This is a genomic window from Acinetobacter uliginosus (assembly GCF_044130295.1).
In the GTDB taxonomy this organism is placed as follows: domain Bacteria; phylum Pseudomonadota; class Gammaproteobacteria; order Pseudomonadales; family Moraxellaceae; genus Acinetobacter.
On record NZ_JBIQOC010000023.1, the window covers coordinates 1 to 50,348 of the forward strand.

Consider the following 50,348-nt stretch of genomic DNA (forward strand, 5'->3'; position numbering starts at 1 on the left):
GAAACACCTAATGTTTTAGCTGCAACGCTAATGCTTACATATTTACTCATGTTGTATATAATAGTATAGAAATAAGTAGATTTCAATTAGTAGTTACAAACCCTGAGTTTTTATCTGGCTATGGCAGGATTATACAAATATTTTAAAGGCGCAATATCTCGGGTGGTGATAACTGCAAGCTCCCACTCAGATGGGTCGTTTGGCTTATTCAGTACACTGGTACCCTTCAGCCAGCTTCAGAATATTCAGTGGATGAGTTAGAGAAAATAGCAACATATTTTAAGGATCGAGAAAGATGCGTAGATAGCTGCGCCTTGAGGTTAAGCAGAATGTCAATTTCTAATTTATTTACTGTAATCTGTTTACATACCAAAAGTAGCGAAATGATGAGCTAACTATCGCTATATGTCTGATCAAATTGTAGAAATTCTTCCATTTTTTAGTTTTTACATTATTTTTTAACTGCACGTTTAAAAGCTTTCAATACTTGCTCTCTGGTACTCGCCACCCATTAAACCAGGTCATGGTTGAGGCTAGCTCCTTCCCCATCTATCTAAGCCACCTGATTTTAGTTTCCACGTTTTTTAACCAGGGGCTAAACACACCAGATGATGGCCTGCACAACGTCCCCGCTTCTAAAGCCTTTGTCCTATGTAAAAGGTGGCATTATGCGTAATTTAAACATCAGTTTCTTTCAGCTTAGGCTATTTCCAGCAGTCCATTGAATGAAAACAATAATTTTGGCACCTATTTTGCTTAATCAGTATTACGTTTTATAAAAATTGTAATATTGAGGGGCAACACTATGGGTTACGTTGCACGTGAACTCAGTCAAAGAAAAAAACTGCTGTTTGGCTTGGGGTCTTTTTTAATACCGGTCTTGATTTGGTGTGCAGTCAGCTATTTACCCTTTATCTGGCATCCACAAGTCCAGATTGCCGATTCAGGCAGCGTGAACTATTTACAGGTCGGTAGTCGCATTGATAAAGACGTCTTTTTCTCTGCCGCCCAGTCTGCGCTAGATCAAGGTCTGGCTCCACCGCAAGGGATTCTGGTGAATCCGATCTATCTGCCCGCCCCACATGAAGTGGCGATTGCCCTGGTCACGGCATTCACCACTGAACCTGCACAGGCCAATACACCCTGGTTCCATGAAAGCCTGTGGCACAGTATCAAACTGGTCTTTAGTGCTTTCTTTATTTCTTCGCTGATCGGGATTCCACTCGGTATTTTATGTGGTTTCTCTCACAAAATTTCCCAGCTGACCGAGCCTTTTGTTGAATTTTTCCGCTACCTGCCTGCCCCGGCCTTTGGTGCACTTGCGGTTGCTATTTTAGGGATCAATGATGCACCGAAAATTGCCATCATTGTCATTGGCACCCTGTTCCAGCAAATCCTGATTATTGCCAATACCACACGTCTGGTGGACCGTAGCCTGATTGAAGCCGGTTTTACCTTAGGCACCAATAAAATGAAAAGCTTGTTTTATGTGGTCATTCCAGCGGCCCTTCCTGAAATTTACCGCAATCTGCGTGTCCTGCTCGGCTGGGCATGGACCTATCTGATCGTGGCTGAACTGATCGGCAGTACCTCGGGGATTACCTGGTTTATTACCCAGCAAGCCCGTTACCAGAATTTTGACAATGTCTTTGCCGCGATCCTGATCATTGGGGTGATTGGTCTGCTTTGCGATGTGATGTTAATGAAACTGGGACAACGCCTATTTAAATGGAAACCGGGAGCAAATTAATGCAAAACCCTGAATTTAATACCCGCGAATACTTTAACAAGATTTATAGCCGTCCGGTGATTCTGGAAGCGAAACAGCTGACGCAAAAATTCAGTCATGGCAAAACTGAACGTACGGTTTTAAATGCCCTGGATCTCAAAATTCATAAGCGTGAGTTTATCTGTGTGATTGGTCCTTCTGGTTGTGGAAAGTCTACGTTTAGCCGTGTAGTAGCAGGACTAGACCCGTATAGCAGTGGTGAGATTCTGGTCGATGGCCAGCCGATTACCGGTCCGAGTCCGGAACGTGGCATGGTGTTTCAGGGCTATACCCTGTTCCCATGGAAAACCGTCAAAGAAAATGTCATGTTTGGCCCAAAAATGAAAGGCCAAAGTAATGCCTCAGCCGAAGCGCAGGCACGTGAATGGATCAATATCATTGGTCTGGAAAAATATCAGGACCAGTATCCGCATCAGCTGTCTGGCGGGATGAAACAGCGTGTCGCGATTGCCCGTGCGCTGGTCAATGAACCCAAAGTCTTGCTGATGGATGAACCTTTTGGTGCGCTGGATCCGCATACGCGCCAGAAAATGCAGCGTCACCTGCTGGACCTGTGGCAGAACATCGATATCACCATTATTTTCGTGACCCACGATATGGATGAAGCGATTTTGCTGGCCGACCGCATTGTGGCCTTGAAAGCCAATCCGGGTGAAATTAAAGAAATTATTGAAGTGAATCTGCCACGTCCACGTCATCCCGATCTGATGCTGACGCCGGAATTTAAACAGCTGCGTGAGCATGTCGATCACATGGTGCATGCCCAGGAAGATGAACTAGATCCAGCACTGGCGGATCTGCCGGAGATTCCGCGTCTGACCAAAGTGAGCACCAGCAAATAATCAGGTTAAAAGCACCTTTGGGACGACCCAAAGGTTTTAATCGCTGTGTTGGACGACCAACAATTAAGGTGATTGCCATGCAAGACCCATATGTACTTCCGCTTATTGATATCTCCAAACTGCAAAGTCCACATCTGGCCGACCGTCTTGAAGTCGCTCATGCTCTGGATCAGGCCTGCAAAGAGGTTGGCTTTCTCTATCTGCAAGGTCGCCAATTTAATTTTGACTATGCCAAAGCCTTGATTGAAATTGCCCAATCCTATTTTTCACAGGATCTGGACAGCAAGATGCAGCACTATATTGGTCAATCCAGTAACCATAGTGGTTATGTGCCGATTGGCGAAGAACAGTTTGCTGGACATAGCTATGATCTAAAAGAAGCCTATGATGTCAATTATGACTATCAGGGACCTGAAACAGGCTGCCCATTGCTCGGCCCAACCTTATGGCCGGAAGACCCCAATTTCAGGGCAGTGGTCAGTCAGTATTACAGCCATCTGCGTGAGATCAGCCAGCAGATTTTTGCTGCTTTTGCCCTGGCACTGGGCATCGAAGAAGACTTTTTTGCGCGTAAAATTACCGATGCCCCAAGCCAGTTACGCCTAATTCATTATCCCTATAATCCCGAAGTCACAGATGCTGAAGGGATTGGTGCACACACCGACTATGAATGCTTTACCTTGCTGCTACCCACTGCACCCGGTTTGCAGGTACTGAATAAAGCCGGTGAGTGGATCGATATTCCATTGATTGAAAATACCCTGGTGATGAATATCGGTGACATGATGGAAATTCTGTCCAATGGTCAATACCTGGCGACCAAACATCGGGTGAAAAAGGTTTCGGAAGAACGTTACTCCTTCCCGCTGTTTTGTGCCTGCAATTATGACACCGTGATTGAACCGGTCATTCAAACTGAAGATTGCAAATATGCTGCACTGATTGGTGGCGAACATCTGTTTAACCAGACTGCACAAACGTTTCATTATTTAAAACAACGTATCGCTTCCGGCGAACTGGTACTGAAAAATGCGGTCCCGCTGTCCTCCTTTGGCCTTGAAGAACAGCCGGAGGCAACATCATGAACTTACTTGAAGCACTGACAACTTTAACACCGACAACCCGTCAGCCTGAAGTTATTCCGAACTTTTTATATGGTGCTTTCCGGCGCAAAAGTATCAGCTTCTTTAATGGCCTGACCGATGAAAATACCATTGTGTACTGGTTTCAGTCGCGCAGCTTTACCATTGATCTGCGCCTGAAAAGTCAGAATGGCACACCCATCGCAGACCGTCAGGGCTGGATTGGCAATACCTTATGGGATGAATCCAAGCAGCTGTTGTCCTGGGAGGTCGCTGACTACGCCAATTACCAGAACCATGTGCAATGGCCTGAGCCGGCAAAGCTGCATGCGATTGGCAACTGCATTCTGGAATTCTCTCCCAGCAACGTTTATGTCGAAGACTGGCGCCAGCAGGTACAATGCGGTGTGTTTTTAGGCCTGCGACTTCAATCAGCACTTGATGTCCAGTTAGGACAAAAGCTGGAAATGGATGGCGGCCTGATTATCTGTGGCAATCATATGGCCTATGCCCTGACCCGTTTGCCAGATGTACAAAGCACAGTTGCTCAAATGGATTTAAAAGCGGTTGATCCAACTGTTTTTGCTTTAATTGAAAGTTTTGAAGTCTCGATCGGCACGGATGGTCAAACTAAAACGTACAGCACCTGCGCCAGTGAAGCCGGTAACGCTTTTAATCTCGACAACTTTGAGATTCTTGATAAAACCCGTCTGGTTCAGCATGTAATTTTGGATGGTCATGAAATCGACCTGATTTTTGCGGTAGATATGTATATGCCTGACTACGAGTTTCAGCACAGCACTGCGACAACTGCAGAAGCGGAACACTGGCTGAAGTCAGAACAGGATCACCTGATGCATCATGCAGCACGCGTGCTCTAGGGAGGAATATGGCTTTTTTATATCTGTCGATTGCCATCATTGCAGAAGTGATTGCGACTTCTGCCCTGAAAGCCTCCAATGGCTTTAGTGTGCTCTGGCCATCTCTGGCCACCATTCTTGGATATGCCGTTGCGCTATTCTTTCTGTCACTGACCATGAAAACCATTCCGATGGGCATTGCCTATGCGATCTGGTCCGGTGCCGGCATTATCCTGATTTCAACGGTTGGCCTACTGGTGTTTAAACAGCACCTAGATCTTCCGGCGCTGATCGGACTGGCATTGATGATCATGGGTATTATTTTTATCAATGTGTTTTCTAAAAGCACTGAACTTTAATTTTTTTGATGTTTATCTGACCATAAAAAAATCCCCAGTCTGATCAGACTGGGGATTTTTTTATGCACTAGATCTGGCTTTATTTCAGCTCTTGTACCAATGTCGGCACAATGACAGCATCGACATTCATTTCAGTGCTGTAGATGCCATTGGTCACATTGAATTTATTGACATGGTAGCTGGAACCATAGATCGAATCGAAGCCATTGCCTTTGGTAAAGACTTTCTTGTTCGCCTCTAAGTCCAATAGATGCGTCCCCTCGATAAACTGCATATAGGCTTTGGCATCGACCCCGACCCGTTTGGCCATAATCCGGGCCGCATCTTCACGAGTCGCCGGATCATTAATATATTTTACCGTTTTATCCCAAACCTGGATCAGCTTTTTCCATTGTTCCTGGTTGGCTTGCAGATGTGCTGGATTCACCGTCAGGGTATCGTAGATCAGGCCGGCTTTATCTTTAGAGCTAAAAATAATCTTTGAACCGGCAACGGCAGATAAAGCCTGATTGGCGACCGGCTGCCATACGGCAATCGCATCAATATCTGGAGTATTAAAGACCTGAGGCAGTTCATTGGTCATGGTATTGACCAGCTTGACCTCGTTCAGCTTGATTTTGGCATCATCCAGTGCAGTCGACAGCAGCAGGTGATCGACCAGACCTTTTTCAGTCGCCACTGTTTTGCCTTTCAGTTCCTGAATCGTATTAATCCCCGGTTTAGCGATAATGACGTCATTTCCCGCCGAATAGTCGGTTGCCATGATCATTACGCCTTTGGTACCACCGGAACCGGTCACCAGATTATCTCCGTTGGTGACCATCACCGCATCCAGCTGGTTTGCAGCAAAAGCAGACAATGAAGCCGAATAGTCAAACCATTTAAAATCGGCATTTACGCCAGCTTCTTTTAACCAGCCTTTTTCAATGGCCACTTGCCATGCCACAAAGCCCGGCCAGTCACTATAACCAATACGGATCGGCTGGGTTTGGGCACTAGCGCCTGCCTTGGCATCTGATTCTGGCACTTTAGCCGTATTGTCACAGCCACTCAATAAAATGGCGCCACAGATTGATGCGGCTAAACTTAGTTTTTTCATCATGGTGCGATTTCCCCTATGCAATTACATTTAAAACGCGTGTTTGAAGGTTGTTTTGATTGAATAAAGTCACGCCAGCCACCGAAATGGCTGATGTCAGTGGCATCTTCCAGCGCATAGCCTTCACAGATAAAGCCTTTGACCCAACGACCATCTGCCAGCTGAACATTGCCAATACCGAGCGGTGCCGGCACTTCTGCAACAATCTGACCAAAGTTGGCAAATGGAATATCCCAGACTTCGACTGCAATCTTCTGACCTGTACTGCTGTACTGCAGGCCCGGTTTAGGCGGTGTGGTATTTTTCAAGGCATACAATTTATAGCTTGCTGCGGTCTGGGTGGTTTGCAGCAAGGTTCCGCCACGTGTGGTCAGCTGGAAGTTCAACGGCATACCCGTCAGGTGTGCACCTACGACTGCGAGTTTGACCGAATGCTGAGATTGAATCTGGGTGCTTGGTATATAAGTTTTCTGCGAAGTCCCCAGCATTAAAGCTGTCGCTTGCTGCCAGCGTTGAGCAAAGTTGGCCAAGGCCTGATCCATCCAGGCAGGAGCAATAAAGGTCACACCGCTTGGCAGGCCATCAACACGAATGCTATTTGGCAGTGCCAAGGCTGACAGATCAGCAAAATTGACGAAATTGGTATAGGCACCCATGTGGCTATTTTTAACCAGTGGATCTGCTTCCACATCGGCAATCTTGTAAATGGTCGGTGCGGTAGGCACCATCAAGGCATCAAAGTCCGCCAATGCCAGATTGATTTGGCGCGCCAGCTGGGCACGTTCATATTCCGCCTGCATCATATCGACAGCGTTGAAGTTGTCCGCCTGACTGATGATCTGGTGAATCACCGGATGGGGCACCTCACGCGAGACTATTTTCTCTACGGCGCTGCAACGCTCTGCGACCCAAGCTTTGTTATATAAAGCTGAAGCTAGCTGATTGAAGATGCTGAAATCAATCGCTTCGACCGCATAGCCCAGCTGTTTGGCACGAGCGATCGCCAGTTTAAAGGCTTTTTCCGATTCCGCATCGCCATAGAATTCTAGTTGTGCCGGAATGGCAATTTTGCCTTTAGAAAACTGGGTGGGTACATTGGCTGGATGCTGGCGTGAATATTCATCAGATGTATCATAACCTTGCATGATCTGGGCTACTTGCCAGGCATCATCCACCGTCAAGGCAAAAATTGAAATCACATCAATGGTACGGCAAGCCGGAATCAGCCCCGAAGTTGAGAACCAGCCCTTGGTCGGTTTAAGCCCTACAATATTGTTATGTCCGGCTGGCACACGGCCCGAACCTGCGGTATCTGTGCCTAAACTGAAAGGCACCTGACCATTGGCAACCGCCACAGATGAACCCGAACTTGAACCGCCACTGATATAGTCTGGATGAAAGCTATTTTTCACTGCACCGTATGGAGAACGTACACCGACCAGACCCGTCGCGAACTGGTCCAGATTGGTTTTACCCACCACAATCGCACCAGCCGCTTTCAACTTGGCAACCACTGTTGCATCCTGGCTGGCTAGATAAGCAGCTTCTTTACAGGCCGCCGTGGTATAAAAACCGGCAACATCAATATTATCTTTCACCGCAAATGGAATACCGTACAGTGGCAGGTCTGCTGTGGATTTACCCTTTAAAGTATCAATTTGGGCTTGTAGTTGTTCACTTAAGGCAATGGAAATCCAGGCATGATCGTCGTTGTTAAACGATGCAACATAGGAGATCAGGTCCTGTAACTGGATCTGCTGCTGTTGGTAAGCATTCTGCCAGTCCTGAATGGTCCATAAAGTGTTCATGACAATACTCCTTTATTGGTATTTTGAGGAATGGGAGGCATCACGGCATCCATCAGTTCCAGATGCCCTTTGAGCACCCCTTTCAATGCAATAAATTGTTCACCAATTTCTTTCAGGTCACTGCTCACGCCCTGCATCAGCATCACTTGCAGGACTTTTTCATCATCCAGCTGGATATGTAGCGAGCTGATCACCTGTTCCAGATATTGCTGTTGCAGGTCCACCAGCTGGGAACGTAGCGGCTTGAGGCTGACGTCATAGACCAAAGTCAATGTGCCGACCATCACTTCATCGTGTGCCACCAGATCATCAATCAAATACCGGTTAATCATGTCGAGAATAGCCTGAGAACGGCTTTCATAATGTTGCTCGACAATCTTTTGATCGAGTGCCTGAAGCGTGCTTTCTGGCAGGGTGATACTAATCCGTGCCAATTTTTGTTTAGCCACGGCGGTATTCCTTGTGCTGTGCGGATTGCTGTAAATGCAGTCCGGCACGTACGCTTAAAAGCTCAACTAAAAGTTTCAGCCATGGATGCAGCTTTTTATTCGAGTCTGGATGATTCATGTGCATCTCCTACAGGTATTACAAAACTGGAATTTCGTATTACTTGCTAAAATGCAGAAAGCGTGCCAATTGTAGCGACGGGATAAAATAAAAACGGCTAAAAAAAAGCCCCAGTACGCTGAGCTGGGGCCTGTTTTAAATCAGGGGGGTTATTGATAATTTCACCGGTTCGATTGCTTTTATTATTCATGTACAGTTATTTTTTTTATACATGATGGGTTGACCGATGAGTATGGTTGAGTGATCAAGTGAATAGCTCTCCTCTGTTTATCTGTCATATAAATAAAAGCAGAAAGCATGCCAGCTTAGTTCTTATAAATAAAATTATGTAAAAACAGTTATTTATTAAAATAAAAAGTGCTTAAAAATATTGATAAAATGTTTATGCGCCAAGATTGATCAGATTTGCACCAAAATGATATCGATTGAAGGTTGCGGTACATATTTAGAAAGTTGAATCTTCACATGTTGGTCAACGCTGGTATTGAAAGTAGCCATTTAAGGGCTAAAGGTTTTGAGGATGCTCTATCTATTACAGCTAATGCAAATAAAGATAGTAAAGCGAAGAATCGTCGGGTTGAGTTGGTTAAATTGTAAGAATAATAAAGATAAACTTTCATCATAAGCCGTTGAAAGGCAGTTTTTCTTTAACAATAAATGATTTTTCATATTCTAAATAAAATTATTTTTCTATAAAATCATAAGCATAATTATAGATCGCTTAGAAGAATTTCATGACTGAAAAATTATACTATTGGGCAGAAGATATTGATGATTATAATTCCGATAACTTAATTGAAGATAATCAGATTATTGAGATAAAAAGACTTAATTTTTTTATTGGGAAAAATAATGCAGGGAAAAGTAGGCTTTTAAGATCACTTTTTATAACACCACTAAAATTCGATGAGGTTAATTTCGTTTTCCCTACAGCCTTTCTAGAAAAATTAAAAATTGCAGTACAAAATGTGCATCCTAATAATGTCGCATTTGGAAATAGCTACGGGGGTGATTTAAATAAAAAATTTTTAAGTTTAATAGATGATTTGCTTAATTCACAAGAAAACTCCTCAATAATTATTTATAAGAAAAACTTAGATAAAAAATTTGTAGAAATTAGAAATTTTCATGTAGTTAATACTGAAAATACATTTTTGCCTATTTTTAATGATTACGATTCAAAATTAGAAAAATTTTATAAAAAGTATTTTTTTCATAATAAATTTTATATACCAATTTTACGTGGTATGCGTCCTGTTAGCTTGGAACAAAACAAACAAGCTTATTATGAACGTACTCATAAAGATTACTTTATGAGCATCGAAACTAATGGACAATATTTAGATAATAGAAAATTTAATTTATCAAATATTATTACAGGAGAATCCTTATACCATGAACTTAAAACTCATCTCTTAGGTGAACCTGAAGACCGCGCTTTAATTAAAATTTATGAAGAAAAATTAAGTCAGTACTTTTTTGATAATGAATCTATCTCACTTATTCCTAAGCATGATCAAGATGTTGTAAATATCAAAATAGGAAATGATAAACAATTCCCTATTTCGCAATTAGGTGATGGTTTACAGCAAGCTATTATTTTGACTTATGAAGCATATATCAAAAGTAAAGATAAAGATGGAAATTCAGAAATCCATGCATTCTTTATAGAAGAACCAGAACTTCACATGCATGCAGGTATGGTACGTCAACTGATGAATTTTTATTTAAATGAAACTAACCACTATTACTTCTTTACTACCCATTCAAATCACTTATTAGATATGGCGGATGAATCTGATCAAGTCATGATTCAGAAGTTTGTGAAGCAAGCGAAATCTGATAATCCCAAAGAATTTGAGTTTAAAATTTATCGTTGTGACCGAGACCGTGATTTACTTGCTTCATTAGGTGTACGCCCATCTTCTGTTTATTTAGCTAACTGTACGATTTGGGTCGAAGGCATTACAGATAGGCTATATATCACTAAATATATGGAAAAATATTTAGCTGAATTAGAAAATTCTAATGAGAAGCTTTATAAACAGTACCGTAGGTTTATGCCGAATTATCACTACACGTTTGTAGAGTATGCAGGAAGTAATTTAGTACATTGGTGCTTTAGTGATAATTATGCTGATCAATTGGAAGATAAAGGCTTAAGCGCTAAAGCTGTCGCAAGTGAAATGTTGCTAATAGCTGATGGCGATATTCAAGGTAAAGCTGATCGTGTTCAGATTTTAAGAAAAGAGTTAAAGACAGATAATTATCTGATTTTAGAGTGTAAGGAAACAGAAAACACCCTACCCAAAGATTCTATTGTTAGAGTAGCTAAAAAGAAATTTATCAATATGAAAAGTAAAACTACTCAAGGATTTAGCATAGAAAAACTAGATGAAATAAGCACATTTGATTATTTTGATCATAAAGATTATGGAATAGGTAAACTATTAGATGATCAAATTCGAAACTCTAGAATCTCAACTGATAAAACTGCATTTGCTGATGGTACAGGCGTTGGTACGATTAAATACAAATTAGATTTTTGCCGTGAAATTATCAAAGATTTCGATGAAAATCCTGATTGGGAACTTACACTGAAAGCTAAACAATTATGTGAGCGGATTTATAAACATATTGAAAAATGTAATACATGATCAAGAATACTTAGGCAAACGCCCCAAATTGGGAGCTGATTACACCAACGATAATCATTTGTAGATTCTCAAACATGCTTGCCTGTTTGAACGTGTTGTTGCGATTTAGATTGATAGCTTCCTTCATAGATACCTCCAGTGACTGTGTTGATTGATTTAACAAGTTAAACTTTTTGTCGCCTAATTCATTACTGAGCATAATGCCCAACCATACAAACAGTGTGATCAGCCCTATTAACGGAACGTCACCCAAGCTCAACGCTTGCCTAAATATTCTTTGATAAATATATATCAAAATTATGTTTTAAATTCAATTAAAAAACCGCCCTTACGGACGGTCTTTTTATTTCTCTCTCATCAAGCCACAGGTGCCAAGGTAAACAATACCTGCCCCGTTTTCACGGTTTGCCCTTTTTCAATGGTAATGGCATCGACACGCATACGCTCAGGGGCAAGAATTGGAATCTCGATCTTCATCGCTTCAATGACGGCTAAGGTTGCACCTTCTTCCACAATATCCCCCGACTGACATTCAATTTTCCAGATTGAACCCGGCATATGCGACTCTACGGCGCAGCCACCATCAGGAATTTCAACGCCTTCACCATCATCAACAGCGTCCAGGCTTTCAGACACATATTCTGCAAGACCTGCTGCATGCCAGCGACGACGTTCTGCATCAAAGTTCGCTTGTTGCACTTCTTTAAATGCTGAAATCGATTCCTGATGTTCCGTTAAGAAGTCGTTGTATTCTTTTAAGTTCAATACCCCTTCTTCAATACGCAGTTTTAAACGACCCGCTTTAAAGTCTTCACGCATTTGCATGAGTTCCGCTTCAGACACTTCATAGAATTTAATTTGGTCAAAGAAACGTAGTAACCACGGTTTACCTTGTTCAAAGTCGGCATTTTTACGGTAGCGTGACCACATTTGCGTAGTACGACCAACAAACTGATATCCCCCCGGACCTTCCATACCGTACACGCACATATAGGCACCGCCAATCCCGACGGCATTTTCAGGTGTCCAGGTACGTGCCGGGTTATATTTGGTGGTGACCAGACGCTGACGCGGATCAAGCGGTGTTGCTACAGGCGCACCGAGGTAAACATCGCCCAGACCCATCACCAAGTAACTTGCGTTATAGACCACATCTTTGACTGCCTGTTTGTCTTTTAAACCATTGATGCGGCGAATGAATTCGATATTGTCCGGACACCACGGCGCATCTGGACGCACGGTTTGCATATAACGTTCAGTTGCCAGTTGGGTTTGTGAATCTTCCCAGGCCAGTGGCAGATACACGGTACGCGATGGTACTTGCATTGCTGTCACATCCGGCAGTTCAGCTTCAGCCACTTGCAGTAAACGCAGTAAATCTGTTTGATCCAGTTTGATTGAATCAAAATGGATTTGCAGCGAACGAATGCCCGGTGTCAGGTCAATAATGCCAGCAATATTCTGTTTCTGTACCCATTGCATCAAGGCATGGATACGGAAACGCAGGTTCAGGTCCAGCACCAGCTCGCCATATTCCACCAGCATATAGTTATTGCCGGCAGGACGATACACCACATCCGGCAATCCATTCTGACCTTTTAAAGTATCCAGCACGGCATTTTTCAGCGTACTAATTTCAGGGTAGAACGATTCATCAAATGCCATAGCTTGGGTATCAGAAGCTTCTAATTGTGCATGATATTTTTCATTTAAAAGTTTTGCTTGGTGGTAGCTGACAGGGACAAACTTGACTTTATCGCCGGCTTTCAGCTGACCGAGTTTCCACAGTTCTGAATTAATCACTACGGCTGGACAGACAAAGCCCCCCAGGCTTGGTCCATCTGGACCCAAAATAATCGGCATATCCCCGGTGAAGTCAATCGCGCCAACGGCATAGGCATTGTCATGAATATTAGAAGGATGCAGACCGGCTTCACCACCGTCCTCACGTGCCCATTCCGGTTTGGGACCAATCAGACGAATCCCGGTACGGCTGGAGTTAAAGTGAATTTCAAAGCTGTTGGCAAAGAAGGTATCAATGTCATTTTTGGTAAAGAAATCCGGCGCCCCATGTGGGCCGTACATCACCGCAATTTCCCATTCCTGACTAAAAGTCGGAACTTGTTCAGGTGCAAGAGCTTTTACTTCATTAGATGTAAATGCCGTGATTGGCAGCATATCGCCAATTAACAGGTTACGCCCGGCATGACCACCAAACTGGCCCAAGGTAAAGGTCGCTTGTGAACCCAGATATTTCGGGACATTCAGACCGCCCTTGATGCCGATATAGGTACGGCAACCTGTAGCGATTTTGCCACATTTTAAAATCTGGCCTTTACCTACATTCACCGTTTGCCACATCGGTACCTCTACACCATCAAGCGTAGAGGGCATATTACCCCCGGCCAGTACGATCTGGCTATCACAGTGGAATTTCAGTGTCGGGCCTTGCAGGGTACATTCCAGCCCTGCGGTATTAGCTGCATTACCGAGTAACTGGTTGGCGACATTGAGTGACAATGGATCAATCGCACCGGATGGCGGTACACCGACATCCCAGTAACCGAGACGACCAGTGACATCCTGCACAGCAGTCTGAATACCGGCTTGCAGCACTTCAATTTTTTGGGTTTTCCATACAAAGGTATTTAAAAAACGTGTAGTTTGGGTACCGGCTTTAAACACCTCACAGTCGATGATGTTTTGCAGATATTCCAGATTGGTTTCAATCCCCGCAACCTGCGTTTTTGCCAGCGTTTTGGTCATCGCCTGAATCGCAGATTCACGGTCGTCTGCGGTGACAATGATTTTGGCAATCATTGGGTCATAGAATGAGGATACGGTTGAACCGGTTTCTACCCATGTTTCATTGCGGACATGAGCATCAAACTCAACATGGGTCAATAAACCTGCACTGGGCTGGAAGTTCTTGATCGGGTCTTCGGCATACAGACGCACCTGAATAGAATGACCTTTGGCTTCAAGTTTTTCACTTGGTGCTGTCCAGTCGCCGCTGGCCAGAGTTACCATCCATTCCACCAGATCTACGCCAAAGACCTGCTCGGTCACGCCGTGCTCGACTTGCAGACGGGTATTCACTTCCAGAAAGTAAAATTCCTGCGTATCGGTATCCATCACGAATTCAACCGTACCGGCCGAACGGTAATTCACTGATTGCATCAGCTGGATCGCAACATTCTGGATATAAGCACGTTGCTCATCATTGATATGCGGTGCCGGGGTTTCTTCAATCACCTTCTGGTTACGACGCTGTACTGAACAATCACGCTCCCCCAGTGCAAGGACCTGTCCGTTGCCATCACCAAAAATCTGCACTTCGATATGACGGGCGTTTTGTACAAATTTCTCTAGGTATAAACCTGCATCTTTAAAATTGGCTTGAGCTAAGTAAGACACCGTTGCATAAGCATCTTTCAGTTCAGTCTCATTCCAGACCAGACGCATGCCGATGCCGCCACCACCTGCGGTACTTTTTAGCATCACCGGATAGCCAATACGTGCAGCCTCAGTCAGCGCTTCAGCTTCATCTGCCAATAACTGACTGCCCGGCAGTAATGGCACCTTGGCCTGAATCGCCAGTTCACGTGCGGTGTGTTTCAGGCCAAATTTACGCATTTGTGTGGAGTTTGGACCGATAAAGGCAATGCCTTGTGATTCACACAAGTCGCAGAAGTCTGCATTTTCAGACAGGAAACCGTAACCCGGGTGAATGGCCTGCGCACCGGTCTGTTTGGCAACTTCTAGAATTTTCTCAACATTTAAATAGCTTTGACTGGCCGCTGCTTCACCGATATACACCGCTTCATCGGCCAGTGTGACATGCAATGAATCACGGTCGGCTTCTGAATACACCGCAACCGACTGGATACCCAATTTCTTTAAAGTACGGATCACGCGGCAGGCAATCGCGCCACGGTTAGCAATGAGGACTTTATTGAACATGGCTTACTCCTCACCTTCACGGATGATCAGTTGAATTCTGGTTGGGTTATAGGCATTGCAGGGATTATTCAGTTGCGGGCAATTTGAGATCAGTACGATCAAATCCATTTCTGCTTGAATCTCGACAAATTTACCGGGTGCTGAAATGCCATCATCAAATTTCAAATGACCATCTGCTGTCACCGGCACATTCATAAAGAAATTAATGTTTGGACCAATATGACGCACATTCAGGCCATGCTTTTTGGCAATCGGATGCTGAGACAACGCCATCATGAAATTGTTACGGCAGCTGTGCATTGGAAATTTGTCATGCGCATAACGCACGCTGTTACTTTCACATGAACATGCACCGCCTAAAGTATCGTGGCGGCCGCAGTTATCATCCTGAATTTTCGCAATCGCATGGCCAAAGTTGGTATAAAGCGTGGTGCCTTTTTCTAGATAAATCTGTTTATTGATCGCAAGCGTATCGGTTGCGCTGTAACGCTCTTCAGGATTTTTTGCTGAAATAAATAAGGTATCCACCGCCTGATTGCCCTCCAGGTCAACAATACGGAAATACTGTCCTTTCTTGACTTCACCCATCCACGCTTCACCGGCAGGACAGACTTCACTTAATACTGATTTTTCTAAACCATTTCCTAAATTAGCTAATGCAGTCATGATGATTCCCCCAATTAAATGCTGAGTGCGTAGTAACGATTATTGTTTTGGAAAGCACGCTGATTTTGCGGGCATGAATCACGGCAAATATCGGTCTCGGCTAAAGTATTGGCTTTGAACAGTGACAATTGAATATCGGCAGGTTGATACTCAGCACTGTTATCTAAGGCATGGGGTGCTGCAGACAGGAACAGCAGACAGTCCATTTCAAAACGCAGTTCAATGAGCTGATTGGTATGGTCCGATGCCACATAAGACAGCTCACCAGCATCATTTGGCACAACTTTAGAAAACAGATTGACCGTAGCGCTTAAATCTTGAGTCGATAAGCCAAATTTGGTCATCTCTAACAGCAAGCTGTCACGACCATTGCGGTACATGTCATTGCGTGCATCTTGAAAGGTTTTGTTTCCAAACTGTTTTTCAATTTGTACTTTGGTGCTTGGAGCACATAAAACATCATTCCAGCCATGCTCATCTTTGACAATCGATGCCATGACCCGGCCGAGATCTGAATACAGCACATGGCCGGTGCTTAAAAATGCGGTATGCTGCCCTTTTAGACTGTCGGGCATGTTGTAGCGTTCCAGCTTATCTTCAGCATTAACACAGAACAGGGAAACGTTGGCATTGGCACCAAGTGCCTTGAATTGTAGAATTGCGCCTTTTTGAATGCGGCCCGACCAGTGATGCCCGCCTGGCAGGATTTCAGTCCATAAAGTCTGATTGTTATGATAGTCGCCCATTTGCTTGACCTCTCTAAGGTTTTTGTTCCAACCTCCCGGGCTTTTATCCCTCCGTGTAGCTCTGTTTTTATCAAAACTAAGCCGTGAACTCTCGGTCTCAGACACAGTATTTTTGCAAATAACTGCCCAAATAACTGCCGGAACCCTAGATCACTTTATGATGGATAGATAAATGCAAATGACGTGCCAGTTTAGTATTACGATTTTTTGTATTTGTAATACTGACATCAGTCTTTATATTCTAGAATTGTTGTTGACATAGAACTTGGCAATAAAAGCTGTTGTTCTATTAATGAGATAAAATTTGCATAACCTTAGCAAAGTTAAACATATTCAAGGTCCAAAAACGATGACGATGACTCGGGATTGCTGTCTTGACTTCGAGCAGATGATAAATAGATGCTCTACGATGAAGCATAGGTTAAATCATTTATTTCGAGATTCTCTATTAGATCTATTGAAAAAATCTCTTTTAATCATTTCCGTGCTGTAAATTGCAGCAATCAAATTCAGACCTAAACCCATACATTTACATCGATTACGGTAAAGTGTAGCAAAAATTCTGAAAATGTTTAATTTAGCATTTACATACTCAAGTCGAATGCGATATTCGCCCATTTCTCAATTAATCTGCTTATGCAAGAAGGTTAATGGATTGTTTTACTGGCTTTGAATGGGCTTAGGCATCTTATCCCTAATTGGCCGAAAGCCTGCTCTACCCTTTATCAACAAGCATAAAGGCTTGATCTCTTTGCTTCCAGCGCTGTTATTTAAACCATTGAAAATTATGTGTTTCTTGTACGAGACTGATGGAAATCATCCGTATCGTTATTCTTTCAGTCTTGGAAAAATTATTTCCAAAACCGAAAGAAATATCCATTTCATTGCTACATTATTGAATAACTTCAATTTGATTCATATTAAAGGCTGGATAAATCGGTTTCTGTTGCATTTTTTACCATCACTTTGGAGTGGGGAATACTGAACTTGTCACGCTTCATAAAACATGTACAGAAAATCGCAAATATAGCCATGCCTATAATATAGCTAATAATCAAATGAGGACTCCCCCCACCCACACTTAAAAGCTTAGTTGCAATTAAGGGAGCTAAACCTCCGCCAATGACTCCGGCAAACTGCACAGAAATTGAAATACCACTATATCTAATTTCGGTCGGGAATTGTCGAGCAAACAACTGGGACTGTGGTGCATACATGAGCGGGAAAACCACACCAATGGCCAATACGATTGCAGTCCAGACCAAGAGTGGGTCTTTTGTATCCAACATACTAAAAAATGGATAACAATAAAGTGTAAGGACCACCAGACCAAACATAAACATATTTCTTTGACCCACCTTATCTGAGAGATGTCCAAATAAAGGCGTCATAATCATAATCAAGCCACCTCCACAAATCGTGGCAAATAGAATGTCTTGACGGGGAATTCCCAGTTTTGTGGTGGTATAGGCGAGGGCAAAGGTGGAAGCAATATAGAACCATGCATTCTCAGCGGCACGAGCAAAAATAATGGTTAAAAGCTCTCTAGGATGATTTTTAAACACTTGCAAAGCCGGTACTTTAATCTCTTGCACCTGGTCTTTAACTTTTTCAAAATCGGGGGATTCTGGCACTTTGACCCGTATATACCAGCCAACGCCCAGTAGGACAATACTGGCAAGGAATGGAATTCGCCACCCCCAACTGAATAGACTGGCTTCTGGCAACATAGACACCAACCCTAGAGCAATGGATGCGAGCATCAGTCCACCACCCGCACTGGCCTGAGGTAAGCTGCCCCAAAATCCCTTGCCTCCTTCAGGTGCATGTTCAACTGCCATTAAAACAGCACCGCCCCATTCTCCTCCCATGGCCATACCCTGAATAAAGCGCAGGATAACCAGACACACGGTCGCCCAATAACCAATACTTTCATAGGTCGGCAATAAACCGATGAGAACGGTGGGAATACCCATCATAATCAGCGTAGTCAATAACATGGCTTTACGGCCAATTTTGTCTCCAAAATGACCAAACACAATGCCTCCCAGAGGCCGACCAATAAAGCCAACGGCGTAAGTCGCAAATGCAGCCATGACCCCCATCAATGGATCTAGATTAGGAAAGAAGAGTTTATTAAAAATTAATGCGGCCGCAGCACCGTAAATAAAAAAATCGTACCATTCAATGGTGGTGCCCACCATACTCGATATACCCGCCAAACGGTGTGAAGGCTTTTTAGCTTGAGCATGTAATTCTTGTCCGGGTTTCATATCTATCCCTCTTATATTTTTAAGCTGTGTCATCCGTGACCCACTTTGTTATTTAAAATAAACTCCGATTATTTATAACAAAGCGAATCTATATGCTGCTTGGTCCAGACTGGCCAGCATTTTTCGAGCGTTTTTTCAAATTCTGCATTGTCTGTTTGCCACTGCGGATTTTTGTCTTTATCAATGATTAGTGCCCTTACACCCTCGATAAAATCGCCCTGCTCTAACCAGATATCCTGCAAATCCCGTTCTAACTGCATACATTTTTCCAGCGACAGGTTCTGACCGGTCTGCTGTAATTTCAGACTGACTTGTTTTGCCATCAGCGGACGTTGCTGCAAGAGGGCCAGCATTTTATCCGCCCACTCCTGCTCTGTGGCATCGCTTGCATGGGCCAGACTGTGTTCAATCTCATCCAGGTTCTGATAGGCAAAATGCTTGTGAATAGACGCTATCCGTTTTTGTAATTCGCTTTCTTGCGGATGGGTGATAAATGTACTGATGATTTTGGGGATTTCCACCGGGTTTAAAATAGGCGCAGCGCTCAATGCCGCTTCTAACTCAGCAAAATGCTCACTCGGGACATGATAATCAACCAGATCCAGATACAGCGCATCACTGCTGCTGATCTGTTCACCAGTCAATGCCATATAGACACCGACTTCATCCAGTCGGGACAGAAAATGGGTGGCACCGACATCCGGGAAAAAGCCAATCGCAGTTTCTGGCATGGCAAAACGTGATTTTTCACTAGTGACCTTAATATGACACGCCTGCGCCAGTCCAAAGCCACCACCCAAGACATAGCCATCCATCATCGCGATCACAGGTTTGGGGAAATGACGCAGCGTGCTCAGCATGGCATATTCAGTAGCGAAAAAATCCTGATATCGGGTATTTCCAGCCTGATAGCTGTCATACAGATAGCGGATATCGCCTCCGGCACAGAAAGCTTTCGGACTGTTGGAATTGATCAGCACGGCTTGTACCTGCGGGTCATGGCGCCACTGATCTAGTTGTGCCTGAATACCCTGAATCATCGGCAGGGTCAAGGCATTTAAATGGCTACTACGGTCCAGGCTAATGATGCCCAGACCTCCTGCGACCCGAATGTCTAAGTTGTTATCATCACTCATTATTTTTGTTCCTATTATGATTTTTATTGATGGGTAAATTGGGCTGGGCGTTTTTCTACAAAGGCCTGCATGCCTTCTTTTTGGTCAGCACCGGCAAAAATGGAATGGAAAACCCGGCGTTCAAAACGCAGACCTTCGGCCAGACTGACTTCAAAGGCCCGGTTAATCGACTCTTTAATCATCATCACTGCCGGCAAGGATTTCTCGGCAATTTTTTCCGCCGCTTGCAGGGTTTGTTGCAGCAGTTCTTCCTTGGCAAATACCCGTGCCACCAGACCACTTTGCTCGGCTTCCTGCGCTCCCATTTGCCGTGCAGTCAGGCACATTTCCATGGCTTTGGCCTTGCCAATAGCCAGTGTTAAACGCTGGGTCCCGCCAATGCCGGGCAACACGCCTAAGGTGACTTCAGGCAGACCAAATTTTGCATTATCAGCACAATAAATAAAGTCACACATTAAAGCTAATTCACACCCGCCACCCAAGGCATAGCCACTTACAGCTGCGATCAATGGCTTACGACGCTGCGCAATCCGGTCGGCCAGACTGAAAAAATCGTCCAGATAAATTTGCGGAAAAGTTAAATCGGCCATTTCCTTAATATCGGCACCGGCAGCAAAGGCTTTTTCCGAACCGGTAATCACGATACAGCCGATGGCCGGGTCTTTTTCCAGCTGATCCAAGGCCTGATTGACTTCAACAATCAGCTGGTTATTCAGTGCATTTAAAGCTTGCGGGCGGTTTAAGGTAATCAGTCCGACGCCGTTACGTTGTTCGAGTAAAATCGTTTGCCATTGCATGATAAAAATCCTTTTTAATTCCTTATAAACCGCGTGCAATCACCAGACGCTGAATATCGCTGGTGCCTTCATAGATCTGACAAATCCGCGCATCACGATAGATGCGTTCGATTGGAAAATCTTTCAGATAACCATAACCACCAAAAATTTGTAGCGCCTTGGAGCAGACACGTTCTGCCATTTCCGAAGCAAATAACTTGGCCATGGAGGCTTCAGTTAAACAACTTTCGCCGGCTTCCTTTTTACGTGCAGCAAAATGAACCAGTTGCCGTGCCGCTTCAATTTCGGTGGCCATGCTGGCCAGCCTGAATGCAATCGCCTGCTGCTCAAAAATCGGTTTGCCAAAGGCCACGCGGTCATGCGCATATTTGCTGGCTTCTTCTAAAGCAGCACGCGCCAGTCCGACGGCTTGTGCGGCAATGCCAATCCGTCCACCTTCCAAATTGGCGAGGGCGATTTTCAGGCCTTCACCTTCTGCACCGAGTCTTAAACTTTCATGAATGCGCACATCGGTTAAGGCAATCTGACAGGTATCCGAAGCGTGCAGGCCCAGTTTCTCTTCCACCCGGATCACTTCATAGCCTGGGGTATCGCGTGGCACTAAAAAGGCACTCATGCCTTTTTTTCCCGCAGATGGATCGGTCACGGCAAAGACAATAATCATCCCGGCGTTGTTCCCGGAGGTAATAAACTGTTTGGCGCCATTGATGATGTAGTGCTCGCCGTCTTTGGCCGCACGGGTTTTAATGGCAGCAGCATCCGAACCGGTATGTGGTTCGGTCAGGGCAAAGGCACCAATCATTTCGCCTTGGGCCAAAGGTTTTAAAAATTGCTGCTTTTGCTGCTCTGTCCCGAACTTGAGAATCGGTACACAACCGACCGAGTTGTGCACGCTCATAATCGCAGAGGTGGCACCATCAGCTGCGGCAATTTCTTCCAACGCCAACACATAAGCCAGTGTGCCTGTGCCGGAACCGCCCCATTCCTCGGGAATCAGCATGCCGAGGAAACCCAATTCGCCCATTTGAGCCAATGCATCTTTGGGAAAGATGCCTTTTTGATCCCACTCGCCGGCATGTGGTTTAATCTGTTCCTGGGCAAAGCTCTTGGCCATGTCCTGAATCAGTTGTTGTTCTTCCGTAAATTGCATTGATTCTTCCTTCAATCTCTTTAATTCGATCTTTTATTCAATCTGCTGAATTTGGCTGGTTTATGCAGTCTTCGCTTGTTGCTTGTTAATTTCCTGATTACGTAATAAGAAACGTTGAATCTTGCCACTCGGGGTTTTCGGCAGTTCAGTGACAAACTCGATCAGGCGCGGATAGGCATGGGCAGATAAACGCTTTTTCACAAACTGACCCAGTTCCTGTTGCAGCTCGGCAGTTGCAGGAGAATGGCTGGCCAGAATCACGAAGGCTTTAATGATTTCGGTCCGCTCTGGGTCAGGTACACCAATCACCGCCGCTTCGATCACCGCGTCATGCTCCAGCAAGGCACTCTCGACATCAAACGGACCGACGCGATAGCCTGAGGTGGTAATGACATCATCACTGCGCCCGACAAAACTCATACTGCCATCGGCATGAATTTCCGCAGTATCACCAGTTAAGTAGTAATCACCGACAAAAGGCGATTTACGGCTTTCTTCATAGCCCGAGAACCACATCATTGGGGACTGGCTGATATCCACCGCCAGAATACCCGGAACGTCAGCTGCCAATTCATGGCCCTGTTCATCCACGACGGCAATCCGGTAACCCGGGCTGGCAAAGCCTGCCGAACCTGAACGCACCGGATGTTCCAGCGCATGATGGTTACACACCACCATCCCGACTTCAGTCTGGCCATAATGATCATAAATCGGCACATCCAGCACTTCTTTAAACCAGCGGATCACTTCCGGATTTAACGGTTCCCCGGCACTACTCACGACGCGCAACTTGCCGCGCAGCTGGGCCATCTGGGCAGGGTCCGCTGCCATCATCATGCGGTAAGCGGTCGGTGCACCAGCCAGATTGGTGATGCCATATTCCTTGACAATATCGCAGACACTTTCAGCATTAAAACCGCCTTCATAAAACAGGGTCGAGTGTCCGAGCAGTAAAGGCCCGGTAATCGCATAGTACAAACCATAGGCCCAGCCCGGATCGGCAATATTCCAGAAGGTGTCATCCTTGGTGAGACCGATGGCATTGTGCATATAGCCGGCAAAAGCAATCAGCGCTTTTAGCGGAACCTTTAACGGTTTGGCTGGTCCAGTCGTGCCCGAGGTAAACATCAGTAAAAATGGCTCATCGATACCAAGCATTTCCAGTTCACAGTTTTCCGCTTGCCGGTTCAGCACCCTCCAGAAGCTGAGATCCTGCGGATAGGCTTCTGCCTGCAGTTCAGCCTGTACCGTCACAATCGGGGGGCAGTGGCTAATCTCGGATAATTTCTCCCGATTGGCCAGGTCTGTGACTACCAGCTTGCTTTGTGCCAGCTGAATACGATGCTCAATGGCTTTAGGGCCAAAGGCAGTAAATAAAGGCTGATAGACTGCGCCAATGCGCCAGGTCGCCAAAATGGTAATGATCAGCTCCGGGGTGCGCGGCAACAAGCCGGAAACGCGGTCACCTTTGCCAATCCCCTGTGACTTTAAGAAGTTGGCAAACTGGCTGGAATATTTCTTCAGTTCACGAAAGCTGTATTTTTCTTTGCGGCCATCTTTGCCATACCAGTACAAGGCAATCGCATCGGAATCGGCATGCCGGTCACAACATTCATAACAGGCGTTTACCGCCTGCATCGAACCGGACAAATACTGCTTTGCCACCGCATCTAAATCAAAATTTTCAACCGTTTTTTGATAATCTAACATGTTCAACCTCAGCCTGAATTTATCGTTATTACTGACAAGGTATTGTTGATGAAGCGAATCCTTGCTCCATTGAATCATTAAGTTTTTAAGCAGGTGTTGTAGTGTATTGATGCATGATGCTGGAAAAATCCAGATGGGCATGACCGTCCTGACACAGCTGTTGATAGAGTTTTTGTACCATGCTGCCCAGAACCACCGGCTGCTCGGCCTGTTGTGCCGCATCGACCGCCAGACCCAGATCTTTCAGCATCAGTTGTGCGGCAAAACCGTCGGTATAACCCCGTGATGATGGTGCATTGGCACAGATATCCGGCCAGGGATTATAGATTTCAGAACTCCAGCAACGTCCGGTGGAACTGTTGATTACCCCAGCCAGCGCCTGCGGATCAATGCCTAATTTGGCCCCAAGCGCCATTCCTTCTGCAACCGCAGTCATGGAAATGCCCAGAATCAGGTTATTACAGATTTTCGCCACCTGTCCTGTACCCACAGCACCACAATGCACCAGATTTTTGCCCATACAGCTGAGGACTGGTTTGGCGGCTTCAAAGGTGGCAGCATCTGCACCGACCATAAAGGTCAATGTACCGTCTTTGGCGCCCAAAGTCCCCCCGGATACCGGTGCATCACAGACGCGAACCTGTTTGGCCTGCGCTACTGCGGCAATCTCCTGAATGGTTTGCGGGTCAATGGTGCTGCTATCGATACACAGGCTGCCCGCCTGAAGCACCTCCAGAATACCGTGTTCGCCTAAATAAACTTCACGGACATGCTTGGCGGCGGGCAACATGCTGACCACGACCTCTGCCTGCTTGGCAGCAGCTTGCGGGCTGTCACAGATGATGCCACCGGCTTGCGCGAAATGCTGTAGTGCTGTTTCGCTTAAGTCATAACCAAAAACCTGATGTCCCGACTTGAGCAGGTTCTGTGCCATCGAGCCGCCCATATTGCCTAAACCGATAAATGCAATCTTCATGCTGATGCTCCTTAACGCAGACTGATGGTGGTATTCACACCAGTGGTTTCCTGGTTGTCTTCAAACCAGCGGCTGGTAATTGTTTTGGTCTGGGTATAAAACTGCACTGCCTGTTTGCCATAAGGACCTAAATCGCCAAGCTTGGAACCGCGTGATCCGGTAAAGCTGAAGAACGGCACAGGCACCGGAATTGGAATATTGATACCGACCTGACCGATATCAGTCTGGTTCTGGAAGGTGCGTGCCGTATTGCCATTTTGGGTAAAGAGTCCCACGCCATTACCAAACGGATTGGCATTAATCAGTGCAATCGCCTGTTCCAAAGTATCGACATGCATGATCGCCAGTACCGGACCAAATACTTCTTCCTTATAAATGCGCATCTCGGTCGTGACCTGGTTAAAAATCGTGGGACCGACAAAATTACCCTGTTCATAGCCAGGAACCTGCACATCACGACCATCCAGCAGCAGTTCGGCGCCCTGTTCAACCCCACTGTTAATTAAATCTATGACACGCGCTTTGGCACGGGTTGAAATCACTGGCCCAACATCGGTATTCGGTTCATGTCCGGCATTGACCTTTAAGGTTTTGGTTTTATTGACCAGTTCATCGACCCACTGCTTGGTCTCACCGACCATCACCGCTACCGAAAGTGCCATACAACGCTGTCCCGCTGCACCAAAAGCTGCACCGACCAAGGCATTTAATGTCTGTTCCTTGTTAGCATCCGGCATCACCACCACATGGTTTTTGGCACCCATCATTGATTGCACACGTTTACCGTGCTGGCCTGCCAGATTATAGACATGCGTACCGACTGCGGTTGAACCGACAAAAGAGATGGCTTTGATATCACGATGGGTACACAGCAGATCGACCACCTCTTTACCACCATGCACCACATTCAGCACACCAGCAGGGATACCGGCCTGAATCGCCAGCTCAACCAGCATCATGGTCGACAGGGGATCCTGTTCCGAAGGCTTTAATACAAAGGTATTACCGCAAACAATGGCCATCGGAAACATCCAAAGTGGGATCATTGCCGGGAAGTTAAACGGGGTAATGCCGGCACAGACACCCAGCGGCTGCTGCAAGGTATAGGTATCGACCCCACGTGCCACGCCTTCCACATACTCCCCCATTTGCAGAGTACCGATAGAACAGGCATGCTCCACTACTTCCAGGCCACGCTGGATATCCCCCTCGGCATCGGCCAGGGTTTTGCCCTGTTCAGCAGTCAAGACCTGGGCAATGCTTTTCAAGTTACTGCGGATCAGGTCCTGCAGTTTCAGCATGATGCGCATACGGGCCTGAATTGGGGTTTGGCGCCAGCTGGCCAAGGCATTTTGCGCCGCCGCAATCGCAGCATTGACTTCTTTAGGGGTTGAGAATGGTACCTGACCCAAGACTTCCTGAGTCGCAGGATTGACAATATCTTGCCAATGAGTACTTTTTGAATCGACAAATTCACCATTAATCAATAATTTGGCCGTGGTGAATCCGGTACTTTGCTGTGGATGATGAATAGCGTTCATGGTCGCTCCGTGCTGGTTTGTTATTGTCGTTGTCTTTGCCTTTACTGGCTTTTTTAACGTATTTTTTTACGCTGTTTCAGCAGACTAACAAAGAACACTTTGACCACCAATAGAAATTGATGCACGATGGTTGTGCAAATATGCACAGCAATTTAACAGGATGTTAAATAGAAGATGAAAGTAGATTGGGATCATTTACGCTTTTTTTTAGTTTTGGCACGTGCTAAAACGCTCACCAATGCAGCCTGCCTGATTGGGGTCGAACACAGTACTGTGGCACGCCGGATTCAGGCACTGGAAAGTACCCTCGGTACGCAACTGTTTAAACGCGAAGCCAGCGGTTATGAGCTGACCTCGGAAGGTCTGGCGCTGGTCCCGCGTGTGGAACAGATGGAACAGTCCTTCATCCAGATTGACACGCGGCATGACCCCTTGCAAGGTCGGGTGCGTATCGGTGCACCGGAAGGATTCGGCACGGCATTTCTGGCCGGTCTGTTGGCGGAGTTTTCCCAGCATTATCCGTTGCTGACCATTGACCTGATTCCGGTGCCGAAAACCATCAAGCTCTCGCATCGGGAAGCAGATATCGTCATTTCCATCGACCGGCCCAAATCTGGGCCCTATATCATTACCCGACTTTCCAATTACTGTCTAAAGCTGTATGGCAGTAAACATTATTTACAACACAATCCGCCCATTCAAAAACTGGAGGATCTGAAACAGCACCGCTTTGTCGATTATATTGATGATCTGGTCTATAGCGCTGCACTGTATTCGCTGGAACGTTTACCTTTGCAGGTCAGTGCCTGTTTTCGCAGTAACAGCATTCTGGCACAAGAGATTGCAGTCCGGGCAGGTGCCGGACTGGCCATTTTGCCGAGATTTCTGGTGCATGATAAAAGCGAACTGGAAGAAGTTTTGGGTGATCAGCTGAGTTTTACCCATACTTTCTGGATGCTGACCCTGGTCGATTTGCAACATGAGCCCAGAATTAAGTTAGTGTGGGATTTTTTGCGTAAACAGGCCGATGTTCAGCAAGGACTGCTAATGGGCAGATAAATCACAGCTTGAATCTATTGCAATAACAACATCTTGATACAGCAAATGAACGGATCACAACAATCTACATGCCAGCGAATTGTTAAATTAACTTGCGATGATGCATATAAACGTTAAAGAAAGACAGGAAAATAATATGAACATTCTGTTGACATACTCCCACCACTTTCGTTTTACCTCAAGTGGGGGGATTCTAAAACCAAAAGCTCTTAGGTGACTTCCTCACGGATTTCACTTGCTTTCTGCTTCACAGGGCGACCTTTACCGCATCCACCCTCCACAGACAAAACGGTATGTCCTACCGCCAAAATGTTACGAGAAGCATTAATATCCGCATTCTCGCTAAAGCCACACTCGACACAATTAAAGTTTGCCTGAGTGAGCCTGTTTTCTTTTGCAACGTGACCACATGAGCTACAAGTCTGACTTGTATATCTAGGATCAACTTTAACGAGTAAACCACCTCGCCATTGTTGCTTGTAATCCAACATATCGACAAGCATTGACCAACCTTGATCCAGGATTGACTTGTTCAAGCCTGACTTGGCTTTTACATTCTTTCCTTTGTTCTTGATTGTACCTTTTGCTGACTTCGACATATTGGCTACTTTTAAGTCCTCAACGACAATCATTGCGTGGTTTTTGCTGAGCGTTGTCGTGACTTTATGCAAGTAGTCATGTCGAATATTGGCAATATGATGGTGTAATTTATTGATCTTTAGATTAAGTTTTTTCCAATTTTGACTAAATTTGGTTTTCTTTCTCAACTTGCGTTGAAGTCTAGCCAACTTGACTTGATTGGCTTTAAAACTATTGATTGGTTTAAATACATCACCATTGGATGTTGTAAGTAACTTTTTAACGCCTAAATCAATGCCAATCGCTGATTTTGATGGATGGATTGGTACTTCTACTGTGCTTTCAACACCAAAAGATATGTACCACTTACCAACATGCTTTGAGATTGTGACATTTTTGATTGTGCCAAGAATATCTTGTGATTTTCTGAATTTCACAACACCAATATCATTGGGTAACTTAACTTGATTACCTTTGACCCAACAATATCTATCAAATTGAACAATACGAATTGAATCATAACCATCAGATTTCTTTTTGAATCGCGGCATAAGCGGTCTAAGTTGAAGCTCAGTATCATCGGTCAACTTAAAGAATCTTGGTTTTTTGGCTTTAAATGGTTTTTGCTTTAATTTGGCTTGTTCTTTTGGGTTGAAAAACCTAGCCCAAGCATCACCAAGATCACGAACTTTTTGTTGAAGTGAAACGCCATTTGAGCTGTGTTCTAAAAAAGCACATTCAGGTTTTTTTCTGAGATCGGGTATTTTCTTAACCAGGTTATCCTTGGTGATGCGTTCATTCTTGGCAAGCATTTCAAATGAAATGGCTAAAACCTGATTCCAAACAAAACGTGCAGAGCCAAGCAACTTGTTTAAAACAAGCTCCTGTTCCGCATTAGGCTCAAGCCTAAATTTGTACGCTTTGTTGATCTTCATTTCGCCTTAAATCTATTTAGATACAGAAACTTAATGATAAAATATTCTATCATATTGCACTGAAAAAACACCAAAAAAAGTCGTGAAATTCACCTCCACCCTAATGTTGGGTGGAGTCCTCTTTCACACTAAAGATATAAAATTGGTACGGTTCATATATCCACAGAGATTTATAACTAACCAGCACAGACCGACCATACCTTGTTTGAAAATAAAAAAGTGCCTGATGAAATAAGTATTCACCTATTTCAAGACTAAACCTCTGTGATGTACTTGTACAGAGCATGGAAAAACGCTTTGGTGCGGTCAGTTATTTGCCTCAGCCCGTTGAATGACCGACAGATAATGGCAGTTGTTATATTGCAAAATCGACATGGCAATTTGCGCATGCACTTGGCTTTCTTTTCTGATGTTGTTATTGCTATTTTTGGCGACTTGAGCATATTTCTGATTGAGTAAGAAAAATTATGCTTAACTTAAAAGGTTGTTTTTTGTACAGCACTTATAACCACTTAATTTTTTTTTGTAACTATCTTATCAAAACATTTGTAATAGACCTTGTATCTTGGTTTAATTTTTTATTTCTAACAATTTAACTTAAATTTAAATTATTAAAACAAAAAAGTATATACTTATTACATCGTTATCTATCTAAATAAAAGTTTACCCAATATAATAATTATAATTTATTAAAATCTATTTCAACCCTATAATAACTTATATATTTAATTATATATATTTTTTAATATTATATAAATAAATAACAATATATTAGTTTTCTCAAGTGGATATATGATCTATTTATTTTTATACTTCTAATTAATATATTTTTATCATTTTATAAAAACAATAATATAAGATAACAATATCAAACCACCCCTAATTTATAATGTATACAAGATCACTCTATACCCCTCTATGGTCTTGTCCGTACTTTTGATCATTTTATATACTTGGATTATGTTACTACATCAAAATTTTACTGTTACCACATCAAAACCTGTATTTTTTAATTTCTGTTACCACATCAAAACCTGTATTTTTTAATTTCTGTTACCACATCAAAACCTGTATTTTTGAAGTCTGTTACCACATCAAAACCTGTATTTTTGAAGTCTGTTACCACATCAAAACCTGTTTTTTTGAAAAATTGATCATTTTATAATCTGTATATAAATTACGGAATTATAATAGATTTATGAAAAACATATAATAAATTCATATATTCCAGATAATGAATAAAAATTTCAAAATTATTCTTAGACACAATATTCTTTATTTTTATATTTTAACTAATTTAAGTTTTTAATATCCGATGCAAAACTATATTTATCAAATTACAGGATGTAAATTTTATTTTAGACATAATCTATATTAAGAACAAAAAAATATAAATTTTATATTTTTCAGATTACTTATTTCATTTTTTTATTTTAATTTCAATTTATGAATAAGAATATTTTTCTTAAAAAGAATAACTTCATTTCAAGAGGGTGTTAATTAACAAAATTAGAGAATTATTAATAATACAATATTATAAAAATATAAATTAAACCTATTTTAAGTTAAGTTTTTTACCAAGAATATGTAAATATTATGTAAAATTACTGATTAAAAAATGTGAATATAATGATTAAAGATAGTATAAAAAACGGAGATTTATGTCTAATAAAGGGTAATTTCTGTAGAAATATTTAATAAAAACTCAATTAATTGTTATTTCTGATCTTTTTATTGATAATTTTTTGTATATACAGTGTTAAGGTGGTGTTAAAATGAGCAGCATACATTTTGAAACACCACCAAATATTTATCAGTACTGCTCACGAAAACTTGAATTAGCTTCAAGACAATAGATTTGAAACTTTCTAAACAGGTTGCCTTATTCATCATCTTCTTTAAATAAAGATTCAATTTCATCCCAGTGCGGAAATTTACGCATTTTTGGCACAACCTGAAATTGTAACTCTACACAATTAAGTACTTTTTCAAACAAATCAAAAGAGCCGGTGAAACGACCGTTTTCCATTTCAGAAATTGTTGTTTTATGGACTCCTGATTTTTCTGAAACTACTTTTTGTGTATAGCCTAGCTTTTTTCTTGCAGAGCATATTGCTTGCCCTATTTCTTTTCTAGAAGCCATATTACTTCACTCCCAACCATAATATTAGCTATATAGCGAACATCAGGTATTTTATGACTTATATTCGCCATATAACTAACTTTTTATCAGAAAAAACCTATAGGAAAGTAAAATTCTCACTAGATAAGGTTGAAAGTGATTTTGGAGTAAAGCGTTTTGAGTAAGTTATCTCATTCTTTTTTAGGGCATGTCCTCATTTGGCTTTGCACCAAATAAATATGCAGGCTATACGGATCATAGATTTATAATTGCGTGCTAGTTTATCAAATCGAGTTGCAATAGCACGGAAATGTTTTAATCTCGCAAAAGCATTTTCAACTAAATGTCTTAATTTATATAGATATTTATCAAATTCCTTATTTGATCTCTTACTGTTTGATCTCAATGGAATAATGGGAATCATATTCTTGTTCTTGTTCTTGTTCTTGTTGGCACATATTCTAATGTGCTTAGCATCATACCCCTTGTCAGCAATAAGATAAGTTGCCTCGCCTACAATATCAATCAGTTGTTTTGCAACTTGACTGTCGTGGACGTCACCCCCAGTGATTTTAAAATCAATCGGTAATCCATTCGCGTCGGTTGCAAGATGTATTTTTGTTGTTCGTCCACCGCGTGATTGTCCAATTGCTCTTTCGAAACCATGCCGAGCTCCACTTGCATGTTGATGCACGCGTATGTAGCTTCCATCAATGAATACCCATTCCTGATCCAGAATGCCTCGTAATCTAAAAAAAATTTATCCCATAATCCCTTACTTGCCCAGCGATTAAAGCGATTGTAAGCAGTTTGCCAAGGGCAAAGTTCTTGAGGAATATCACGCCATGTCGCACCCGTACGTAGTTTCCATAAGATGGCTTCCATGATATTTCTACTGTTTTTTGAACAGTAACAACCGTGTAATCGCATAGTATCTTGAATTTGCTGCCAAATATCATCGGTGAGAAGAGTACGTGCCATTGAAAAAATATAGAAATGAAAAGAGCTTAAAGCAGGATTTTAAGTATTTAAAACCAATTCTTCAAATGAGGACACGCCCTAGTACACGTAAGTGGTTTTTTTATATGGTGGGCCCAGACAGACTTGAACTGTCGACCAACGGATTATGAGTTGATTCTCTCACAGTAGAGTACATGCAGTATTGTTGCTGTGGTTTCAGACCCGTCATGCTACGAGCGATCACTGGTCAAACAGGGTATATAAAAGAATAATCAGGCCCATCAAAATGTACGGACATAAGTACAATGCCAAGGCAGCAGGCCAAGTCCAATCCCATCCATAATGTACCCCAAGCACACCCACAGTCGTGCCGACAACAGGAATCCCCGCTGTAATAATCGCCACGATTATTCCGAATACACCATGCCAATCAAGTACCTCATTGAAATAGGTATAAACTCCAAAAAACTGAATAATGGTGATTATCCAATAAGCTAAAAACTTAATTACTTTCATTACTCCACCACCCCATCAGAACTCATCCCATTTAAACGATCCATTCCATCAATGTTTTGTCATTTGATGTTATGAACCCTCTCAATGTGTCAAAGGAGATGTTTAAATCTCATCTCCTTCTCAGTTCTGCATTCATATCAGCTTAGCTCAAATAGAAAAACCAGAAAGCTATCAACACGCCCAGTGAAAATAGTGCAGCAAACAGGGTGAACCATGAATGTGATTCGGCTCCCCAGAACATCCGTTTTGCCAGCCATTTTTTAAGCAGAACACTATTCAGTGTCAGCGCTGTCAAATGCAGCAACACACTGGCTAAAAACAGATTGGCAAAGAGTTCATGAATTTCTTTTAAAGTGTGGCTATAGGTATAGTCGGTCAAAAAGCCGGCCAGCACCGTTAAAGGTAGCAGGAGAAAAATACCCAGTATGCTGAGCTGAAACAGGCTGGAACTGGCTGCTTTTAAAAATGTTGGCGAAATCCATTGCTGCGGCTGTGCCCAATAACGCTGCACAAAGGGCTTGATCACCTGCAATCGTCTGCTTGGCCCTGAAGGCTGAGTATGAGCCAGTCGGGGAGCGCCAAACTGCCATAAAATTCTTAATATCAGACTGATTCCGAGGGTATAGCCAAAGGCCATATGGATTTGATGCCATTCTTCTGCATCCCCGGTCAGATAAGCCCCGGTAAAACTCAACATGATGACAATATGCAGAAACCGGATCAGTAAATCCGTTGAAGAAGTGGTTGTACGCTGAAGCATAAGAAACCTGTGCTGACTTTATTTTAAATACAGCATAGCAAATCAAGCTGAGTTGAATCTTAAGATACAGCCAAAAAAAGTGCGCTGGTTGAAGCACACTTTTTAGTATGAGGAAATGTTATCAAGATCAATAGTATGAGGCCTCAATCATCAGTTTTTCTTGTGATTTATCGACCTGTTATTCCATCAGCTTGATTCTAAACTCGGCAGGACTGCCAGTGACCCGTATCCAATCAGCTGGAAAACTCTTTAAAGGCATCCAGTGCATTTGCAGCATACATCAATGAAGGCCCACCGCCCATATATACTGCAACACCTAACAGTTCTTCCAGTTCTTGCAGGGTCATCCCCATTTTGACCAAGGTTCTGACATGAAAACCGATACAACCATCACAACGCGATGCGACACCAATTCCCAAAGCAATCATTTCCTTGGTTTTGGGATCAATCACGCCGTCACGCATAGCCGTCTGGGACAACTGATTAAAACTTTTCATTAAATCAGGTGAATCCTGAGTTAAAGTTTTTAAACTGCCTGAAATGTTCTGGGTTAATTCTTTGTATTTCATTACTGCCTCTCACATTAAACAATCAACAATACGGTTTTTCATCTATTTAACGGCTTATTTTTCTACCGGATAGCCCTGCTCCAGCCAGGCCTGATAACCGCCATGCACAGACTTGACCTGGGTAAAACCCATATTCTGTAAGGTATCGGTTGCCAATGCGGAACGTCCACCCGTGCCACAGATCAGATAAATCGTCTGATCTTTAAGATGTTCCAGTGCCTGCAAGGTATCGCAATGATGGCTCGCCACAGGATGCTGGTGAATTCTCATTTCTAAAACACCACGAGGATAATTCACCGCACGGTCTATCGCTGCCGCCTGAAATTCATCCGGTTCCCGAACATCAATCAGAATGGTTTTATGGTTTTTCATCGCTTCAAACAGTTCAGCTACACTCACTTCCTGAATTCGGCTTTTTGCATTCTGGATCAATTGCTCTGCAGTTTTCATCATTTTCATTCTTCCTCAGCCATTAAAATCATATTCATATTTTATAAACTATGATCAGGTAGATTAAAAGCGGTTTAGTTTAAATTCCCAACCAGCTGTTTTAGCCCATGAGTGCTGAATAGATTAAATACATCGCCACCCCAATCACGGTCGTGGCAAAAATTTTCTGCACCTGATGACTGTCTATCCGGTGCATCGCACGACGTCCTATTAACATGCCCACAATACAGGCCAGAACGAAAGTCAGCGTGACCGAAACAGGGTATTGAAAGCCATCCAGTACGTGTACAGAAATACTGACACCGCCAATCAGGAAAATAATCATCAGCGAAGTTGCAACGATGCTGCGCATATCCAGGTCAGTCACTTTACGCAGTGCCGGGACAATCACGAACCCCCCACCCACTCCAAGCAAACCGGTCAGCAGACCTGCAACGACCCCAATAGCGCCGAGAGACAATGCTGTTTTCATATTCCAGATCAGGCGACCAGTCGTTTGATTAACCTTGCACAGTGCATTTCCATGATCATGGACCTTATTAAAGAATATCCGGTAAGCGATGATCAGCATCACCAAACTGAAAGCCAGCGTGAGCCATACAGGAGAGATAATTCCAGCCAAATGCACGCCATAACGCGCTGAAGGAATACTGATCAGTGCAATCCAGAGCGCGGCACGATAACGTACGATGCGCTTGGACAAACCTTCAAATGTTCCAACCAGTGCTGATAGAGTCACTGCCAGCAAGCCTACAGGTGCAGCCTGTGCTACCGTCCAACCCTGACTTGCCATCAGTGCCGGTACAGCCAGAATACCACCACCCGCACCGGTTAAACCCAGCAAGCCACCGATGGCCAGCCCTTCCAGTATCAACCACATCACACCTATACCTCTCTTGACTCCAGTGGTTCAACCAAAGAACCTACTGGTTTAATCCTGAAACTTGCCTATTTGAAGTAATTCAGCGGAAGCTTTAAATAAGAAACCCCATTATCTTCCGGTTCAGGGAACTGTCCTGCTTTCATGTTGATCTGAATTGAAGGCAGAATCAGTTTAGGCATACTCAAACCTGCATCACGCTTGTTACGCATTTCGACAAATTCAGCTTTGCTCGTGCCATGATGAATATGAATATTGCGGTTTTTTTGCGTCTGGATATCCGTCTCACACACATAGCGATCACGCGTTTCTGGCAAATAGTCATGGCATAGAAATACCCGAGTACTTTCCGGCAATTCGAACAGGCGCTGTACCGAATCAAAAAGTATGGCTGCACTGCCGCGAGGAAAGTCACAACGTGCCGTGCCATAATCCGGCATAAACAAGGTATCTCCGACAAAGACCGCATCACCGATAACATAACTCAAGCAGGCCGGTGTATGTCCAGGGGTGGGAATGTTATAGGCTTCGATGGAACCAATCTGGAATTTCTCATCATCCTCAAACAGGTAATCAAACAGCTGCTGGACATTCCATTGCTTGATATCCAGATGATAGATCGCAGCAAAGGTCTCCTGAACCATCGCAATTTTCTGGCTCATGGCAATCTTGCCCCCGAGCGTAGCTTTGAGATACTGCGCTGCAGTCAAGTGATCGGCATGGACATGGGTTTCCAGAATCCACTCAACTGTTAAGCCCTGCGCTTTGACATAGGCAATGATCTGATCAGCATGTGTGGTCGAGGTGCTGGCAGATGCAGCATCATAATCCAGCACACTGTCAATAATTGCACAGGCTTTCGTTGAAGGATCACTCACTACATAACTGAAAGTATTGGTATCTTCATGGAAAAAGTCTTTTACAACTGGGGAATTTGACATGATTAAGCTCCTGCCCACTTACGGTGAATCAACACGCCTGCAAGCATCGCGACAATAAAATACAGAACCTGATAATGTCCAAGACCAATCAAGGTAAAACTTGGTGCAGGACAGATCCCGGCAATACCCCAACCGATACCAAAGAGCAGGCTGCCCGAAATCAGTTTAGGATCAATCTTGTTATTCTTTGGCAAATCGATCGGTTCATTAAAGATCGTTTTCGGTGCCTGGCTGCGTAGCGCTTTTTGAAAGGGAATAAATGCCACCGCAATTGCACCCATCATCACAAAAGCCAGACTGGCATCCCAGTCCCCAAACAGATCCAGGAAGTCGAGCACTTTTTCCGGATTCGACATCCCGGAGACCATCAACCCCACAGAGAACAAACCGCCAAAAATGAAAGCCAGAAAATTTTTCATTTAGAAAGCTCCTGTGATATGGCGAATGATATAAACTGTAACAAAACCAGCGAACATAAAGCTCATGGTGGCCAGGATAGAACGCTTCGATAAACGGCTCATCCCGCAAATCCCATGACCACTGGTACATCCTGAACCCAGGCGCGTACCAAAGCCAACCAGCAGACCCGCGATGATCATCATCAGCGGACTGGCATTCAACTCGATCTCAGGCTGGACAAATAATCCATAAATAAAAGGCGTGATAATCAAACCTGACATAAACCAGATTGCAGGGGTTTTAAACACGGTGTGTGGATTCAGTACCTGTCCAATCAATCCGCTGATCCCTGCGATACGGCCATGTACATAGAGATAGCCGACTACCGCTACCCCCAGTAATAATCCGCCGAGAAATGCGATGAGAAAATCATGCATAGTAAATCTACTCATTTACAATATATGTTTTTATATTATATAATAAATAAAAATATTCAAGCGAAAATGCTGATTTTTTTGTATCTCATCATTGCTTATCAGGACACCTACATGAACGCTGCACCGTTAAAAGCACAAATAGACTTTTCACAAGTCGATTTTGTCAGTGATTGTCTGAAAGTTTTATCCAACCCTGCCCGTCTTAAAATTCTCTGTGTCTTGGTCGATGGCGAGCTGAATGTACAGCACATAGAACAACGTACGGATATCCACCAACCCACCTTGTCACAACAGCTGACTGTATTAAGAAACAGCCAGATCGTATCAACACGACGGGAAGGCAAACAGATTTTTTATCAATTCAGTGATATACGGGTGCTAAAAATCATGCAGACCCTATATGAAGTGTACTGCAGCCACGATTGTGATTGATATAACTCCCCTACTTCCAAATCATTTCGGGCAACACAGGTTTTTCAGGGATGCTAAAAGTATTTAACTGATTTGCTCATAGATTCCCCTTGCTTTCTGTTTCACAGGGCGGCCTTTAACGCAGACTCCCGCCATTAAAATGTTAGGTGCAGCATTAAAGTCTGCATGTGCAACATAACTCTATTCGACACCTTCCAACTGTGCTGGAGTGGGTCGGTATTCTTTGCATCAATGCGACAGTATTTATCCAGCTGAACCAAGCGAATTGCATCACAGCCATCTAATTTAGGCTTGAATCTTGGCATCAATCGGCGAAGTTGAACCGCTGTGCCATCAGCTCATTTAAAGAATTCGTTTTTTTAGGTTTGTGCTTATTTTCTTTTAGTCGTGCATGTTGTTTGGTATTAAAAAATTTGGATCATGCAGTAAGATGGCAAAGCTGTTGTTGTAGCGACATGTGTTTGGGCTAGCTACAATCGATGAGGTATTTTTAGATTTTATTGAGTAACAGGGTGATCCAAATGCATCAAGAATGGGACAAACGTTATCGGGAAACACACCATTTATATGGCTCAGAAGCAAATGTATTTATTCAGGACATCAGCCAGCGTTATGTGATTTCTGGCCGTACCTTGGCTATTGCAGAGGGTGAAGGTCGTAATATCCTGTATTTAGCACGTACAGCGCGAGAGAAGCATTTAGCATTTAGTGCCGAGGCGTGGGATTATTCGCAAGTTGCTGTTGAAAATGCCCAGGTATATGCGCAAGAACAAGGAATTGAATTGCAAACCCGGCAGGTCGATTTGACTACAGTGAAATGGCCAGAAGATCAATATGACAACATTCTGTGTGTATTTGGTCATGTCGATCCAGCAACCCGATTAAAAACCTTGCAGGGTGTACGTCGGGCACTAAAAAATCACGGTCATTTTATTGGTGAGGTCTATTCCAAAGCCCAATTTGCTTATAAAACCGGTGGTCCTGGCAACCCTGATTTTCTGTATGATCCTCAGGAGATTTTAGAAGTGTTTCAGGACGATCATATTGTTCACTTTTTTGTCGGAGATGTAGAACGTTATGAAGGACAATTGCATCAGGGCAAAAGCCACGTGATTCAATTTATGATTGAAGTGCTCAAAAAGTGAAGCTAACAATTAAATTATGAGCTGAGTCACTCTCTCATTTATTTATAAAAAATGAGAACCATCTGTTTTTGCAACAGATGGTTCGCTTGATTGATAAGCTTGCGGAGATATCTACCGGTTTAATAGCAGTAGATCGTTACTCTTCTAACAGGCTTCTTAACATCCAGGCTGTTTTTTCATGAACTTCAAGTCTTTGTGTGATCAGATCTGCTGTTGGCTGGTCATTAACTTCATCCACGATGGGAAATAGACTTCGAGCAGTGCGTGCAACAGTTTCATGTGCATTGACCAGCAGGCTGACCATTTCCTCGGCTTTAGGAACACCTTCTACTTCTTTAATGGCAGTTAACTTTACAAATTGTTTATAGGTTCCTGGCGCAGGAAATCCCAATGCCCGAATTCGTTCAGCAATAATATCCAGGGCATTCCATTGTTCGGTATATTGAGTCATAAACATGTTATGTAAGCTATTGAATTGTGGCCCAGTCACGTTCCAATGAAAGTTATGGGTCATCAAATATAAGGTATAACTATCCGCTAGCAGTTTAGATAACCCTTCCACGATTTTGGCACGATCACTATGAGAGATACCAATATCAATTTTCACTGCTTTAGATTCTTTTTTAGAACTCGCCATTTTTGAGACTCCTTGTATTTTAAAGGTATATTTATATTAATTTAGCTCGATCTACTCTCTAAGACCTGAGCAATAGAGACTACGTGTTTTAGCCCTGATAAAGAAATTTTTGAACCGTCGACCCATATTCAAATATTCTGCAGGATATCAGCAAAGCTGCAAACATTAGTATTCTGTTGAGTTATATAAATAACATACATCTTACCAAGATGTATTGAGAATTAACGAGAGTTAATTACGCTCGCACAAATATAAATTATGGCAGCAAAACTTGAGTATGTTTTATAGCTAAGTATGGCTATACGTTTGAATTATTTTCAATTTAAAAAAGTAATTTTCGATAAAATATCGCCATTGATACATACAATGATCAGATATACGCTGAACTTTATACAGTTAGCTTTGGGAAGCATTACTGCTTTTACGCCATGATGATCAAATTCCTTCAATAACTAATTTAGTATGTGTACCGCTATGTATACAATCTGTGACTTTACCGAGGCAGAGTTGTTCCATTTTCGCCCATTGAGCATCTGTAAGCATGTATCTATCCATGATGAAACTATAAACGAAATAGTCTTATTGGCCCAATTCTCAACACACCATAAAAATCAAGTTATGCTTTTTAATAAAATTTATGCCGATTTTCACTGTCATATTGCAGCCTCTTATCTAAGTGTAGGATCGCGAGCTTATTTGACCTCTGTCACCACACGTAGTGGTGACAACCTAATTTAAAATTTTAAAAATTACTCTTGGGTACTATCTTAGTACAGTTATTTATTTTTGATTTTAAACTCAATCCTAATCACCAGACCGCCAATGGCATCTGCCCGGCGGGACTCAATTTTTCCGTGGTATAGATCGACAATTTGCTTAACAATCGATAAGCCTAGACCACTGCCAATAACTGTACTGTTCTGATTCACTCGATAAAATCTTTGAAAAATCAGAGGTATTTGTGCTTCATCCAAACCGATTCCATTGTCCTCGATCTGCACAAAACTATAATTTTCAACACAGCCACAACTAATTTTAATGAGACACGGACGTTCCTGGCTACGATAGATAATGGCATTTTCTAAAAGATTACGGAGCATAATTTCCAATTGATCCATTTGTGCCATGACCAGGGCCGATTCCAGTTGTAACTGTAAGTCAATCTTTGCCTGACGAAGCTGAAAATCCATCATCGCAAGGGTACTTTGAATCATATTAACCAGATCAACCGGGCCTTGAATTTGTTGACCATTGGGTTCTATCCGGGCCAAGGTCAGTAACTGCGTGATCATTCGTGAGGCCTTATCAATGCCAATGATAATGTCCTCTGCTGCTTCTCGTGCCTCCTCAGTAGAACGTGCACTCTGCAAAACTTGTGCATGCAGACGGATCGCCGCCAAAGGTGTACGTAACTCATGGGCTGCATTTGAGGTAAAACGTTTTTCACGTTGCATGCTTTCTGCAACTTCACTCAATAATGTATTTAATGACTTCACCAAAGGTTCGATTTCTTTGGGCACGACAGGGTTGATGGGTTTTAAATGTTCAATCGACTGCTTTTCCAGATTTTGACTGATACTGAATACAGTGGACAAATTGCTACGTACGGTCTGCAAAATCAGCCAAGACAATAATGGTAAAAAAAATGCTGAAACCACTATTAAAAATATTAGCATATCTCTCTGGATATCCTGACGGATGGTCCAGACCTGTGCAATTTGTACTTGTATAGTGTGGGTGCTATCCCAAACCGAATAACTGCGATAGGTTTGATTGTGAATCTTAATCCAGCCAAAGTTGGCTTGCTGAACAAACGGGTGTGTATCCACGCCAACCGAACGATAAATCAACTTGCCATTACGATGCCAAATCTGAAATATAATCTGATTATAATGCTCACCTTGAGCTTTCTCGATGACAGTATGGTCAGGGATTCGCCCTTCCAGTGAACTTGAAGTGGTCGAGAGTAAAGCATGGGCGGTTTCGACCAGTGATTTATCAAATATATTGTTCGCCGTGCGCTGCATTCCCCAGTAGATACAGCCTAGACTACCCACCCAGACAGTGGCGGTGATAACCAGTAAAATCAATGATAGACGCCAGGTCAACGAATAACTGCGGATGAAATTGGCCATCAATAATTTTCATCCATAATATAGCCAAAACCCTGCACTGTACGGACAATGTTTTTCCCAAGCTTGCGCCGTAAATTATGAATATAGACCTGGATCACATTACTGCTTACATCTGCATCATAGGCATAAAATGAGTTTTCTATGCTCTCCCGTGAAATAATCCGGCCACGGTTAAGGATAAAGAGTTCCAGCAAGTGAAATTCTTTCTGAGTTAATTCAACTTCAGTTTGATCTCTCAGTACCTGTTTGGTCGCTTTATTAACTGCAATATTGCCAATCTGAATCAAATCACTCACTTCACCTGAAATACGGCGCAATACCGCTTGAATCCGTGCAATGACTTCATACAAATCATATGGCTTAACTACAAAATCATCTGCTCCTGCATCCAAACCTGAAATACGCTCCTGAATTTTATCCTGAGCAGTCAGAATAATAACGCCTACTTTATTCTTTTTACGGCGCAGTGACTTTAAAACTTCCAATCCATTCCGGTCTGGCAAACCTAAATCAAGCAAAATAAACTGATAATCATAACTCGCCAAAAAATGATAGGCTTGCTCTGCTGTGGTGGCGATATCGACCACAAAATTTGCATGGTCTAAGCCCCGTGCTGTCGCCTTAGCCAGTAAGGCATCGTCTTCAACTAACAATATTCTCACGTCTGAGCTACCCTGTTCCTTAAAATATAGTCAAACATAGTCAAGGACTAATTCGCACTCTGTTAATGTCTTGTTACCAAGCGTGTAACTAGAGCCTAAGTCGGTCAGTTCCGACTTGTAGCGGTCAGTCCGCTCTTGCAATATACGCCTTACCTCACGGTAAGCTGTGTAACGCCTTATCTCAGAGTCGTTTAATCTTGCAAGCACGTTTCTCGCACCATTCCAATCAGCTTGCACAACTTCCCCATTAAAACGGTAAAAGCGATCTCCCTTACGTGTGCCTATTAAAAGCCCATGCAAGAAAGAATCACATTGCGAAGTATATGAAGCATTAACTAGATGTACCGTAGAACCTCTACGGTGAGATACAACATTCAGGGCATCAGCTAATAAACCTTTAACCCATGTATTTAAGCGTCTATTGGTATTTTTGCCATAGCTACGTTTGCTTTGAATTGGAGAAGTTAAATCCTCTGCAACAATCACTTTAGCTTTATTGACTAGCTTGTGACTCGCTGTAAAGATCAGCGTCTTGAGTTTTGCCTTTTGAGTGTCTTGTCGCTTATCTAGCTTCTTTCGACCTAAATTGTTTAGCTCAATTTTCTGCTTCTTGTGTGGCTTTGCCCTCGAAAGCGCTCTTAGCTTGTTTTTATTCTTGTATTTTTGATTCAGGTAATCAGATTCACTTGAGATCAGCTTACCTAAGCCTTGACCATACACAGCACCATCAGAATCTACAAAGACTTCTGAATACCCCTTATCAACACCGATAGTTTCTTGACCACAATCTTGAGTTTCAATCGCATCATAAGTTGAATGAACTTCGATATTTCCATTCCGAAGAATAATCCTTAACGTACCTTGTGGTGCAAATTCCATAGTGGTGCTAAGTGGGATTTTAATGGTTTGTCGAGGTACTAAGCTCGGTACTTTAAGCCAACATTGACCGTTTAACTCAAAGGTTTTACACATATCAGCACGTACAATGATTTGGTTATGCGTGTGATTCACCCCATGTTTAAAATGCTTACGCATCTGACGATGAAGAAAATTATCTGTTGTCCATTCATCCTTTTTAAGAAGGGTGTAAAGCCTTTTTAGCTCTTTATCGCATGTTGTTCTTTTACGAATTGCCTTCTTAACTTTTTCTTTTGCAGCTTCACGATAGGCTTTAATATCACCAATACAATCACGTAGCGTTTCTTTCCATGCGTTTGCTGACACACCGAAGTCACGACCTTCTTTCATCCACCCATCACGAATGGTTCTATCACTGATATTTAAGCCTGAAATAGCACCATATCTAGTCCAAACCTCACCTCTAACACATCCAAGTAAAACAGCTTGTTTTTCAAGCTGCTTATACTTTTCTCGATTCAGATTTCTACAGTGATGAATGCGTGTTAATTTCACAAAGTCATGCCTGGGTTAAGGGATTGGATAATCAATAGATATGGATGCTAATATACCAAGACATTGACTTAAAATAAAAAAAGATAATCATTTAAATCTCTAATAAATATCCACCTTGCCACTACTTAATCGACATAGACAAAATAAGCACTTATGCAAATATTTGTCTATATTTTTAGTTGTAGTTAATTACTCTCATTCTGCCACTTACAAGCCTATATTTATTTCTGTGAAAGCGGCAGGTACTCTGGCCCAAGAAAGACAGAACACCAACCGAATAATGATCATACAAGGCATTGATATATCAGCACTCTACTATATTTTACTCTGCCTTATGATCCTCATGTAAAGGCCATAACTGATGCGAATTCAGCAATAGTAAACTCAAGCTTTCTGCATAATCAATTTTGGCTTGATCAATTCGACCGCGCGCATCAACCAGTTGCTGTGAATGAAGTAACAGTTCATTTAAACTCAATTCACCAAGCTTATATGCTTTTTGCATCAATCCATGTTGTTGCTGTAACTGTGCCAAATTCTGTTGAGCCTGCTCACTCCGTACAGTTGCCGACTCCATCTGCGTAAACCAGTATTGCGTTTCCTGACGCAAACGGTTTTCTACTCGTCCGATCTCAAAATTGGCCTTTTGAGCTTCCGCCATGGCCATACCAGAAGCTATACGCACTTGCCGACTGGCGAGTGGAATTGAAACGCTCACACTCATCAAGTTTTCAACGCCAGACTGTTCACGACTATAGCCCACTCCGACCGTAGGATTAGGTACCCGATTGAGTTGCTCTCTTTTGACTAATGCATCTTGCTGTGCTGCCTGTGTTTTAACCAGCTCAAGCTCATGGTTGGCAGACAAAACCTGCTGTATCCATTCAGTCTGTGTATATTCGAGTGGGCGAATTTTGATGACATCACTGCTCCAGTGTTCTGGAATGTTTCCCTGATAATCACGTGACAATAACTGCTGTGCTTGATAGTAAGCCGTTTTAGCCTGCATATATTGCTCTTCGATTTGCCGTGATTCATTGCTGAGCAGAATCAGTTCCAGTCGTGGGGCATCTCCAGCACGAATACGCTGCTGGGTCATTTGCATATAGTGCTGTATTCTTGCCTGCTGTTCCTCTATGCGCGTCAATTGCAAAGCACTGCGTATATAGGCAAACCACTGATTCAGCAAAGTTTTGGCAACTTCATGTTTGGCATCTTCATATTTTAATTCTGCAATACTCATCCCTCGTTGCGCCAAATCCTGATCCAGCCGGTATTTGCCAGGCAAACGAATCTGCTTTTCAACACCAAAGTTCGGCTCATAACTATTAGACTTTGTTTGACCATCCTGGGCGTCGGTGTTACGAAGCTGCATCCCCGCACGCACGGTCCAGGGATGACCCAGTTTTAGCCCCTGTCCTGCAAAATTGGCATAGTCCTGATCCGAAACTGCTGACCGAACAGTTGGATGCTGTGACAAGCTCTGTTTGACCGCATCAAGTGGCGGCAAGACCTGATCCAAAGCGGGTTCCGCGGATACGACAGAAGTCATCATCACACAACAGCCCAAGCCCAGTAAACGTAAGGCTTTACCCAGCAAATGGGGTTGAGTCGCTATCTCTGGTTTCATTCGTTCACTTCTCCTTGACCAGCATAACCCGATGTTATGGTTGGTAATACCCAATAGAAACAGTCACTTGATTTAAATTTCTTTTGGATATGGGCTAAAACTAAAGGCACAGTTGCGAGGGGTAAAATCAACAGAATCAAATTACGCTCAGTTGCACCCCTAATTTTTTCTTGAATGTTGCGATAATGTTGGCGGCTGCCGAAACCTTGTGCCGGGATACAGGTACATCCTGTCACAATCTCGGGAATGAGCCATAAATGGCTCATTAATTCTTCCGCAATATCACTGGAGATGTTGATAGAGAGTTGGCACATTTCAGACATGAGTATCTCGCACTAAACCAAATTGTTTGAACAAGTTAGGAAGTAAAATCAGCGTCAGTAAGGTGCAGGAAATTAATCCACCAATCACCACGATCGCCAATGGACGCTGAATTTCAGCACCTGGCCCAGTGGTAAAGAGCAACGGAATTAAGCCCAAAGCCGCGATACTTGCAGTCATCATTACTGGACGTAAACGTCGCATCGCCCCCTCACGAACCACTTCTTCAATTGCAACGCCGCGTGAAATGAGCTGGTTAAAATAACCAATCATCACCAAACCATTCAGTACGGCAATCCCCATTAATGCAATAAACCCGACAGAAGCAGGCACCGATAAATATTCATCGGTAATGGCTAAGGCTACGACTCCCCCAATTAAAGCAAAGGGAATATTCACAAAAACCAGTACTGCCTGACGAACAGACCCTAAAGTTGTAAAGAGCAGGAAGAAAATCATAGTCAACGCTGCAGGGACAACCAGCATCAGACGCGCTGCTGCACGTTGTTGATTTTCAAATTGGCCACCCCATTTCAATGAATAGCCGGCCGGTAATTCAACTTTCTGGGCAACCTGCTGTTTTGCTTCCTCGACAAAACCAACCAGATCCCGGTCACGCACATTGGCACGGACAACGGACATTCTTGAAGCATTTTCCCGGTCAATTTTGACGACGCCTTCAGTCTTGACCATTTCTGCTAAAGAAGACAACGGTACAGCCGCTGAGTTTGCAACAGGTAAATTCATGTTCGCGAGGGCAAAACTGGATTGTCCCAGACGTGGATCACCTTTCATCATCAATGGAACTGGTCGCCCCTGTTCAATAATCGAACTAATCTGCTGCCCTTCAATGAGCATTTTGAGTTGTGCCTGTATGCTTTGGCTATCTAGCTGATTGCGGACAGCCATATCACGACGAATACGTAATTCCTGATATTGCACCCCAGAATTTTCCAAAGTCATGACATCTTCGCTGCCTTTGATCCCTTGTAGAACGGTAGAGATTTGCTTAGACAGCTGATTCAGCTGGTCTAAATCGGTACCAAAAATTTTGACGGCCAAATCTCCACGTACACCCGATAACATTTCTGAAGTCCGCATTTCAATAGGCTGACTAAAGGTGAGATTGACCCCAGGAACATCGGCCAATACATGGCGAATTTTGGCTAAAATCTGCTCCTTACTTTGTCCCTGCCACTGATCTTGCGGTTTCAAAATGACAAAGCTATCGGTTTCATTTAAGCCCATAGGGTCAAGGCCCAGTTCATCCGAGCCGGTTCTTGCCACAATGCGGGCCACTTCTGGAACTTGTTTTAGAATTCTTCTTTGAATGTCCAGGTCAAGTGCAATCGAATTTTGCAGGCTGATCGATGGCATTTTTTCCAACTGCAATATGGTGTCACCTTCATCCATTGTTGGCATAAAAGACTTACCAATGAGTGGAAAAATGAGTGCAGCAACCACCAAAGCACCTCCGGCCAAAGCATAAACACGTTTCGGATGGGCTAAACTTGCATTTAACACCTTGCTATATGCCTGTTCCAGCTTAGCAACAATATACGGCGTGTGATGTGCTTGAGATTTCAAGAAATAAGAACACAGCACCGGAATAATCGTTAATGAAAAAATCAGTGAGCTCGACAATGCAAAGACAATGGTCAGTGCCACTGGAGAGAAAAGCTTCCCTTCCAGACCTTGCAACGTCATTAACGGAATGAAGACCAGCATAATAATGATCATTCCTGCTGTCACAGGTACCGCCACCTCACAAACTGCACGATAAATGACGTTCAGCGGGGGTAAAAACGAACGGTGTTTGGACTCGTGTGCATCTGCCAGTTGCATTTCGATATTTTCAACCACCACAACCGCCGCATCGACCAGCAAACCAATGGCAATGGTTAAACCACCCAATGACATCAGGTTGGCACTTAATCCAAACTGACGCATCATTAAGAAAGTACTCAACGCAGATAAAGGTAAAATCGCAGCAACAACCAAAGCGGCTCTTAAATTGCCTAAAAACAACAGCAATAAAATCAGGACTAATACAATCGCCTCGACCAAGGTTTTACTCACGGTATGAATGGCACGATTCACCAGTTCACCACGGTCATAAAAAGGCTTGATCGTAACGCCCTGGGGTAAGTTTTTCTCAATGTCATGCAAATGTTCACGCACACTTTGCACAACCTGACGTGCATTGGCGCCTTTTAAGGTGAGGACAATCCCTTCAACAGCTTCACCCTGACCATTTTCGGTTACCGCTCCGTAACGGGTAAGGGCACCGGTATGAACATCGGCGACATCCTTCACTTGCACCAGCGTCCCCTGATGATTGGAAACAATAATCTCACCCAGCTCTTGTAAATTGGTGACACGACTATCACTACGAATCAGTAATGATTCTCCATTTTCATTCAGACGACCCGCACCGTCACTTACATTATTTAATTCAATTGCTTGTTTTAACTGATCAAGAGATAGACCTCTCGACGCCAGAGCATCCAGGTTGGGTGTCACTTCAAAGGTACGTGCCAAACCACCTAGGACATTGACATCCGCTACCCCTTCAATTTTTCTGAGCTGTGGACGGACGACCCGATCGAGCAAGGTTCGTTTTTCCATATCACTCATAGGACCATGTAAAGTGAACATAAAAGATTCACCTAATGGTGTCGTCATAGGCGCAATCCCGCCTGATGCATTGCCAGGCAGAGCTGACATGACTCCAGTCAAACGCTCATTGACCTGTTGCCTGGCCCAATAAGGATCTGTCCCTTCTGCAAAATCCAGGGTAATGATTGCAATGGCATATTTAGATTGTGAACGTAGTACAGTTTGATGAGGGATTCCCAACATTTCCTGTTCTATCGGTACCACAATACGGCTTTCCACCTCTTCTGGCGTCATGCCAGGAGATTTCATCACAATTTGAACCTGTGTGCTTGATACATCCGGAAAGGCATCAATCGGTAATTTTGTAAATGCCAAATAACCCGCAACACTGATTGCCATACCCAATAACAGCATTAGGATTCGTTGACTCAGTGAAAATGCAATAATACGTTTTAACATGTGCCTAACCTCAATTCACCGCAGTGCTACTGCTGGCAGGTGGTGCCTGCTCTGCACCGAAACCTGACCAAACGGCTTTTAGACGTTCGACACCCCTCACAGCAACTTGAATTCCAGGTTTTAATGCATTTCCAATCACATGACTTTGCTGCTGGTTCGCCCCCACCAATTCCACAGGCGTTGCCACGAAACCATTTTGGTTCTTGATAAAAATGAAGTGCTTGTTATCTTTTAAAGTTAAGGCAGTACTCGGTATTACCCATGCGGTTTTTGTTGTCGGGTTATGGCTTTGAATATTCGCTTTAACAAACTGTTGTACTTTTAAACAGTTATCCTTGGCCTGCATTTGGACTAGAACATTTTGAGATTGCGTATTGCCTGAAAGTGCTGGTGCAATTTGTTGTACCAGCCCGGTAATTTCACATCCCTCAACTTTGACCAAATCGCCAATCTGGATATATTTGCTATCCGCTAAAGGGGCTTGCAACATTAATTGCAAAGGTAGATCACTATTCACCAACTGACCCAGTACTGCGCCGGTTTCTACATATTGACCTGCGGATACCTGTAAACTTTCTACACTACCTCTGGCGGGACTTTTAACATACACCACGGGATTCAGTCCCTGACTACTACTTCCTCCCATAAACTGCAACATGCGTTGCTTGGCACTCAGATCAATATTCAGTCGTTGCACTACATTCTGGGCTTCCTGTACACGTTTTTCAGCAATAATCCCTTCAGCATATAAACTGCGTTCACGTGCCAAATTTTGGCTGGCCAATTGCAGTTGTGCACGAATTTGTAAAATTTCATTTTGAATCTGAATTAAATCAGGGCTATGAATGGCCAGTACAGGACTGTGGAAACCCACTTCGGCTAAAGGTTGCACCAGTACCTGTTGCACTATCCCCGCTACAGGACTGGTTAAAACCACTTTACTTTGAGGTGACCACTGCGCTTGCCCCTGCAAAGTCAGTGCGAGTTGTACATCTCTTGTCGCTTGTCCTAAAGTTTGTAATTGAATACCTGCTTGTTGAATCTGTGTGGGCGAAATTAAAATCTGGTTACCAGACACATCTATTGTCTCTGTTTCATTGGTGACTACATTTTGTGTCTTTGATTTTTCCGTTTTATTTTTATTTAGTAGTAAACTGCTGCCCCACCAAATTCCTAAAATCACCAAGGCCAATGTGCAAATACTGATAAATAGTTTTTTATTTCGTAATACACTCACTTGCTGACTCACTGATCTACCCTCAAAAATATTTTCACTCAGGGTAAAATCAAGTTCTTAAGATCTAATTAAATTTGAAAATTCAATTTTTTCGAGGCTTGAGCAAATGTTGGGTCGTAAAACTGTAGAAGTAGAAATTATCAAAGATGCCTTAAAGATTGCCCAGGCAAAAAGTACATATCGCAGATGCCCTTATTGCTACCCGGCGATACCCCACAGAACAATTGACATACTCGCCCCACCTACGCAAAAGGTGAGCTAGTACAACTCTAGTCCTTCTCTTTTTCAAGTCAATTGCTTATCCGCTATTCAGGTTAGTAAAAGATATTTAAATAAAATCCCTACAATGTAGGAAAAATTCTTCCATATACTTTACTTTCTGAACTTTAATCATTATTTTTTAAAAGCAAAATTAATCATGCACGATTTTAATCTGAATTAATTCAGATTAAAATCAACTACTTATATAGATATTTTTTATTTTTACTTTATTATAAAAATTATTAGGCTAAATTAAAATCAAAACTCAGAGGTGGATCAGGAAATTTGAACAACACCTATAAGTGATATTTTGCTCCCCAAATGATGTTATAAACATCGATATAAGGAGTATTTTATGGCACGTAGACCAAGAAGAAATCATTCAAATGATTTTAAAGCTAAGGTAGCACTTGCTGCGATTAAAGCAGAAAAAACACTTGCTGAATTGAGTGCTGAATTTGATGTTCATCAAAACCAAATTATCGACTGGAAAAATCAATTGATTTCGGCTTCCTCGCAAGCCTTCGATCAATCAAAAGCTCCAGCAGAACCACCCATTGATCTAAAAAAACTACATGCAAAAATCGGTGAGCAGGCATTAGAAATTGATTTTTTAGAAGGTGTGTTGAAGAAACTGGGCCGCTTCAACCACAAAAGTTAATCGACGACTCACTTCAGATTTCAGTATCTAAGCAAGCTAAGCTACTGAAAGTCTCCCGTGGTTGTTATTACTATCGCCCAAAACCTGTGAGTGCATCAGATCTGAAGC

The 50,348-nt window shown here is 43.1% G+C and carries 43 protein-coding genes, 1 pseudogene and 1 riboswitch; of the genes and pseudogenes, 10 read left to right on the forward strand and 34 right to left on the reverse strand.

Annotated features, from left to right (window positions below):
- Nucleotides 1–805: 805 nt before the first annotated feature.
- The 5 genes from ACE01T_RS06445 to ACE01T_RS06465 all read left to right on the forward strand — a co-directional run bounded on the left by ACE01T_RS06445 (nucleotide 806) and on the right by ACE01T_RS06465 (nucleotide 4,932).
- Nucleotides 806–1,750 carry an ABC transporter permease gene (locus ACE01T_RS06445; RefSeq protein ID WP_395518969.1) on the forward strand — a complete coding sequence of 315 codons (945 nt, stop codon included), beginning with the start codon at nucleotides 806–808 and terminating at the stop codon, nucleotides 1,748–1,750.
- Nucleotides 1,750–2,631: an ABC transporter ATP-binding protein gene (locus ACE01T_RS06450; protein WP_180043751.1), complete on the forward strand. Its 882-nt coding sequence runs from the start codon at nucleotides 1,750–1,752 to the stop codon at nucleotides 2,629–2,631. Before ACE01T_RS06445 ends, ACE01T_RS06450 begins: the two co-directional genes overlap by 1 nt.
- A 77-nt stretch (nucleotides 2,632–2,708) precedes the next feature.
- A complete protein-coding gene (locus tag ACE01T_RS06455) occupies nucleotides 2,709–3,716 on the forward strand; it encodes an isopenicillin N synthase family dioxygenase (RefSeq protein WP_180043753.1) in 1,008 nt (335 codons plus the stop codon).
- Nucleotides 3,713–4,594: a hypothetical protein gene (locus ACE01T_RS06460; protein ID WP_180043755.1), complete on the forward strand. Its 882-nt coding sequence runs from the start codon at nucleotides 3,713–3,715 to the stop codon at nucleotides 4,592–4,594. The genes ACE01T_RS06455 and ACE01T_RS06460 overlap by 4 nt, the downstream gene beginning before the upstream one ends.
- An 8-nt stretch (nucleotides 4,595–4,602) precedes the next feature.
- Nucleotides 4,603–4,932: a DMT family transporter gene (locus ACE01T_RS06465; RefSeq protein WP_180043757.1), complete on the forward strand. Its 330-nt coding sequence runs from the start codon at nucleotides 4,603–4,605 to the stop codon at nucleotides 4,930–4,932.
- 79 nt (nucleotides 4,933–5,011) lie between these two features.
- On the opposite strand, the gene ACE01T_RS06470 is transcribed toward ACE01T_RS06465, so the two are convergent.
- From ACE01T_RS06470 to ACE01T_RS06485, 4 genes are read right to left on the reverse strand one after another with little or no spacing between them, the layout of a single operon-like run.
- Nucleotides 5,012–6,034 carry an ABC transporter substrate-binding protein gene (locus ACE01T_RS06470; RefSeq protein ID WP_180043759.1) on the reverse strand — a complete coding sequence of 341 codons (1,023 nt, stop codon included), beginning with the start codon at nucleotides 6,032–6,034 and terminating at the stop codon, nucleotides 5,012–5,014.
- Nucleotides 6,031–7,839, reverse strand: a complete 1,809-nt coding sequence (gene atzF, locus ACE01T_RS06475; protein ID WP_395518970.1) for an allophanate hydrolase — start codon at nucleotides 7,837–7,839, stop codon at nucleotides 6,031–6,033. The genes ACE01T_RS06470 and atzF overlap by 4 nt, the downstream gene beginning before the upstream one ends.
- Nucleotides 7,836–8,288 (reverse strand): CopG family ribbon-helix-helix protein, encoded by a 453-nt coding sequence (locus ACE01T_RS06480; RefSeq protein ID WP_395518971.1) that lies wholly within the window; start codon nucleotides 8,286–8,288, stop codon nucleotides 7,836–7,838. Before ACE01T_RS06480 ends, atzF begins: the two co-directional genes overlap by 4 nt.
- Nucleotides 8,281–8,406 carry a hypothetical protein gene (locus ACE01T_RS06485; RefSeq protein ID WP_395518972.1) on the reverse strand — a complete coding sequence of 42 codons (126 nt, stop codon included), beginning with the start codon at nucleotides 8,404–8,406 and terminating at the stop codon, nucleotides 8,281–8,283. The genes ACE01T_RS06480 and ACE01T_RS06485 overlap by 8 nt, the downstream gene beginning before the upstream one ends.
- Nucleotides 8,407–9,140: 734 nt before the next feature.
- Between ACE01T_RS06485 and ACE01T_RS06490 the strand changes: the two genes are divergently transcribed.
- Entirely contained in the window at nucleotides 9,141–11,063 is a 1,923-nt protein-coding gene (locus tag ACE01T_RS06490) for an AAA family ATPase (RefSeq protein ID WP_395518973.1), read from the forward strand.
- A 10-nt stretch (nucleotides 11,064–11,073) separates the two neighbouring features.
- Here the strand turns inward: ACE01T_RS06490 and ACE01T_RS06495 are convergent, their stop codons facing one another.
- From ACE01T_RS06495 to ACE01T_RS06545, 11 genes are all read right to left on the reverse strand, one after another.
- Nucleotides 11,074–11,316: a hypothetical protein gene (locus ACE01T_RS06495; RefSeq protein WP_395518974.1), complete on the reverse strand. Its 243-nt coding sequence runs from the start codon at nucleotides 11,314–11,316 to the stop codon at nucleotides 11,074–11,076.
- Nucleotides 11,317–11,420: 104 nt separating this feature from the next.
- Entirely contained in the window at nucleotides 11,421–15,026 is a 3,606-nt protein-coding gene (gene uca, locus ACE01T_RS06500) for an urea carboxylase (protein WP_395518975.1), read from the reverse strand.
- Nucleotides 15,027–15,029: 3 nt separating this feature from the next.
- The gene (locus ACE01T_RS06505) at nucleotides 15,030–15,692 is read right to left on the reverse strand and encodes an urea amidolyase associated protein UAAP2 (protein ID WP_086194866.1); all 663 of its coding nucleotides are present in this window, start codon (nucleotides 15,690–15,692) and stop codon (nucleotides 15,030–15,032) included.
- A gap of 14 nt (nucleotides 15,693–15,706) precedes the next feature.
- Nucleotides 15,707–16,438: an urea amidolyase associated protein UAAP1 gene (locus ACE01T_RS06510; protein WP_086194867.1), complete on the reverse strand. Its 732-nt coding sequence runs from the start codon at nucleotides 16,436–16,438 to the stop codon at nucleotides 15,707–15,709.
- Nucleotides 16,439–16,468: 30 nt separating this feature from the next.
- Nucleotides 16,469–16,598: riboswitch (guanidine-I (ykkC/yxkD leader) on the reverse strand.
- Nucleotides 16,599–17,358: 760 nt separating this feature from the next.
- Nucleotides 17,359–18,711, reverse strand: coding sequence for an MFS transporter (locus tag ACE01T_RS06515; protein ID WP_395518976.1), 1,353 nt, complete (start codon nucleotides 18,709–18,711; stop codon nucleotides 17,359–17,361).
- A 68-nt stretch (nucleotides 18,712–18,779) separates the two neighbouring features.
- A complete protein-coding gene (locus ACE01T_RS06520; RefSeq protein WP_395518977.1) occupies nucleotides 18,780–19,847 on the reverse strand; it encodes an enoyl-CoA hydratase/isomerase family protein in 1,068 nt (355 codons plus the stop codon).
- Nucleotides 19,848–19,870: 23 nt separating this feature from the next.
- Entirely contained in the window at nucleotides 19,871–20,644 is a 774-nt protein-coding gene (locus ACE01T_RS06525; protein ID WP_300047098.1) for an enoyl-CoA hydratase, read from the reverse strand.
- Nucleotides 20,645–20,666: 22 nt separating this feature from the next.
- Nucleotides 20,667–21,794: an acyl-CoA dehydrogenase family protein gene (locus ACE01T_RS06530; RefSeq protein ID WP_086194871.1), complete on the reverse strand. Its 1,128-nt coding sequence runs from the start codon at nucleotides 21,792–21,794 to the stop codon at nucleotides 20,667–20,669.
- A 60-nt stretch (nucleotides 21,795–21,854) separates the two neighbouring features.
- On the reverse strand, nucleotides 21,855–23,504 hold the full coding sequence (locus tag ACE01T_RS06535; RefSeq protein ID WP_086194872.1) for an AMP-binding protein: 1,650 nt from the start codon (nucleotides 23,502–23,504) through the stop codon (nucleotides 21,855–21,857).
- An 85-nt stretch (nucleotides 23,505–23,589) separates the two neighbouring features.
- Nucleotides 23,590–24,480, reverse strand: a complete 891-nt coding sequence (mmsB, locus tag ACE01T_RS06540) for a 3-hydroxyisobutyrate dehydrogenase (RefSeq protein ID WP_180043781.1) — start codon at nucleotides 24,478–24,480, stop codon at nucleotides 23,590–23,592.
- A gap of 11 nt (nucleotides 24,481–24,491) precedes the next feature.
- Entirely contained in the window at nucleotides 24,492–26,021 is a 1,530-nt protein-coding gene (locus ACE01T_RS06545) for a CoA-acylating methylmalonate-semialdehyde dehydrogenase (RefSeq protein ID WP_395518978.1), read from the reverse strand.
- Nucleotides 26,022–26,195: 174 nt separating this feature from the next.
- Here ACE01T_RS06545 and ACE01T_RS06550 point away from each other — a divergent pair, with 174 nt between their 5' ends.
- The gene (locus ACE01T_RS06550) at nucleotides 26,196–27,080 is read left to right on the forward strand and encodes a LysR family transcriptional regulator (RefSeq protein WP_395518979.1); all 885 of its coding nucleotides are present in this window, start codon (nucleotides 26,196–26,198) and stop codon (nucleotides 27,078–27,080) included.
- Nucleotides 27,081–27,289: 209 nt separating this feature from the next.
- Here the strand turns inward: ACE01T_RS06550 and ACE01T_RS06555 are convergent, their stop codons facing one another.
- The 11 genes from ACE01T_RS06555 to ACE01T_RS06605 all read right to left on the reverse strand — a co-directional run bounded on the left by ACE01T_RS06555 (nucleotide 27,290) and on the right by ACE01T_RS06605 (nucleotide 36,628).
- Entirely contained in the window at nucleotides 27,290–28,594 is a 1,305-nt protein-coding gene (locus ACE01T_RS06555) for an RNA-guided endonuclease InsQ/TnpB family protein (protein ID WP_395518980.1), read from the reverse strand.
- A 1,882-nt stretch (nucleotides 28,595–30,476) separates the two neighbouring features.
- On the reverse strand, nucleotides 30,477–30,737 hold the full coding sequence (locus ACE01T_RS06560) for a helix-turn-helix domain-containing protein (RefSeq protein ID WP_086194876.1): 261 nt from the start codon (nucleotides 30,735–30,737) through the stop codon (nucleotides 30,477–30,479).
- Nucleotides 30,738–30,930: 193 nt separating this feature from the next.
- Nucleotides 30,931–31,697 (reverse strand): IS5 family transposase gene (locus ACE01T_RS06565; protein ID WP_395518981.1). Its coding sequence is split into 2 segments (ribosomal slippage): nucleotides 30,931–31,463 and nucleotides 31,463–31,697, totalling 768 coding nucleotides; the frame shifts between segments, so codons are not numbered across the junction.
- Nucleotides 31,698–31,916: 219 nt separating this feature from the next.
- Nucleotides 31,917–32,192: a hypothetical protein gene (locus tag ACE01T_RS06570; RefSeq protein ID WP_086194893.1), complete on the reverse strand. Its 276-nt coding sequence runs from the start codon at nucleotides 32,190–32,192 to the stop codon at nucleotides 31,917–31,919.
- Between the two features lie 142 nt (nucleotides 32,193–32,334).
- Nucleotides 32,335–32,952 carry a cytochrome b/b6 domain-containing protein gene (locus tag ACE01T_RS06575; RefSeq protein ID WP_086194894.1) on the reverse strand — a complete coding sequence of 206 codons (618 nt, stop codon included), beginning with the start codon at nucleotides 32,950–32,952 and terminating at the stop codon, nucleotides 32,335–32,337.
- Between the two features lie 233 nt (nucleotides 32,953–33,185).
- A complete protein-coding gene (locus ACE01T_RS06580) occupies nucleotides 33,186–33,521 on the reverse strand; it encodes a carboxymuconolactone decarboxylase family protein (RefSeq protein ID WP_086194895.1) in 336 nt (111 codons plus the stop codon).
- A 54-nt stretch (nucleotides 33,522–33,575) separates the two neighbouring features.
- Entirely contained in the window at nucleotides 33,576–33,971 is a 396-nt protein-coding gene (locus ACE01T_RS06585; RefSeq protein WP_086195123.1) for a rhodanese-like domain-containing protein, read from the reverse strand.
- A 100-nt stretch (nucleotides 33,972–34,071) separates the two neighbouring features.
- On the reverse strand, nucleotides 34,072–34,851 hold the full coding sequence (locus tag ACE01T_RS06590; protein ID WP_086194896.1) for a sulfite exporter TauE/SafE family protein: 780 nt from the start codon (nucleotides 34,849–34,851) through the stop codon (nucleotides 34,072–34,074).
- Between the two features lie 68 nt (nucleotides 34,852–34,919).
- Nucleotides 34,920–35,792 carry an MBL fold metallo-hydrolase gene (locus ACE01T_RS06595; RefSeq protein WP_395518983.1) on the reverse strand — a complete coding sequence of 291 codons (873 nt, stop codon included), beginning with the start codon at nucleotides 35,790–35,792 and terminating at the stop codon, nucleotides 34,920–34,922.
- A gap of 2 nt (nucleotides 35,793–35,794) precedes the next feature.
- Nucleotides 35,795–36,211 carry a DUF6691 family protein gene (locus ACE01T_RS06600; protein WP_086176663.1) on the reverse strand — a complete coding sequence of 139 codons (417 nt, stop codon included), beginning with the start codon at nucleotides 36,209–36,211 and terminating at the stop codon, nucleotides 35,795–35,797.
- Nucleotides 36,212–36,628, reverse strand: a complete 417-nt coding sequence (locus ACE01T_RS06605; protein WP_086194899.1) for a YeeE/YedE family protein — start codon at nucleotides 36,626–36,628, stop codon at nucleotides 36,212–36,214. It abuts the gene before it with no gap.
- Between the two features lie 111 nt (nucleotides 36,629–36,739).
- On the opposite strand from ACE01T_RS06605, the gene ACE01T_RS06610 reads away from it, so the two are divergent.
- Both ACE01T_RS06610 and ACE01T_RS06615 read left to right on the forward strand, forming a co-directional pair.
- Nucleotides 36,740–37,060, forward strand: a complete 321-nt coding sequence (locus tag ACE01T_RS06610; RefSeq protein ID WP_086195124.1) for an ArsR/SmtB family transcription factor — start codon at nucleotides 36,740–36,742, stop codon at nucleotides 37,058–37,060.
- 521 nt (nucleotides 37,061–37,581) lie between these two features.
- On the forward strand, nucleotides 37,582–38,205 hold the full coding sequence (locus tag ACE01T_RS06615; protein WP_395518984.1) for a class I SAM-dependent methyltransferase: 624 nt from the start codon (nucleotides 37,582–37,584) through the stop codon (nucleotides 38,203–38,205).
- A 136-nt stretch (nucleotides 38,206–38,341) separates the two neighbouring features.
- On the opposite strand, the gene ACE01T_RS06620 is transcribed toward ACE01T_RS06615, so the two are convergent.
- The 8 genes from ACE01T_RS06620 to ACE01T_RS06655 all read right to left on the reverse strand — a co-directional run bounded on the left by ACE01T_RS06620 (nucleotide 38,342) and on the right by ACE01T_RS06655 (nucleotide 49,330).
- Nucleotides 38,342–38,842, reverse strand: a complete 501-nt coding sequence (locus ACE01T_RS06620; RefSeq protein ID WP_086194901.1) for a Dps family protein — start codon at nucleotides 38,840–38,842, stop codon at nucleotides 38,342–38,344.
- Between the two features lie 776 nt (nucleotides 38,843–39,618).
- Complete coding sequence (locus tag ACE01T_RS06625) at nucleotides 39,619–40,977, reverse strand: ATP-binding protein (protein WP_395518985.1); 1,359 nt, start codon at nucleotides 40,975–40,977, stop codon at nucleotides 39,619–39,621.
- Nucleotides 40,977–41,639 carry a response regulator gene (locus ACE01T_RS06630; protein ID WP_086194903.1) on the reverse strand — a complete coding sequence of 221 codons (663 nt, stop codon included), beginning with the start codon at nucleotides 41,637–41,639 and terminating at the stop codon, nucleotides 40,977–40,979. Before ACE01T_RS06630 ends, ACE01T_RS06625 begins: the two co-directional genes overlap by 1 nt.
- Nucleotides 41,640–41,669: 30 nt before the next feature.
- Nucleotides 41,670–43,052 (reverse strand): RNA-guided endonuclease TnpB family protein, encoded by a 1,383-nt coding sequence (locus ACE01T_RS06635; RefSeq protein WP_395518986.1) that lies wholly within the window; start codon nucleotides 43,050–43,052, stop codon nucleotides 41,670–41,672.
- A 322-nt stretch (nucleotides 43,053–43,374) separates the two neighbouring features.
- Entirely contained in the window at nucleotides 43,375–44,682 is a 1,308-nt protein-coding gene (locus tag ACE01T_RS06640) for a TolC family protein (RefSeq protein ID WP_395518987.1), read from the reverse strand.
- Entirely contained in the window at nucleotides 44,679–45,005 is a 327-nt protein-coding gene (locus ACE01T_RS06645; RefSeq protein WP_016165445.1) for a DUF3240 family protein, read from the reverse strand. The genes ACE01T_RS06640 and ACE01T_RS06645 overlap by 4 nt, the downstream gene beginning before the upstream one ends.
- On the reverse strand, nucleotides 44,998–48,081 hold the full coding sequence (locus ACE01T_RS06650) for an efflux RND transporter permease subunit (RefSeq protein ID WP_395518988.1): 3,084 nt from the start codon (nucleotides 48,079–48,081) through the stop codon (nucleotides 44,998–45,000). The genes ACE01T_RS06645 and ACE01T_RS06650 overlap by 8 nt, the downstream gene beginning before the upstream one ends.
- Nucleotides 48,082–48,091: 10 nt before the next feature.
- The gene (locus ACE01T_RS06655; RefSeq protein WP_395518989.1) at nucleotides 48,092–49,330 is read right to left on the reverse strand and encodes an efflux RND transporter periplasmic adaptor subunit; all 1,239 of its coding nucleotides are present in this window, start codon (nucleotides 49,328–49,330) and stop codon (nucleotides 48,092–48,094) included.
- Between the two features lie 604 nt (nucleotides 49,331–49,934).
- On the opposite strand from ACE01T_RS06655, the pseudogene ACE01T_RS06660 reads away from it, so the two are divergent.
- A pseudogene (locus tag ACE01T_RS06660) lies at nucleotides 49,935–50,348 on the forward strand (IS3 family transposase); the annotation flags it as partial.

What these genes read in the sequence shown, in the direction of transcription:
- ACE01T_RS06485 (WP_395518972.1), bottom strand. Translation starts at nt 8,406, where the DNA reads ATGAATCATCCAGACTCGAATAAAAAGCTGCATCCATGGCTGAAACTT.
- ACE01T_RS06615 (WP_395518984.1), top strand. Translation starts at nt 37,582, where the DNA reads ATGCATCAAGAATGGGACAAACGTTATCGGGAAACACACCATTTATAT.
- ACE01T_RS06580 (WP_086194895.1), bottom strand. Translation starts at nt 33,521, where the DNA reads ATGAAATACAAAGAATTAACCCAGAACATTTCAGGCAGTTTAAAAACT.
- ACE01T_RS06450 (WP_180043751.1), top strand. Translation starts at nt 1,750, where the DNA reads ATGCAAAACCCTGAATTTAATACCCGCGAATACTTTAACAAGATTTAT.
- ACE01T_RS06560 (WP_086194876.1), bottom strand. Translation starts at nt 30,737, where the DNA reads ATGGCTTCTAGAAAAGAAATAGGGCAAGCAATATGCTCTGCAAGAAAA.
- ACE01T_RS06625 (WP_395518985.1), bottom strand. Translation starts at nt 40,977, where the DNA reads ATGGCCAATTTCATCCGCAGTTATTCGTTGACCTGGCGTCTATCATTG.
- mmsB (WP_180043781.1), bottom strand. Translation starts at nt 24,480, where the DNA reads ATGAAGATTGCATTTATCGGTTTAGGCAATATGGGCGGCTCGATGGCA.
- ACE01T_RS06505 (WP_086194866.1), bottom strand. Translation starts at nt 15,692, where the DNA reads ATGACTGCATTAGCTAATTTAGGAAATGGTTTAGAAAAATCAGTATTA.
- ACE01T_RS06640 (WP_395518987.1), bottom strand. Translation starts at nt 44,682, where the DNA reads ATGAAACCAGAGATAGCGACTCAACCCCATTTGCTGGGTAAAGCCTTA.
- ACE01T_RS06535 (WP_086194872.1), bottom strand. Translation starts at nt 23,504, where the DNA reads ATGTTAGATTATCAAAAAACGGTTGAAAATTTTGATTTAGATGCGGTG.
- ACE01T_RS06600 (WP_086176663.1), bottom strand. Translation starts at nt 36,211, where the DNA reads ATGAAAAATTTTCTGGCTTTCATTTTTGGCGGTTTGTTCTCTGTGGGG.
- ACE01T_RS06585 (WP_086195123.1), bottom strand. Translation starts at nt 33,971, where the DNA reads ATGAAAACTGCAGAGCAATTGATCCAGAATGCAAAAAGCCGAATTCAG.
- ACE01T_RS06650 (WP_395518988.1), bottom strand. Translation starts at nt 48,081, where the DNA reads ATGTTAAAACGTATTATTGCATTTTCACTGAGTCAACGAATCCTAATG.
- ACE01T_RS06645 (WP_016165445.1), bottom strand. Translation starts at nt 45,005, where the DNA reads ATGTCTGAAATGTGCCAACTCTCTATCAACATCTCCAGTGATATTGCG.
- ACE01T_RS06555 (WP_395518980.1), bottom strand. Translation starts at nt 28,594, where the DNA reads ATGAAGATCAACAAAGCGTACAAATTTAGGCTTGAGCCTAATGCGGAA.
- ACE01T_RS06465 (WP_180043757.1), top strand. Translation starts at nt 4,603, where the DNA reads ATGGCTTTTTTATATCTGTCGATTGCCATCATTGCAGAAGTGATTGCG.
- ACE01T_RS06530 (WP_086194871.1), bottom strand. Translation starts at nt 21,794, where the DNA reads ATGCAATTTACGGAAGAACAACAACTGATTCAGGACATGGCCAAGAGC.
- ACE01T_RS06470 (WP_180043759.1), bottom strand. Translation starts at nt 6,034, where the DNA reads ATGATGAAAAAACTAAGTTTAGCCGCATCAATCTGTGGCGCCATTTTA.
- ACE01T_RS06595 (WP_395518983.1), bottom strand. Translation starts at nt 35,792, where the DNA reads ATGTCAAATTCCCCAGTTGTAAAAGACTTTTTCCATGAAGATACCAAT.
- ACE01T_RS06515 (WP_395518976.1), bottom strand. Translation starts at nt 18,711, where the DNA reads ATGAAACCCGGACAAGAATTACATGCTCAAGCTAAAAAGCCTTCACAC.
- ACE01T_RS06510 (WP_086194867.1), bottom strand. Translation starts at nt 16,438, where the DNA reads ATGGGCGACTATCATAACAATCAGACTTTATGGACTGAAATCCTGCCA.
- uca (WP_395518975.1), bottom strand. Translation starts at nt 15,026, where the DNA reads ATGTTCAATAAAGTCCTCATTGCTAACCGTGGCGCGATTGCCTGCCGC.
- ACE01T_RS06525 (WP_300047098.1), bottom strand. Translation starts at nt 20,644, where the DNA reads ATGCAATGGCAAACGATTTTACTCGAACAACGTAACGGCGTCGGACTG.
- ACE01T_RS06590 (WP_086194896.1), bottom strand. Translation starts at nt 34,851, where the DNA reads ATGTGGTTGATACTGGAAGGGCTGGCCATCGGTGGCTTGCTGGGTTTA.
- ACE01T_RS06545 (WP_395518978.1), bottom strand. Translation starts at nt 26,021, where the DNA reads ATGAACGCTATTCATCATCCACAGCAAAGTACCGGATTCACCACGGCC.
- ACE01T_RS06570 (WP_086194893.1), bottom strand. Translation starts at nt 32,192, where the DNA reads ATGAAAGTAATTAAGTTTTTAGCTTATTGGATAATCACCATTATTCAG.
- ACE01T_RS06620 (WP_086194901.1), bottom strand. Translation starts at nt 38,842, where the DNA reads ATGGCGAGTTCTAAAAAAGAATCTAAAGCAGTGAAAATTGATATTGGT.
- ACE01T_RS06455 (WP_180043753.1), top strand. Translation starts at nt 2,709, where the DNA reads ATGCAAGACCCATATGTACTTCCGCTTATTGATATCTCCAAACTGCAA.
- ACE01T_RS06490 (WP_395518973.1), top strand. Translation starts at nt 9,141, where the DNA reads ATGACTGAAAAATTATACTATTGGGCAGAAGATATTGATGATTATAAT.
- ACE01T_RS06605 (WP_086194899.1), bottom strand. Translation starts at nt 36,628, where the DNA reads ATGCATGATTTTCTCATCGCATTTCTCGGCGGATTATTACTGGGGGTA.
- ACE01T_RS06520 (WP_395518977.1), bottom strand. Translation starts at nt 19,847, where the DNA reads ATGAGTGATGATAACAACTTAGACATTCGGGTCGCAGGAGGTCTGGGC.
- atzF (WP_395518970.1), bottom strand. Translation starts at nt 7,839, where the DNA reads ATGAACACTTTATGGACCATTCAGGACTGGCAGAATGCTTACCAACAG.
- ACE01T_RS06460 (WP_180043755.1), top strand. Translation starts at nt 3,713, where the DNA reads ATGAACTTACTTGAAGCACTGACAACTTTAACACCGACAACCCGTCAG.
- ACE01T_RS06610 (WP_086195124.1), top strand. Translation starts at nt 36,740, where the DNA reads ATGAACGCTGCACCGTTAAAAGCACAAATAGACTTTTCACAAGTCGAT.
- ACE01T_RS06550 (WP_395518979.1), top strand. Translation starts at nt 26,196, where the DNA reads ATGAAAGTAGATTGGGATCATTTACGCTTTTTTTTAGTTTTGGCACGT.
- ACE01T_RS06445 (WP_395518969.1), top strand. Translation starts at nt 806, where the DNA reads ATGGGTTACGTTGCACGTGAACTCAGTCAAAGAAAAAAACTGCTGTTT.
- ACE01T_RS06575 (WP_086194894.1), bottom strand. Translation starts at nt 32,952, where the DNA reads ATGCTTCAGCGTACAACCACTTCTTCAACGGATTTACTGATCCGGTTT.